Here is a 57,671-nt window from a genome sequence, read left to right as displayed (position 1 = left end):
GAATGTAATAAAAAATGTCATTCCCACTGATTTTTGGCGTAGGGATGAAAGAGCGAGAAAAAAAATAAATATCAAACTTAAAAAAGCGTTTGCGCAAAATAAAATAACACAAGGGTGGGCCATTGATACCTAACGGCACGCTGTTTAATCACCATTCGTGAGTCGAATAGGTTGTAATGACGATGCGTTTGAGGCTTGGTCATGTTGCCATTGGTATCTTATCGAGACGACGAAAGGGAGCTTTTTTCAAGTTTCGGGGATGAGTTTCCCTGTAAAATGTTGTATGTTAGGCGTTTGAAAAGCAAGCGTCATTTTGGCCGAATTTGTACAAACGTCTTCTGTTTTTTCAAATGGTCCAAGCATTTCACCGTTTGTCTGTGCGTTGTTAAACATTTTTCATAATGTCACAATGTACGCGGAGTTGGGTGGGAGGCACTTTCGCGCGTTCGCGTTTATGGATGGCGAGGGGTGGGGCCATGGCGCGCGTGGACCGTAAGCGTTGTGCCCGCGTCAGATGGTTGGCGCGCTCGTGTCATCGTATTCGATCTGCCAGAGGAACAGGCCATGGGCTGGCATGGACTGCCCCGCGTCTGAACGGTTGCCTCGCCTCACTATCGTCTCAAACTGATCCATGCTGATGGTGTGCCGCCCCACGTCTACGAGGGTGCCCACCACGGCGCGCACCATGTTGCGTAAAAAGCGGTTGGCGGCTATCTCAAAGTAGTATGTGCTATCTGATGTTTGTACCCATTTGGCTTTGCTGACATGGCACAGCGTGGTTTTGTTGTCTGCGTTGGCTTTGCAAAAAGCCTTGAAATCGTCTACGGTGAGCAGGAGCGCGGCGGCCTCGTTCATGCGCTGGAAATCGAGAGGCCAGTTCATTAGCACTGAATAGTGGCGCGCGAAAGGGTCGCGGCGTGTATGGATGTAATAGCGATAGGTGCGGAGCGTGGCCGAAAATCTGGCGTGAACATCGTCCGGCACCCGTTGCACGCCGTTGCAACTAATGTCTTTTGGCAATATGCGATTGAGCCTATAGGCCAACTGTTGACAGTCCAAGTTGCGGTCAATGTCAAAGTGAGCCGCCATCTGCCGGGCATGCACGCCGGCATCTGTGCGCCCCGCGCCAACTACCTCCACGGGCTGTCTCAGCAGTGTGGAGAGCGATTGTTGCAGCCTCTCTTGCACGGACATGCCGTTGGGCTGTATTTGCCATCCGTGGTAGGCTGTGCCATCAAAACTAATCCAAACAAAATATCTCATAGTATAAGCATGATATTAATGAAACGAAACGCTATGGCGATTGGTTCGCCAAATCTTCAAGTGAGAAACCTGACATATGCGCGATCGTCAAAAGAGTGGTTGCCGCGCATCAATCCTTTGGTGGCTTTGAAGTCTCCTATATTGAAAGGGTCGCGCACAAGCTGTTCGCTCAGGGCTGCCTCGCTTTCTGCCAATGTAGATTTTAGCATGGGATAGCCGTCTGATGCCAAGACTATCTCTGACGGATTTTTGTCAATTGAGATGACCTTGATGCCATCTCGAAATATGGGGTAGCCATCGATCACGGCGAAAGTCTTGTTCTGGCCATCCATCGCTTTGATGAGATGGGGCAAGATAGCATCGCGCGCATAGTCGTGAACGATGGTCAGCCCATCTGTCATATCATTGTGCGCTAACTGGCACGAGCGGAAGCAAGCTGCTCTACGAGCGGCCATTGAGGCTTCGTAAGGCTTGCCATTTTCGTGCAGCTGGCCGTCTACCATTGCCTGACAGTCGCCTATCATCCATATCTGTCGATGTGTCTCGCTGTAAATAACGACACTGGCACAAAGACGTTCATGCGGCGGAATATAGTTGTTAATAATTTGATTTTCAGGTAGATTATTGCTATTAGTTAAATATTCACTACGAATAATCTCGGTGATTTGGTCACAAAAGTCGTCAAGAAGAATATCGATTTTCATCTTTCGGATAAAATTGGCTATCATCTTCATGCAGTGACGACCATTGCTCATGTCAGCATTGAACCTATGACTTGTCTTGCTCGTGCTACCGTCTATCACCGCCACGAAATGGGGTGTCGCAACAATGCCATCCTCACAATCACTCTGTGTGTGCTTGCCGATGAGTTGACGCTCGATAATTTTCATGTCGTTGTTTTTTTATCTACCTTTTTTGCGGCGTGTGACCGATTGAATTTACGTCGTTCTTCTGCTTTGCGCCAGAAGAAATATTTTAACTGGGCGAGTTTTTCGCGAGGTGTTTGGGCGCAAAAAAAACAGGCTTGAGGGTATATGGATCGTAGTTGGGTGTATACTACACTGGGGTAATTGGGACGCGTGTCGTGGCGCGCGCCCAAGCTATAAGCGTCGTCGCGGCGCAGCCTTCGGTTGGCGGCATGATGGCTTGCCATGGAGTTCGTCGCTCCCGGACAGACGCCGAAAGAAGGCCTTGGCCGCCCGGGCTTCTTGAAATCGCGATGGTCGACATGCCGGTTTGGTTGTGGCGCGATGGGTGCCTTGTTGCCCTCGCCCTCGATCGCGCGACCTGTGACGGCCGCTCCAAATATGTGACGGCTCGCATAGGCATCGCCCGAGAAGAGGGTAACGCCCAATTGATTCCACCCTCGCAAATCACATTCCTTGCGCGCAGTGGGTAAGAAATCAGCGAGAAGGTGTTGACGCATTTTATTCGCTTGCGTTTGGCGCAATTGGCTCTTGCCCAAACTCGCGCTTGTTCTTCCAATCTATATAGAGCAATATCAATTGATGGAGACCAAAAGCTTTCATGTTCTTATTATAAATGACATCAAGGCATAGATCCATGAGAGCCTTGTCGTTACCCGCTTCGGAGCTGAGCATGGAGCGAATATTGAGCTTTAGCTTGTCGAGCACGGCCTCGTCTATGATGCCATTGCTATCTATGAGATTGCGCAGCAACGAATATTTGTCTATGGTCTCGAGGTGGCTGTCGCTCACTTCGATGCTTCGCGTTCCGGAATGATTGGCTTGAATTTTCATAGTGGATATTATTTTAAAAGATAATTCATGATGCCTTGCATGAGCGTGTGGCGGTTTTCACGATTAATAACGCACTCGAATGGAAAGCCCATGACGAATGTTTTATAATTGCGTCCATCGTATGCGGTGGCCGCCGGCAACCCATTGCTGTATTGCATGGCGCAAATGGCTCCAGCCTCTGGATTAAGGGCGTCGACACGTGTAGCCGCATAATGGTCGGGGTTGAGATCGCGATAGAAGTCGAACGACATGCCAAGCCCAAACGCTCCGGTTATCGTGTCGGTCTTGATGGGGCTTGACATGCTTGTTTTGAGTGTCTGTGACAGCCATGTCGCGTCGCTGTCGGACCGCATGTCGGTACCAATGAACGCGCCGCTGACCATCAGTCGGCCGCCCGCGAGGGTGTACGCCGTGACCTTTCGCTTGAGAGAGGATGGAAAAACCTTGTAGAATTTCAGAGCGTATGGCAGGTATCGCTCCATGCCAAGGATGATATCCACGGCCGCGTAGTCGTTGAGGCTGACGCGACCGGTCTCCACCGCCTTGGACGAGCAGCTGGCCACGTTGTACCGATGGGTCGAGGCTATGGCGTCGGCATGCGTGGAGATGTAGTCGAAAGTGTTGCCGGCGATAATTTTTCCTGCCAGTTCGTTGCCACAATACCCCAACCCTGTCGCGCCTTCGACGCCCGCTCGCGATCGGTCAAAAATGATTTGGCGGCCGTTCCAACCTGCCGTGACGCCCATGGAGACACCCATGTCCGAATCGAGGTCGAAGCCTTGCTTGGTACCATCGTTTATGACGGCAGGTCCGGAAAGCCTGTGAAATCCATTGACGACAAGGATTGTTTGCGTGGCTCCGGGCTGGGCGTAGGCCGATACCACCTCGGAGGCAAAGCTCTCGCCACCTCTATTTGCGGCCGTTACTTTGAAATGATACTGCACGCCTGGCTCAATGTTGACGACGGCAGATGTGGAAAAGATTTTTTTGCCATTGTCAAAGCCTCCTGTCCCTGTGGCTGTGTACAATATATAATAGGTGGGGGTGGCGGTGGGTTCTTGCCGGTCATCTTGCCTGACCCACGATATTTCCGCTTTTTTGCCTGTTTTAAGCGTCACGCAAACATCCTTGGGAGCCAACGGCTGTATGATAGCGGCATGTCCATGCATGTCGTTGACATATCTGACAATGGTTTTATAGATGGAACGTGCGATGGTAAATTTGAAGTTAGGATCGTGCCCAAGCAGCATGTCTGGGAAGTTTTGGTGGGACAGCGTCTCTAAAATGGCCGATGGAACCTCCGGCAAACGCGTCTCGGAATAGTTGCGATCCCATAGGTATCGACGTGCCCATCTTTTATATTGGTATGTTAAGTCGCGTGTCACGCCACTGAGAAGCTGGTCGGCAAACATCTTGGAGGCTTGCCGGGATATGCCGGCGTCTAACCGCCCGTCATTGAAATTGGTGGTGCATATAGCTAACGAGCCAACCAAGTCGCGCCCATTAGGTGAGACGCCCGCGTCGCTGTGTATGGCCAAGGCCAGCTCCATGGGCACATTCTTGCCCTCGAGCGTAGGCGCGAAAACAGAGCCGCCGGCCAACCAGTTGAGCATGCGAGAGCGAGCGTTGATATCGTCGGCGTAGTCGTCGGTGCCGCCGCGGCTGCTGTATACGGGGTAGGGGGCGCCTGCCCATTGGGCGTAATAACGCGCCCCCTCTAACGCGCGAGGGTAACCACTGACCATGCCGCCACGCTCAATATTGCCCATACCACCACCAAATCGCACGGCATCGGCCGTGACATAGCCTCGCCGCCTACTTTGGTTGGTAAGCATCACGCAATTGTAAATGTTGTCGCCACGATCAAAATCGAACGTTCCGAGATACACCCATGTGCCTCCTCCCATACGCTGATTTACCCTAAACTCGGTGGCTTGGCCTTTATGGAAGACGGTGTAATGCGCATCGTCAACGCTCTCTTCAAGCGTCTGGTAACTCACATAAACCGCGTATCGACCAGCTTTTTTAAAGTTGGGCTGCCATTTCACATATGCTTTGCCACTTTTTTTGGTCGCCTTGATCATTTGTGCCGAACCTGCCTCAAAAGGATTCTCGTTATCCAAGTATCGCCCTTGGTGTGGCGCGAAACCCTTTATGCCCGTCGATACCCACCTGTTGCCTTCCGCATACTCGTCGTATCCACGCCCCGAATTGTTCAAGGAAGCCTCCGCGTCGATGATGTATTCGTCAGTTTGCCAGTCTCTTTCGCGTGGAGTAAACACTACCGCGCCGGCGTTTTGGAGCATGGGGATGAGATAAGGCACCACAATGGTTTGCGTGAACAGGTCTTCGGTGGTGCAAAAAAGATTTGGCCTTTGCCACTTCCAATACCCCTTTTGGTTGTCATAATAACGACCGTGCGATTGCCAAACCGTGATGTGCTTGTTGCCAAGGCCATGTGTTATCTTTGCGATTCTTGAGAAATTGCTCACCCACGCTTTTCCTTTGTAGTCTATATTCCCCCATAACGCCCTCCCGTCGTCGAATCTTTTGACATAGCCTGGGACGTACTGTTCTATGGGCATGCCATTGGTAAGGATCTGTATGTTATACTTGTTATAAGGTATGGGCAACGCCTTTTTCACCTTTTTGTATATCTTTCCCACCTGTTTGCGGGTGAAATCTTGCAACGCGAATTGCTCTGTTGTAATCACAACGACGGTCCGGGTGTCGTTGTCCACGGTCATCTTAAGCAATCGTGGTTGTTGCGTAAAAGTGGCATGCTTGGCCGTATAGGTTAGAAAATAGTTGTTGACAGCCTCCTTCGCCTTGATGTTCAAAGCGGTGTTTTGTGCCGTCAATGCTGTCGATGTGACCCATAGGCACAGGGCCAACAATGTTTTTTGCATTTTTCCTATTTCTCTATAATATCTCGCCAATGGTGAATTTCTCAGGTTTTTTGCCTCGATAATCTTTAAAATATAGTTTGGTCTGTCTCATCTCGCGCTCAAAATCGCCTGTCGGAATGAAACTTCTGGTACATTCTATGAGTTTCCGCCCATAGTCCACGCCATATAACAGCACGGGGACACGCGCTTTGATAGCGATAAAATAAAATCCTTTTTTCCAATCAGGGTTAAGCGAGCGAGTTCCCTCCGGGGTTACGCACAACTTGAATTCTTCTTGCTTGGAAGCTATTTCCGCCAAGCTGTCGGTCATACTTGTGTGTTTAGCTCTGTGTACAGGAATACCCCCCACGCGCCTGAATATAGGTCCTAACGGCCAAAAGAACCATTCTTTTTTCATCAAAAAATTAATTCTCATGCCCGAGGCGTACATGTAAAGCAAACCTATCAAGAAGTCCCAGTTGCTGGTATGTGGGGCCAAGCAGATTATAAACTTTTTTGGATGCTCAACCGTTACGTGCGTTTTCCATCCTAACAGGTCGTACAGCAGCCAATTACATAATTTCCCAATCATCCCAAGTTGCCAATTTGGTCAATGATTTCGGAAACTCTTTCGTTAAAGTCCGCAACGAGTTTCCGATAGTATTCTTTGGGTTTCATGCCCGGCTCTGGGTGTGATATGCGTTTCACAAAATCGTCATGCGCGATTAATACCGTGGAAAGCAATGCCTCTGCGTTGTCCTTGTTGTCAATGGTGCCATACAGAGAAGCTGCCACAACCTCCGCAAACAGTTCGCTGCAAATGTAGTTGATGGTTTGTTTGAGATTTCTTTTATTTGCCATATGTTCTAAAAATAAGTTTTATTGCGATATTTTGCTCAAAGGTATGAAAAAAACAATAGATAAAAAAATATTATTAAAAAAATAATTCTAAAATGTTTTATATGATTTTTATCTCTTTCATTAAAAAAAGATGTACTTTTGCATCAAGTATTTTTTTTACATCTAAAAAGTTATAAAAATGAAAGCAAGCCTTTTACAAAAAGCTCGCGCCAAGTACCAACCCAAACTCCCCAACGGTCTTGTGGGAGTGGTAAAAGTAAGAGAGGGTGAGCCAACGCAGAGCGTAGGAGATCTGGATGAGGTAAAGAGATTGTTCCCAAACACTTACGGCATGCCCGTGATAGAGTTTGTGCCCGGCGAAAAACGCACTGCCATGAAGATGAACGTGGGTGTCATCCTTTCGGGCGGCCAAGCTCCTGGCGGTCACAATGTGATATGCGGCATCTATGACGCGGTGAAACGTCAAGACCCAGAGAACAAGGTTTATGGCTTCCTGATGGGCCCCGGCGGATTGGTAGACCATAATTATATAGAGCTTACCGATGAATACGTGGAGAACTATCGCAACACGGGTGGCTTTGACATGATAGGTTCCGGCCGTACCAAACTGGAGAAAGAGGAGCAGTTTGAAAAAGGTCTTGAGGTGCTTAAAAAACTTGATATCAGGGCCTTGGTAATCATTGGCGGCGACGATTCCAACACCAACGCGTGCGTGCTCGCTGAATATTACGCCGCTCACCACACTGGCGTGCAAGTAATAGGATGCCCCAAGACCATTGACGGCGACCTCAAGAATGATCAGATCGAGACAAGTTTCGGTTTTGACACCGCCACCAAGGTGTACTCGGAATTGATTGGCAATATTGAGCGCGACGCCAATTCGGCTCGTAAATATTGGCATTTCATCAAGTTGATGGGGCGTTCCGCCTCTCATATCGCTTTGGAGTGCGCGCTGCAAACACAGCCTAATATCTGTCTCATTTCTGAGGAAATAGAGAAGAATGACATGACGCTCAACCAAATCGTGGAGGATATTGCCTCCGTGGTGGCAATGCGCGCCGAGGATGGCAACCACTTTGGCGTTGTGTTGGTGCCCGAGGGTCTCATAGAGTTTATCCCTGCCATAGGGCGTCTCATAGACGAGTTGAACGACTTGTTGGCCGCTCATGGCTCTGAATATAAAGATTTGAATGAGCGTGAACAGCGCGAATATATCCTTGCGCATCTCTCAAAGGATAACGCGGCGACGTTCGAGACATTGCCCCACAATGTGGCGCAACAACTCTCGTTGGATCGAGATCCACACGGAAATGTACAAGTTTCTCTCATCGAAACCGAGAAATTGCTGTCAGACATGGTTGGCGACAAGCTTGAGAAATGGGCGAAAGAGGGCAAGTTTAGCGGCAAGTTCGCCGCGTTGCACCATTTCTTTGGCTATGAGGGAAGATGTGCCGCGCCATCCAATTTTGACGCCGACTACTGCTATGCGCTCGGTGTAAGCGCCGCAAATCTTATCGCAAACGGCAAGACGGGCTATATGGCCACTGTTCAAAATCTCTCCGCTCCTGCCGCCGAATGGAAGGCAGGCGGTGTGCCCATCACCATGATGCTCAACATGGAGCGTCGCAATGGCGAAATGAAACCAGTCATTCGCAAGGCTTTGGTAGACCTCGAGGGCGCGCCTTTCAAAAAGTTTGTGGAGCATCGCGACGAGTGCAAGCGCGGCACCTGCTTTGTATATCCCGGGCCGGTACAGTATTGGGGCCCAACGGAAGTGTGCGATCGCGAAACACGTACGCTCGCTTTGGAAAACGCTGCCAAGAAGTAATTCCTGACAAGCATTCATTGTTGCAAAGGTCATTCCTCGCCCGTTTTTTATAGGCGGGAATGTCCTTTTTAATTTAGTAGCACAGATGTCCAATAAAAAAAATGTCAACAAAAAAAGAGTGTCGGCGCCAAGTCGGCGCCGTGCTTCCTATCATCGACATATGGGCATCATGACATTCTGGCGACATATATCTTTTCTCAAGATCAAATCGCCCGGCGGTTGTATTTTTGGCGCGGTCGGCGTGTTGGCGATTTACGTGCTCATATTTTATTATTTCTTTGTTGGCCCAACGGGGTTCAGGTGGCGAGCGCTTTACGGAGACCCCAAATACCCACAAGGCTATGATATTCACGGCATAGACATTTCGCATTATCAAGGCAATATCAACTGGGAGAAACTCAAGTCGAACGCCTTGATAGATGGCAATCCCGTACGTTTTATATTTATCAAAAGCACGGAGGGAGCCACGCGCATGGACCCTAATTTTGACGTCAACTTCGACCAAGCCCGTGAAAATGGCTTTTTAAGGGGAGTGTATCACTTCTGGAGTAACCAGTCGTCGGCGCGCGAACAGGCCTATTTTTTCTTAAACCACGTGCATCTACAAGATGGAGACTTGCCCCCCGTACTCGACATTGAGCACAAACCAAGCGACGTTAGCGTAGAGGATTTTCAGTTGGATGTGTTGACATGGTTGCATATCGTGGAAGACAAATACAGGGTCAAACCCATCATTTACACTTACTATAAATTTAAGGAAGCGTATCTCAGTGCGCCTGTTTTTGACGACTATCCATATTGGATAGCCCATTATTACGTAGACAAAATAGAATACAAGGGCAAGTGGAGATTTTGGCAACACACCGATACCGGTCAACTGCCAGGCATAAAAAACAATGTGGACCTCAACGTATATAATGGCTCTTACTATGACCTGATACACCTCACCATCGGCAAACAATCCCAAGTGCCCTCGCGCGTGCCCGTCGTGGATTGACATGCAGGCCTGCGTAAGCGCGCAAATAGTGAGAAAATAGATGGCGCGATCAATGTCTGTCAAAAGAAACGCCTCTGTAAACCATTCAAACAGGATGCATGAATTACATTGACACAGAGAATATTTAGCATGTTACTTCATGTAATACATTAATTTAGACAAACCTTTATAAAGTACAAACGTAATGAGAACAAAACATTTTTTTCTACTTGGCGCAGCCTTTGTGGCCGTCATCGCGCTCTCGAATTGCGCGCGTAAACCTAAAAAAGAGACTTCGCGCATAGCGCTAAACGCCACGGACGAACGTACCGGGAAGCAAGCGTCCAAGATGCTCCAACTTACCAAGGAGATGTTCGACATAAGGTTTGCCAACGCCGACGGCATGGATGGCAAATGGAAACCCGCGGGCAGCAAGCCGGCGATTGTCGAGTTTTGTGCCACATGGTGTGGCCCCTGCAAGCAGCTGGCACCTGTCATGGAGGCATTGGCGCGGCAATATGATGGCCAAATCGTTTTTTACAAGGTGGACATAGACCAAGAGAAGGAATTGGCTAACATGTTTGGGGTGCAAGCCATTCCATCGCTCGTTTTCTTCCCGCTCGACGGAACGCAGCAAAGCACGGTGGGCGCTATGAGCAAAACGGAGATAGAAAAGAAGATTCGCACGCTGTTGCTCAAATGATCGCAAACGGATCGTCTGGACGAGACAAGCCATTGGCATGCGACCAAAGGCATGATTGGGACCTATATGCGCCAGCCATGCCACAATATGTTTACGCATTATGGACAACGCCATTCGTCAACTTCTCATCGGATATGCAGGGCGGTTTGAAACACCATCTTTCATTATCAACGACCCATCTTGGTTCATGCACCAAGTTGATGGGCGTAACAATCAAGAAATCATGGCGTTTATAGCGTCATGTTTAAGCTATGGGTCACGCAAACAGTTCATGCCTAAAATCCAATCCTTGCTGCGCGCTTCCAAGGGCGAGCCGTTCGAGTGGGTGCGAAGCGGAGCCTTTGAGAACGACGTGCCGGACAGGCCCGAATGTTTTTATAGGTTATATTCTTGTCACGCCATGAACCAGTTCTTGCGCGCCTTGCGTGGGCTGATAATGGCCTTTGGGTCGCTTGGCGAGTTTGCCGCATGCAAAAGCCTAAGTTTGGACGGTCGCCGAGGCAATGCCATCAACGTGCTCAACGCCTTGGCCGATTGGTTTTACGACAGCGGACTGCAAGGTATTGTGCCCAAGCCCCACACCTCATTGTGCAAACGTCCGTGCATGTTCATGCGCTGGATGGCACGAGACTCGTCGCCCGTCGACCTTGGGCTATGGGCTGACTATGTTGACAAGGCGTCGCTTTTCGTCCCGCTGGACACGCATGTCGCGCGGACCGCCCGGCAGCTTGGGCTCTTGCACAGCATGAGCGCGACGTGGAAAACAGTGGAAAGCCTTACCCGCGAAATGGCCGAGGTGTTTCCCGGCGATCCGGCCCGGGGAGATTACGCCCTGTATGGGGCAGACCTTCCGGAAAATTATTGAAACAACAAGCGCGCAAATTATGTAACGAATGTGCGACAACACATTAATTTTGTTATTTATATACCCTTAATAAAATATTGCGATGAGAGAATTGAAAGCTCGCATTCTAAAAGACGGCAGAAGTTTGCCGGGTGGCATTCTCAAAGTGGACAGCTTCATAAACCACCAAATGGACCCTTACCTGATGAGACAGATAGCCGTTGAGTTCATTCGTCGTTTCGCCTCGACGAAAGTCAACAAGATTATCACCATAGAGGCCAGCGGCATCGCTCCGGCCGTCATCTTGGGCCTGTTGATGGACGTGCCTGTCGTTTTCGCCAAGAAAAAGAAACCCTCTACCATGGCCAACATGCTCGCCACAACGGTTTACTCGTTCACCAAGCGGCGCAATTACGATGTGGTGGTGTCTTGCGAGTACCTTTCGGCGAATGACCACGTGTTGTTTATAGACGACTTCTTGGCTAATGGCAACGCCGCGCGAGGCATCGTGGAGTTGTGCGAGCAAGCTGGGGCCACGCTCGAGGGCATGGGCTTTATCATCGAAAAATCGTTTCAACATGGGCGTGAAAAACTTGAAGAGATGAACATGCGGGTGGAAAGTCTTGCCGTTGTGGAGTCGTTGGACAATTGCCAAATCAGGCTCAAGGATGAGTGACGTTTATCCAACGGACAATCGTGACGGATCGCACAGGTGGGAAAACATCGTTATAATGTATCATAAATTATTTATAATTAAACATTTACAATTATATATTCAAGTGTGGATTTCGTTCTCTCGTGGTTAAATTAATTACTTGTAAATAACTTGACAAAAACGATTTCGCAAGGTGCTTATTTAATAAAAATATCATTTTACGCGCCTATACGCCCATAAAATGATATTTTTAGCAAGTATCTGTACCATTGCGCTTTATAAATTTTTGGCCAACTTTTCCGTGACGAAAACCGACTAAGCTTTTTTCGTTTGGATATTAATGGCCGCCCGATTAGGCCTCAATGGCAAGACAAATTACGCTTAAACGAGGCGCGATTACGGCTTATAGCCGTAACGATCGGTAACCAATCGGGACGCGCGCCTATTTTTTCGATTTGATTTTGGGAGGCATCATGGTCGCGAATGGGCGAAATTTCTCTGTAACGAAACATTTCCAAAGCGTTTGTTTTGGTATTTTATATTGACACGGTCCTTATCCCGTTTTCTTTTCCATTGGTTTATCCAAAATCGAAAAAGCGTTTATAAACAGATGTTTATATGTGACAATTGTATTGTTATTTATAAATTGCGCAAGTTGGGTCGTGCCGTTGGGGCGTTATCTTGACATGGGCATGGGCATGCTTTTAGGCATGTTGGTACGCTGTTGGCGTCAGCTTGGCCAAGCCTATTTGTAATTGTTCTTAGAAAACTTCTCATCCATGAGAACCGATTTGCTCTTTTCAGAACAAAAAATGTACCTGAAGTTGTAGCCTGCGTCTTTGTAAGCCTTGACCTGGGTGTCGTTCTTGAGATCTTCAAGCAGGGCTTTCTTAATCTTGCCGCGCACAAGTTTTATCGCGTCCACATTGTCCGCGTTGCCGCTAAGCCGGTAATGGTAGCAGAGCGTGAGGGTCGCGCGGTCGAAAGTGACGCTATCCAGCCGTTGCATGTCCTGGACAGGAGTGGGGCAGTAACACTCCGTAAAATCTTGCGCGTCCTTGGCGGCCCTGTCGGCCAACGTGGTGTGCTTGCACGACGTAAACGCCACTGTCATGGCGACAAAAACGATGGGGGAAAACAAGCCTAAGTTCTTTTTCATTTTTATATAACACGTGTTTAAATGCCATTGTGGCCATTGCTTGCAAGCCTGTCATGTGGCGTCTGAAAAGAAATTTGCGCGGCAGGCATGGAAATGTGGCGTTTTGTCTATTGCAAAGTTAATAAAAAATTGGAGCTTGAACGATTATATCTTTTCTTTTTCGTATCTTTGCAATGAGAAAATTAGATGGATGGAACTGATAAGAAATTTTTGCATTATAGCGCATATAGATCACGGCAAGTCTACATTGGCTGACCGGCTGTTGGAATATACCGGCACAATTGCGATAACGGACAGCCAAGTTCTCGACGACATGGACTTGGAGCGCGAGCGTGGCATTACCATAAAAAGCCACGCCATACAGATGCAACACACGTTGGATGGCAAAAAATACGTGCTCAACCTGATAGACACTCCGGGGCATGTTGATTTCAGTTATGAAGTGTCCCGAAGCATAGCAGCCTGCGAGGGAGCGCTGCTTGTGGTCGACTCGACGCAAGGGGTGCAAGCCCAAACCATCTCAAATCTGTACATGGCCATAGATCACGATTTGGAAATCATACCCGTGATCAACAAGATAGACATGCCCAACGCCATGCCCGAGGAGGTGGAAGACGAGATAGTCGAGCTTATAGGATGCGCGAGGGAGGACATTATCCGTGCCAGCGGCAAGACCGGCGAAGGCGTAGACAAGATAATCGAGGCGGTGATCAAGCGCGTGCCGGCACCCAAGGGCGACGCGGCGCAACCGCTGCAAGCCTTGATTTTCGACTCTATTTTCAACCCGTTTCGCGGCATTATCACCATTTGCAAGATAGAAAATGGCTGCATTCACCAAGGCGACAAATTAAAATTTGTGCAGACGGGCATGGAGTATACCGCCGATGAGGTGGGCGTTTTGAAGATGGATATGTGCCCTTGCCAATCGCTTTCTACCGGCGAGGTGGGTTATGTCATCTCCGGTATCAAGGAAGCTACCGAGGTAAAGGTGGGAGACACCATCACGCACAAAGAACGTCCATGCGCACATGGCATTGCCGGTTTCCAAGAAGTGAAGCCCATGGTCTTCGCGGGGGTATATCCGATAGACCCCTCGGAGTATGAGAATTTGAGAGCCTCGCTGGAGAAACTGCAGCTCAACGATGCGTCACTAACATTCATGCCAGAGTCGTCCCAAGCCTTGGGTTTTGGTTTTCGCTGTGGTTTTTTGGGGTTGTTACACATGGAGATCATCCAAGAGCGGCTTGATCGGGAGTTTAACATGGAGGTTATCACTACCGTTCCAAATGTGTCGTATATGGTGCATGACAAACAAGGCAACAAGTTAGAGGTGCACAACCCAAGTGGATTGCCAGAGCTTACCAATATAGATTATATAGAAGAGCCGTACATCAAAGCCAATATCATTACAGCGACAGAATATTATGGTCCTATCACTAAATTGTGTCTTGACAAGCGTGGCGAACTCATTAATCAGCAATATGTTTCAGGTAATAGGGTGGAGTTGCGCTTTAGCATGCCTCTTGGTGAGATTGTCATTGATTTTTACGACAAACTGAAGTCTATATCGAAAGGCTACGCGTCGTTTGACTATGTGGTGGACAGCTATCAACCATCCAAACTTGTCAAGCTCGACATATTGCTCAATGGCGACTCGGTGGACGCACTTTCCACGCTAACGCACCAAGACAACGCCGTGGCCTTCGGCCGTCGAATGTGCGAAAAACTGAAAGAGCTGATACCAAGGCAACAGTTTGACATAGCCATACAAGCCGCCATAGGCTCTAAAATCGTAGCGCGCGAAACCGTGAAACAAGTGCGCAAGGATGTCTTGGCGAAATGTTATGGTGGTGACGTGAGCAGGAAGCGCAAACTTTTGGAAAAACAGAAAAAAGGAAAAAAACGTATGAAACAGGTGGGCAACGTGCAAGTGCCCCAAAACGCGTTTCTTGCCGTGCTTAAGTTGGACTAAGAACCTCAAAATATTAACCAAAACTATGAATAAATTGCAGACCACCACGCGGGATATTGCCAGGGAATTGGCAAGAAAATACAGTACCATGACTCATGAGGAGCTTGATACATTGGAAAGTATCCTTGTGCCAAGAAAATACGCTAAAGGTGAGATTATCTTGGCCGAAGGAGAGGTTTGCAAGGAGATTGGATATATAGAAAAAGGATTGATACGTCAATTTTACTATAAGAATGACAAAGAACTGACGGAGCATATTGGTTCTGACGGCGAAATCTTTATGTGCATCGAAAGTTTGTTTAGAGAAGAAAAAACGCATTTGCAAGTGGAGGCTCTTGAGCCAACGACTGTTTACGCGTTGCCAAAGTTGCGATTGGAGCAAGTGGCATTACACAACGTGAACATACAGATATTGTATAGAAAAATATTGGAGGAAAGCTTGATCATCTCACAGATACACGCTGATCTTGTGCGATTTGAGTCTGCTCAAAACCGTTATCTCAGGCTGTGCAAGACAAATCCGCAAGTGGTTTTGAGGGCACCGCTGGTGTATGTTGCCAGCTATTTACAAATGACACCCGAAACATTGAGCAGAGTGCGCGCGTCATCATTAATGGCATGATTAAAAAAAATGTTTGTATTTTGCGCGCATAGACAATCAATTGCGTTTGCGCAGCATGTTAGACAATAAACGATTAAGTTTCGGGCATAATCGGCATTATGATAAATAGGGTATATTTTTGATTTGTTTATCGCAATATTATTTGTATAATATAAATAAAAAATTTATCTTTGTCATAGAAAAACGAATTAAAAAGAGAGTGGATTATGCCTGAAATTTCAATGCGTGCGCAAGAAATGCCCGAGTCTCCAATTAGGAAGTTGGCGCCCATGGCCACCGCGGCTGAGGGGCGTGGAATAAAAGTTTACCATCTTAACATAGGGCAGCCGGATATGCCAACGCCCCAGACAGGATTGGACGCGTTAAAGCATATAGACCGAAAGGTGCTGGAATATTCGCCCTCTCAAGGACAACTTTCATACCGAAAGAAACTTGTCAACTATTACTCGAAGTACAACATAGACGTCTCGCCAGACGATATTATAATAACAACTGGTGGCTCGGAGGCTGTGCTGTTTGCGTTTATGAGCTGCCTAAACCCTGGCGACGAAATAATCATTCCGGAGCCGGCTTATGCCAACTACATGGCTTTTGCCATATCAGTGGGCGCCAAAATACGCACGATAGCTACGACGATAGAAGAAGGCTTCTCCTTGCCAAAAGTTGAAAAGTTTGAGGAGCTTATCAATGACCGCACGCGGGCTATCATGATATGCAATCCGAACAATCCGACAGGCTATCTTTACACTCGCAGGGAAATGAACCAAATACGCGATTTGGTCAAGAAATATGACCTTTTCCTTTTCTCGGACGAGGTGTATCGAGAATATATATATACGGGTAGCCCTTATATCAGCGCCATGCATCTTAGCGATATTGATGACAATGTGCTGCTCATTGACTCGGTCTCCAAGCGATACTCAGAATGTGGCATCCGTGTTGGAGCCTTGATAACGCGAAACTCAGAGGTCAAAAAAGCTGTTATGAAATTCTGCCAAGCGCGCCTCTCCCCTCCGCTTTTGGGGCAAATAGTGGCAGAAGCCTCGCTGGACGAACCCGAGGAATATTATCGTGATGTTTATGATAGTTATGTGGAGCGTCGAAAATGCTTGATAGACGGTTTAAATCGCATACCGGGCGTGTACTCCCCTATCCCCATGGGCGCTTTTTATACGGTAGCCCAGCTACCTGTAGACAATGCTGAAGATTTTTGCAGGTGGTGTTTGGAAGAGTTTGACTATGAGGGAGAAACGGTGATGATGGCCCCGGCCGCCGGCTTCTACACAACGCCGGGAGCCGGCAAGAACCAAGTGCGCATTGCCTATGTGCTCAAACTCGAGGACATGTCGAGAGCCTTGGTAGTTTTGAGAAAAGCTCTTGAGGCGTATAACAAAAAAAATGACTAGGCATGAATTTTCCCCTGTTCATAGCTCGTCGAATATACGGAAACCATCATAATGAAAGAAAAGTGTCTCGTCCGGCCATTGTCATTGCCGTGGCGGGAATAGCTGTTGGGCTGATGGTGATGATCGTGTCGGTATCCGTGGTGTTGGGTTTCAAACATTCCATACAAAACAAGGTTGTTGGCTTCGGGTCGCACATACAGGTAACCAACTTTATGTCGCAAATGTCTGCCAATGATTATCCCATCGTGATTGACGACTCGATGATGAATGTAATTAAAAAGATACCGGGAGTGAGGCATGTTGAGCGTTTTGCCTATAAACAGGGCATACTGAAGACGGACAATGATTTTTTGGGGGTAACGTTCAAGGGAGTTGGGCAGGAGTTTGACTCCACGTTCATTCACCGCAGCATGGTGGAAGGATTCATTCCCACGTTTTCGGATAGCGTTTCGAGCAATAGGATATTGATTTCAAAAATCATGGCGGACAAACTCAATCTTAAATGCGGTGAGAAAATATTCGCCTATTTTATAGATCAATCGGGTGTCCGTATGCGAAGGCTAACCATTCAAGGCATATACCAAACCAACTTAAACCAATATGACGAGTCGATTTGTTTCGCGGACTTATATACCGTGGTCAAACTTAACGGTTGGAACGAAGGCCAAACTTCGGGGGCGGAGGTAAGTTTGACGGATTTTAGCAAACTTGATCAAACAGAAAAGAATTTCATCAAAACGGTTAATCGCACCACGGACAAGTATGGGGAAACCTATGCCTCGCAAACAATCAGAGAGGTAAATCCACAGATTTTCAATTGGCTTGACTTGTTGGATGTCAATGTCGTGATTATCATCGCGCTGATGATAGCCGTGTCAGCCGTCACGATGATTTCCGGCTTGCTCATCATTATCCTTGAATGTACCAACATGATAGGCGTGTTGAAAGCCTTGGGCAGCACCAACACGAGCGTTCGGCACATATTCTTGTGGTTCTCGACGTTTGTCATTGGCCGTGGCTTGGTGATAGGAAACGTTGTCGCTTTGGCGCTTATATTTCTACAAAACCAATTCAAGATATTCAAACTTGACCCCTCTGTCTATTATATCAGCGCAGTGCCGGTGGAAGTGAGCTTGCCGTTATTCTTAGCCTTGAATGTTTTGACGTTCGCGCTGTGTGTACTGATGTTGGTAGCTCCAAGTTACCTAATCTCAAAAATCTCGCCCACGAAGAGTATTCGATACGATTAAATCGTGCGTTGAAACACAAAATTTCAAACTGTAAACTATTGTGTGTCAATATGATGACAAGCCGTCACCCTGCTGTCATCTTATATGACACACGTGTTAGAAAGTCATTCTAATCATTAGCCGCAAGCCGTTGCGCGTGCTTGTAGGCAAGTCGTTGTAATTGCAACGATGCACATATTCCACGTGCAACAATCTGAAAATGTTATGCAAGCCCGCGACAATTTCCACATATGGCCGTTTGGGATTCATGACGTTGCAACCTTCCGGGAATTGCATTAAAATATTATTACCCGCATTTTGCTCAAGAAGTGGATTGTTCTTGTCTGTTAATCGGCCCCATAAACACTTCACGCCCAAGTACTCTCTCCATTTGAGTTTCTTGATTAGAGGGATGCGATTGAGTATTTTTCCATTCAAATCCCACGCAATATCCACACTTGCAAATCGGTCGTTGAGAAACTCCATGTTGTTTATCAAATTGAAAGTTTTGTCTTGAACAATATAACTAAGGTTGGTGGCTGGCATGATTAGCAATGGAAATGGCACCCTGTTCCACTGCGCTCCAACCTTTACGAACGCGTCTATCTTGCCCCAACTCTTCATCCAAATGCGTTTGTAGATAGATGCGTCGGTATAGTTATAAGCATATTCGCCACCCATAAAGCCTTTCAATCCCATAGCGTGACCAAGTGTAAACACGGGAGCGTCGAGATTGATGGGCCTACGTCTTTGCTTGGTATTAATATATGTTCGGCCGGGTGCGTACAGTAAGTTAATATTCAGTTCGGCAGTTCTAATCTTTCCATTGTGTAGCAGACTACCTACCTTGACATCAGTAGGAATCTCATAGTTGATGCCACTGTTCAACCTGTTGAAAAACAATCGGCCAGCGGCCTCGTTCTCCTCAGCTTTCAATCCCAACGCGGTTTTCAGGCCACCCTCGAACTCATATTCAAAATCTAAGCTCTGACGATTATAGAACATCATCTTATCCACTTTCGTCCACTTAAACGCTGTGAAGACATTGTCTTTGTCAGTGTGAATAAATTTGTCTGAAGGCGAGATGATATCATACGTTGATGTGAACGTCAGCGTGCGTTTGGGAAACTCGCGTGGAAGATAGTCTTTCTTGTTAAATGAATAGGTAATTTGTCCTTTATAATAATTCTTTTTTGAGCCCCACCCATGCGCACAGTAGCCCGACAGGAACCAATGCTTGTTTAAATTGGCGGTGGTCTGTGCGCTAACGCGAGTTCGTAGGCCATCAATAAAATTGGATGTTATCATTGTATTGATTGGGCCTACATCCACTTTGCTGGGGTGCGAGGGGTCGCCTGTCTCCACAAAGTTTTCAATTAAAGCCTTGGCGACAAAAACAACGTATTTAAAACCTTTGAGCTGCTTTATGCGGTGGACGAACGCATCCATCGAACTTTCACCCTTGGTAAGCTCCACGCTTCGGTATTTGTTCCAAAAAGCCTCGTCCCTCATTTGCGCATTAGACACCCACCTCTCCTTGGCTTTACCTTTAAACAGTTGCTTGGGCAACTCGTCAAAAGCGTAGTCGGAGAGCCTTGTGGTCCGAATGACAATGGCTTTGGCAAGAAAATTGCTAATTTTCATCTCCACGACCAGGTCGTCTACGCTAAGCGCCCACTCTCCATTCGGCAGTTCGCGATATTCCTGCCTCACTTGGAGGTTCTCCACGAAGTTGACATCGCTTCGTCGCGGCAAGGTTAGGTTGCATCGTTTGACATGCAGCGTGTTATCCGCAAGAATATAAAGCTCGCCCCTAAACCCAAAGTCTTGTTGGTTGTTAGGGATGAATTGCAGGTGGTAGCACAGGTCGTGGTCCACGTAAACAGTATCTTGTATGTAGAATCTGTAAAACGCTATGGCATCCTTTCCAATGGGCGAGGTGAAAAAATGTTGGAGCAATCGCACTTGGTCGTTATAGATGTCGATGTCCGTGAAAACGTCTTTCATGGCCGCGTTTAGCACGTCTCCAGTCTGGATGAATTGGTTTACCCCCGTGGAATTTTGTCCTTGTATGATATTTTTTTCACTCTTGGGCTTTTTGCGATATAGGCATTGCGTCACCGTTTCGTCCACGCTTAGTGGTAAAATCAACTTGTCATTGTAGGGGCATGTCTCCACTTGGTCCAACAGCCAGCGGTGCTTGCCGATTAGCCCCGAGTCTATATCGGCTTGCGTTATGTCGTTAATGGCACAAGTAATCTTTTGATATTTTGTGTATTGCAGATAGTCGTGGTTTAGCAAGTCAGTTCGTTTTTTTGCGGCGATTACGCGTCTCATGAGTTCCACGGCGGGATTGTTCTTGCGGCTGTAACGCCCTCGTTTTGATCTCACCACCACTTCATTCAGTTGCTTGGTGTCTGGTTTTAGTTTTACGTCCAACTTGTTGGCTGTCCCATCCGTAATCTTGATGGTTTTCGATTTGTAGCCCACGGCCGAAAAAGTGAGTTGCCATCCCGCGTGTTTTTCAATGGAGTATTGTCCCAGGGCGTTTCCACTCACTGCCACGTGCTGGCCTTTGTAAGACACGCTGGGATAGAGCAGCGTGTCTCCTGTTGTCGCGTCGGTAACGACACCATGTATCTGTGCCGAGGCGCTTGCCGCGAGCATCACTAACAATAACGCAAGATATATCTTGGCAGTTTTCATCAATTACGATTTAAATATCTATCATTTTTTTCCAACAACTGGGCTAAGTCTGTTATGACAATGTCTGGCAAGCTCTCGTCATAAGTCTTTTTATTCCATCCTTCTCCCTTGAACCATGCCGCATGACATCCTATTTTAATGGCGGGCTCCACGTCTTTGTAGAAGCTGTCGCCCACCACCATGATCTCCTCTGGTTTCAAGCCCAGACGTTCCGCGCCCAAGGAGAATATCCGCGCGTCCGGTTTCCTGATGCCTACAGTTGTAGACTCGACGACATCTTGGAAATATCGGTCCAGTCCAAATTCTCGAAGCACCACGTTGATATTGCCATAAAAATTGCTCACCAAAACCATCGGGTACATTGAGGCGAGCTCCTTCAGCACTTTCCCGCTATATGCGGTTGTCGTTTTTACTTGTTCGTACAAATCCCGCAGCACTGCGTCGCGCTTGTTGTTAAAATCCTCTTCAAAAGCGTTCCACGCGCCAGAGGTGCACAACCACTCCATCTCAAGCCTTATTTTTATGGCAAGTGTCTTATGGAATGTATAGTCTGGACGAATCAATGGCTCTCTGCCAAGCATTCGTTCTCCATGTATGTACGCGTCGCGAAACTGTTGCTCGCCCACCGGCACGTTTTGTCTTTGGTACGCGTGCCATAGCATTTGGCCCCAGTGGCAGCCAGCTGTATCGAGCGTGCCGCCATAGTCGAATATATATCCTTTAATCATTGTTCTGAAGATTAGCGAGTTGTGCAGTCATGTCCGCGCACAGTGCCTCGTGGCATTTGTGCATATAGATGTATAGTAGATTGAGCAATGTAATTTCAAACAAGAAGTAAACCCACGGAATGTTAAGCAGGCATGCCATATAAAGCACGATTGCTCGCGTGTTGAAAGACAGGATATTGGCATATGGCATCATTGGTTTGCTTCGTTGAAGAAATTTTTCACGGATTGCGCCTAATTTTTCCTTGGCGCAACTTGAGCTCATCTTGTTCCACATCGCAAAGAATTTTTGAAACTTCGGCGTGCGCTTTTCTTGCTTTCTACAGTATGCCGCGTAGTTTTTATAAAACAGCCTGGCCAATACCTGTGTACGTGGGGTTTCCTTGTATTTGATTTCTTCTTGTGCCGAATTGTTCAATTCTGACCCATGCTTGCCTTTCAAAAAAAAGAGGTGTATCTGTCTATAGTAATCGGCTAACATAGCTTGTCGTGAGTGACTAAGAAAGCCAGCGAGTGCCGCCAAAATCCAAATCCAATACCCCCAAGTTATTTCCGTGCCGGGAATTAATTGGTTTTGCATGCGCAAACAGAGGGCCACATAGACAGCTACAAACCACAATTCGCTTGAGAAACCATCAAGAATGCGCCCCGTGAGGGTTTTCTTTCCCGTGAGCCGAGCCATCTGTCCATCGGTGGAATCACAAAAATTGGCCAGCATCAAAAGGATCACGCCCATAATATTGTATACCAAATCTGTATGGTAGAACATCCACCCGGCGCCCATTCCCAAAAAGATGGACAGGATGGTTATGGCGTTGGGGTGTATGCCAAACTTGTTCCACAACAGCGCGAAAACCAATCCTATCGGGCGCGTGAAACGCACGTCCAACCACTCTTCCGTGTCGTTTGATTTAAAAGAAGCTTGTAATAATTCTTTAAATGTAGACATTTTGCTTGCTTTGTTAATATTAATTTTTACATGGCTGGAGACGTTTTCTGTCCACGGCTATCCGCCGGAACAATGTCCCAACCCATTTTTGACGCCACCTCCATGGCTATGGCCTTGGCCGCCGCAACCCTGCAGCGTGAAAAACTGGGCCAGTCGTTGAAGTCGATGATGCTGTAATCGCCGTTTTTTTCAATGATCACGTCGCCCCCATATACATCCACGCCTGTTAGCTTGGCCAGTTTTACGACACAACTCCTGAGTCTTTCCACGTTAAAATCGTAATGATGAGCCTTGCCGTTCACTTGTTCCACGCCAAACTTCGAGATGCCGTCATCACTGGGATAGAAGTATTGGAAGAACCGCTCTCCCACTCCATAGAACTTCACTAAGTCGCCTATTATATGCGCGCTGACCACCCAATCGTCTATGCCACGCGCTCGAAACTCGTCTTTTGTTTTTTCGAGCGCGGTCTTGTCAGGACAGTACACCACGTCTCTTTCCGTTTGCGCAGCCGTGTCGCCTCGCTTCAGCCAATAACCGTGCCCACCTTCGCGGTTAGGCATCGGAATGTTGTTTTGAAGCATCAGCCCATTCAACTTGGATCGTTGGCAGCTCATCACGCCTTGCGGACTGTTCACAATCTTGCAACCATTATGCCGCATGGCTGCCAAAACGGACAAAGCCTTGTCCGAGCGAGCCATTGAGACGCAACAATCCGCCGTCTCTACCGGGTGCGTCAAAGCATCCTCGTCGACCATTCTTATATCCGATTTGAGATGTCCTATTTTTTTTATTTCACCACAAACCAACCGCAATATCAATCGATCTTTCCCAACGGAATTAGGTGAGAAGCAAGCCTTTCGGCGTATGGCTAAAATATTTGGCCGCTTGCTATCCATCATTCTCTCATGTTTTTTTGAGCATGCTCTGTCAAAAAGCGATCCGCTTTGGCAATGTCCGCGGCATGGTCTATGTCTAAGATTTTAGAAAAATTAAAAGCCGTCATACACTTGCCCTCGTTTACAAGCGCGCGTTGAAAGTTACGCATACGGCTCTCTCCACGCTGCATGCAGTGTTTCAGGGTTTCTATAGCCGTGGGCTTTAGGCCATAGATGCCACCCGAAACGTAAGTACTGTCCATACTGTTATCATCATAAAAGCCCGTGATTTGCATACTGTTATCTGTCTTGACATATAGTGGTTTTTCGTCGTCTATATAGTCGGTAACGCCCATCACGGCATCGCAATCGGCTCTTAGCGCGCGCTCAAAAGCCTTGAGATATTCGGCAAACTCATCTTCCAAGAATATGGTATCCACCGTGGTAAGTACAAATGGCTCGTCCGCTAACAGGTGGCTCAACTCGTAAAAAGAGTGCATGGAGCTTGGCGTGCTTTTCACGATATACTTTAATGGCACTCGCTTTCCATTCATGCCATTCGCCTTGATATCATCCAGGTGTGTTGCCACCAAAGGCGCATGGTCATTGCATATCACGTCTATCTCATGGGCGTCGTGCTTCAAGAAAATGCTTATGAGCCGGTCGAGGAGACAAGCTCCGCCCACTTTGACCAAGGGTTTGGGCGCGCCAACTCCTTCCAATGCCAACCGAGAGCCTTCTCCAGCGGCGATAATTCCAAACTTCATGCGATCTGTTTGTATGATTGATATACAAAATTACTCATATTACGTGATAACGGGATACTTTTTATTAAATTTTTGTTTTTTTCTCAAAATCCCACTATTTTTGCGTCATTTAGAGATGACGGCATGAAATATAAGTTTTAAATGGCTCGATAATTGCCATACATGGCGCATGGAGTGGGATGAGAAGCGTGTTTGTGTCCATTTGGACAAGGCACTGTCAGATACGATCAACCTAAGCAAAACATTGGATGGGGGATTTGCCAAACGCTCAAATCCGTCTAAAATGCCACGGCATGTGTTTCACAATCTTGCCTTGGGTGGAGAAAATGGAGGCGATACTGACGAAACCGCTTTGTCCATACGATACGTGACAGGCCATATACGCCGTTATAAAAAACAAAAACCACGCGTGCATGCGAGCGCTATCAAATCATTGAGCCCATAGGCAGATGGCCATGGGCATGGCATTGTTTGTGGGCGGCGACGAAAAGGCATGCCGCGCCCATCGTCGGAAGGCAGCCCGAAAGGTCGCGGCATCATCCTGAACGGCACGTTAGCCACATGCGCTCTCAAATCGAGATGTCAGAAAATAGTCACAAAAAAGCGTGTGTCAAAACCGCACAATCTACGAGGCGGAAAACCATCTTGCGTCATGTTTTTGGCCTTCGAAATCCACTTGCTGGTGTTATGTTAATGTCATTGGCGCCCATTCGTCCAGCGTTTAAACTCTAAACGCAAGACGTTTAGGTATCGTTGACGCCGCGAACTCGACTTTTTCAAGGGGCCATTAAGCCTTAAAGGCCATCGAAAAACAAACTTTTTGAAGCTCAAAATAAAAGGAATGACTATAAGGTCCTGAAATTTAATCCATTGCGTCAGGCGTCCACATTTCGCGCATTTGCGAGCGCAGGCATCTTCGGTTGTAAATACGCAAACTACAAGCGACCACTTGTCATGTTTTTTCAGTGCTTAATCCGCTGTGCAACGAATAAACCCTACGTTGACGAGTGTATGCCAGCGATTATCCACTTGTGCGTATCGGGATGGACCGATTGAAAGGAAATCTCAACTTGTTACGTTCCGAAGTCCTGCCCAGCGTCGTTTCTTTCAATGGCACTTTTTTGGGGGTGCAACGAGTTATGCACCTTTTCGCATTGTCATCCATGACCGATTCTCATCTGTTCACAATGTAGATTTCCAAGCTACGCGCTTGTTGTTTTGACAAACAGGAAATAAGTTGATGTGACAAAATGTAACCAAATGTTTACAAAGCCAAAATAATCGCTCAATTCTCTCTGTTGAAAGTGGATACGCATGGAATTCAGGTATTTGACCATTTACGTTTTTTTTACGAAAAAAAACACGTGGATAATTTGTTTATTCCAAATTAAACCATTATGTTTGCAACCAGTTAACCGAATAGGGTAAGATTTACTAACCATTTAATTACTATAAAAAATATGAAGAAGTACAACTTTAACGCTGGTCCTTCGATGCTTCCACGCGAAGTGATTGAGAACACCGCAAAACAAATTTTGGATTTTAACGGTAACGGACTTTCACTTATGGAAATCAGCCACCGCGCCAAGTATTTCCAGCCTGTGGTAGACGAGGCGGTTGCTTTGATCAAGGAACTGCTCGACATTCCTGAGGGATACTCGGTAATCTTCCTTGGTGGTGGCGCCTCGCTGCAGTTCACGCAGATACCCGCCAACTTCCTTATCAAGAAAGCGGGATATGTCAATACCGGCACGTGGGCTAAAAAAGCGCTGAAAGAAGCCAAGCTGTATGGCGAGGTTGTAGAGGTCGCTTCTTCTGCCGACAAGAACTTTACATACGTTCCCCACAACTACGAGATCCCTTCAGACCTTGACTATCTGCATATCACGACCAACAATACCATCTATGGCACAGAGCTGCGCAAGGACATTGACGCGCCGGTTCCATTGATAGCCGACATGTCTTCCGACATCATGAGCAGGCCCGTGGACGTTTCCAAGTATATCGCCATCTATGGCGGCGCACAGAAAAACATGGCCATGGCAGGTGTCACTTTTGTTATTTTAAAGGACGACATGCTTGGCAAAACTCCTCGCGAATTGCCTACAATGCTCAACTACACCACACACGTGGACAAAGGTTCCATGTTCAACACGCCTCCCGTTGTGCCCATCTACTCTCTTATGGAAACTATGCGCTGGGTCAAAGCCCAGGGCGGCGTCAAGGAAATGGATCGCCGCGCCAAGGAGCGCGCCAAGATTGTGTATGACGAAATCGATCGCAACAAGCTCTTCAGAGGCACCGTTGCCGAGGAAGATCGCTCACTGATGAACATCTGCTTCGTGATGAACGATGAGTATAAAGAGCTGGAAGCCCCATTCTTCGAGTTCGCCACAGAGCGTGGCATGGTAGGCATTAAGGGCCACCGATCAGTGGGTGGGTTCCGCGCCAGCTGCTATAACGCGCAGACCATCGAGGGCGTTAACGCTTTGGTGAAAGCCATGAAAGATTTCGAGGCTCAACATTAAAGAGGCAATCCCTCCGCCATGGAGGGATTGTTATATCATCAAATCATAAATCCAAGAAAATTAATAAAACTATGAAAATACTTGTCGCCACTGAAAAACCCTTTGCCGCGGCCGCTGTGGAGGGTATCAAAAAAGAGGCTAAGGCTGCCGGGCACGAAGTAGCGCTACTTGAGAAATACACAGACGTAAAACAATTGTTAGACGCCGTGGCAGACGTAGACGCCATGATCGTTCGCTCTGACAAAATCACTCCACAGGTTTTGGATGCCGCCAAGAACCTCAAGATCGTTGTGCGCGCTGGCGCAGGATACGACTCTATCGATACGGCTTACGCCAAAGAGAGGAATGTTGTGGTGGAAAACACTCCGGGACAGAACGCCAACGCGGTGGCCGAATTGGTTTTTGGCATGTTGGTATTTGCTGTTCGCAACTTCTATAATGGCAAGGCAGGCGTTGAGCTAAAGGGTAAAAAACTTGGCATCCTGGCTTTTGGAAACGTTGGACGCAACGTGGCTCGTATCGCCAAGGGCTTTGGAATGGATGTTTGCGCTTATGATGAGTTCTGCCCCAAAGACGCTATCGAGAGCGCTGGCGTGCATGTCGTTGACAGCCGTGACGATTTGTTCAAGAGCTGCGACGTTGTCAGCCTCCACATTCCGGCTACACCGGAGACCATACAGAGCATCAATTACAAAGTGGTCAACCTCATGAAGAAAGGCGGCATATTGGTTAACACCGCTCGCAAGGAAGTGATCAACGAGCCTGAATTGCTCAAATTAATGGCGGATCGCGATGACCTCAAGTTTATCACGGATATCAAACCGGACGCCGACGAGGAGTTCAAGAAGTTTGAAGGACGCTATTTCTCCACTCCGAAGAAAATGGGCGCGCAGACCGCGGAGGCCAATATCAACGCCGGTATCGCCGCCGCAAAGCAGATCATCGCTTTCTTTGAAAGTGGTGACACCAAGTTTCAAGTGAACAAATAACATGTTACCCACTCGATCGCGACCTCCCCATGGAATGGCCGAACGAGTGGGTAAATATTTTTATAGCATACCCATTAGGAGTAAAAGGTGCTTTTAAAGCATTGCTTTCATCCATTTTAGCATGATAAAACAATATATCCAATAAATCTTACTATGGCTACAATAAAACCTTTTAAAGGAGTTCGACCACCAAAAGAATTTGTCGAAGAGGTAGAATCTCGCCCTTATGACGTGCTTGACTCTGAAGAAGCGCGTGAGGAAGCTGGCAACAACGAGAAATCACTTTACCATATAATTAAACCAGAAATCAACTTTGAGAAGGGCACTTCCGAATATGACCCCCGTGTGTATCAAAGCGCGGCCGACCAATTTAAAAAATTCCAAGAAAAGGGCTGGCTTGTGCAAGACGACGACGAGCATTATTACATCTACGCCCAGACCATGGGCGACAAAACGCAATATGGATTGGTAGTTGGAGCGTTTGTGCAAGATTATATGACAGGGGTCATTAAAAAACACGAATTGACACGCCGTGACAAGGAGGAGGATCGCATGAAACATGTGCGTGTTTGCGACGCTAACATCGAACCTGTATTTTTCGCCTACCCTGACAATTCGATTTTGAACGACTTGCTTAATCGTTATGCCAAGACCAAACCGGAGTATGATTTTATTGCTCCGATAGATGGTTTCCGCCATCAATTTTGGGTCATTTCTGACAAGAATGACATCAAGACCATCACGGAAGAGTTTGCCAAAATGCCAAGTTTGTACATCGCTGACGGTCACCATAGATCCGCCGCGGCCGCTCTTGTGGGCGCCGAGAAAGCGCGCCAAAATCCAAATCACAACGGCAATGAGGAATACAACTACTTCATGGCTGTGTGTTTCCAAGCCAGCCAACTCACCATCCTCGATTACAATCGCGTGGTGAAGGACCTCAACGGCATGACAGCAGAGGAGTTCCTAAAAGCTTTGGAGCAGGATTTCACCGTTGAGAAGAAAGGCGAGAAAGAATACAAACCACAAGCTTTGCACGAGTTCTCTCTTTATTTGGACAAGTGTTGGTACAGCCTGAAAGCCAAACCGGGAACCTACAATGACAGTGATCCCATCGGCGTTCTTGACGTGGACATCTCCAGCAGGCTTATCCTTGACAAGCTGATGGGTATCAAAGACCTCCGCTCTGACAAGCGAATAGACTTCGTTGGAGGACTCAGAGGACTCAAAGAACTTAAGAGAAGAGTTGACAATGGCGAAATGCGCTGGGCGCTTGCATTGTATCCTGTATCTATGAAACAAATCATGGATATTGCCGACTCTGGCAAAATAATGCCTCCAAAGGCCACTTGGTTTGAGCCCAAACTGCGCTCCGGTCTCATCATTCACAAGTTGGAGGATTGATCATCTTCGCCAAAGCTACGGCCATAAATATATTGTTCGATTAGTGTAACTTTCTTGTTTGTAAACCAATAAATTATTAATGACCGATAGCTATACGACGATTGACAAAACAGGCGAGGGCTTCTACGCTGAAAAACGTAGCAAGTTCCTCGCTTTTGCGTACCATGTAGAGACGGCGGAGAATGCTAAAAAATTAATACAAGAGTGCCGCAAAAAGTATTATGACGCACGCCATTGTTGCTGGGCGTACGTTCTTGGTCCCGCTCGCGACACATTTAGGGTAAACGATGACGGCGAACCCTCTTCTACCGCGGGCAGGCCTATACTTGGACAAATTAACTCAAACAACCTGACAGACATTTTAATTTGTGTTGTTAGATATTATGGTGGCGTGAATTTAGGAACCAGTGGACTTATTGTAGCCTATCGAACGGCCGCGGCAAATGCCATTGAGCGATGTGAGATAGTGGAGCGTTTGGTGGAGGATAAAATAACTTTCGATTTCTCTTACCCTATGATTAATGGGGTTATGAGGGTTGTTAAAGAAATGGACGCGCGCGTCATCTCACAAAAATTTGAGGCAACATGCCAAATCGTTTTGGCAATAAGGAAAAGTCTCGCGGAACAATTGCGCGCGAAACTAAACCATCTTAATTTTGAGTAAAAATCGTAAGCGCGTTATTTTACCCTCTTCGTTCGAGTTGCTTAAAAAACTCCATTAAAAGGCTTTTGCATATCAATGAGACATGTTCGGCCATTGTAAACCATATGACACGTTGTTGACAATAGAGAAAATATCGTATCTTATTTTTTAATCAGACGATCTATCTCGTCAAATTCCTTGCCCATGTTTAAGCTCAAATATATGGTGTACAAGGGCAATCCCCATACACTCAACTTTTCAGGGCATAGTTTTCGGTAAGTCTGCAAATAAGGCAGAGCTTCTTGATAGAGCTTTAAGATGTCTTTTTTGGGTCTGTTAGATTTGACGGACAGCTTCTCTATTGTCACAGCCGCGTTAAATTTGGCCAAACCCGCGTTAAGGTATGCCTCTGGCAAGCTATCGCCCACTTGGAGCAACGAGTCGCAAATGTCAAAACATTCCTTGTATTTTCCCAAATTAAGCAACAAAGAACTCTTGGTGATATGATATATTTTTTGGGTTTTGTTAGCGTCCAAAGCTCTGTTCGTCAAGTCCAAAGCTTTCTCCCACTGCCTGTTACGCGAGTAGAAATCAACGAGGTGGGAGTAAAAGAATGTTGTGCGTGGATATTGCTCAAAACCCTTTTTCAGCGTGCGTACATAGTTGGAGGTATCCCTCATTAACATATAAGTCTCCGAGAGATATTGCATTGCCATCTCGTGATGGAGACTATCTTGAAGGGCCAATGGGGCGTGTCTTAACACTTTTGCGGTATCATTCATCTTGTAGCCACAATACATCGCCCAATAGGATACGGTCGGAATGTTCTTGTCTTTCTCGCCATAATCATACCCTTTGAACATAGGTTGTGAAGCTGTGGCAAGGTATTGGTCGAGCATGGTGTACGCCTCTGGATATTTTTGTTTGCTTATCAAGAAAACGCCGCCATTGTAAAGGTTGGGCCTAATCGTATTCAGCAACTCGGCGTTGGCCTTTCTATAGGTCATCTTCACTCGGCCTTTTTTGTCTGGAAGCGCGTCAATGGAATCGTAATGGACCATGATGGAGAACATGCGCGAAGTTGTATTGAAAAGCGACACCGTGTCATATTTTTGTTTGAGATACAACTTTTCATTTCCCACTTGGTACTGTTTGCGCAAACTTTCAAACAGGACATCCCAAATTTTAGTGTTTCTTTGGTTAGCCGAATCTTCCAAAAGCCTACGCATTGAAAGTTCCGCCTTTTCTAAATTCTTTCCCTTTTTTACCCAATCTCGAGCTGTGTTAATCTCTTTTTTTTGCGAAAAAGCATTGCAACAAATAGATAGCAACACTATAAAAAGCATTATCCTTGATCTCATCTTGGCACCTTTTAAATCATCCTTAAATTCACTCTGTTAATCATATAATAAGCGTTGATTGGGGTAACACCTTTACATGATGTACATAGAAGCGTTTGTTTTTAATACGAACCAAGCTGACACGCGGAGTGTCAACTTGGTCCTTCAAATTCGTATATCGCATCATAGTCCCACGGCCAATATCTTACAAATGAGACTATATCAATTGATTTTTATTGCTTCAAAATCTTTTCCAATTCCTTTGTACGCGGATCTGCCGCCTTGTAAATCACGTAATAGCATTGGTAGAGAGGGTAAACCCAGTTGGCCTTCTCTCTGGAAGGATCTATCTCCTTGGCTTTTTCCAAGTAACCCATTGACTCCTCGTAGAGCTTTTTCTGCGCGGCTAAATCACCATTAATCTGTGATGCCTTGGCGTTTATGGCAAATCCCAAATAGGTTAAGACAACCGGGTTGGTGGCGTTGATATTTATTGCCTCCTTGAAAGCGTTGATACACTCGTCCCAATTGGCGTTATCGGCCTTGGCGTTTCGATTGAGAAGCGTCTGCCCTTTCAGAGCCCACGCCGTGAAATTCTTAGGTTCCTTGGCTATCTTGTCTGCCAGCAAAGCATCCAGCTCAGCGGCCATCTCCAGACCCGTGTACATGTTACAGAGAGTTCCGAATATCATCTCGTTGCTTGGATCGTTGTCGTACGATGTCTTCAATGTAGCGGTGTATTTCACGGAGTCTTCCTTAGTTTTCAGCCCACGTTGCGCCATCGCGTACTTAAGAGCCTCCGCTTGCTTTTTCATATCCTTGTCTAGCATGGCTATCTCCGCGTATTTCATCGCGCGGTCATATTGGTTAGCTTGGTTGGCATACTGCGCGGTGTAAAAGGCTACTTGGCCAATAAACTGAGCTTCCGATTTCTTGGACGCCTCGAACGCTGGATTGTCATCCGTGTCCAAGAATGTACCCCAATATTTCAAGACGCCATCTTGGTTGCCATTTTGAGCGTAATAATTGCCCGCGGTAACCAATTGCATGCGCGCGTTTGAGATCAATGGCGTGAGCGAAGAAGTGTATTTTTTCCTCACTTTGCCCTTGGCGTTGGGCATAGCGTCATACTTTAAGCATTCCAAACCATCCATTGTGGCGTCGTATGCGGCTTGATAGAAACCTACAGTGTCATACGGTTGCTCTTTCTGCTTGGTAAGCTGAGCCTGCATGTTCTGTGCTTGGATGGCGTTTTCCTTGTCAAATTTTTCCAAGGCCAATTTGGTTAGGTGACAATAAGCCTTGGCCTTTTCGGAGGCGTCGGCCAATTGTGCCAAAGTGTTTTTGACCAATTGTGCGGCATCTGCGTAATTTTTTGTCTTGGTGATAGCCTTCAGAGCGTCGCTGTCACCGGCAAACACAGCTGATGTGCTGAGCATCATCATCGCTGCAATCATGATTTTTCTCATCGTGTTATAAATTTATGTGTTAACTCAATAAATAATAGCCCTTGCTAAACAGACGTCCAACGAGACGAAGATGTTACTTTTCAAAGTCCATGATTTCATCGGCATCATCGTTTTTTAGATGTCATTGACCTCATCTGTGGATACAGCTTGATTGGTCGATTCGTCAAATTGCGCATTGTTGTTGCGCATTTCCTGGCGGCTCTCCTCTTCTGCCGTAGCTTCCAACTCGGATGACATGACCTTGCAAACGCTTGCTATCACATCGTTTTTCTTAGCCAAGTTAATCAGCCTAACCCCCTGCGTGGCGCGACCCATCACTCGCACTTCGGCCACCGCCAAGCGTATCACGATGCCGCTCTTGTTGATAATCATCAAGTCGTTATCGTCGGTCACGTTCTTGATGGCTACCAATCGGCCTGTCTTTTCCGTAATGGACATGGTCTTCACGCCTTTTCCGCCACGGTTGGTTTTGCGATAATCCTCCACGTCAGAACGTTTGCCATAGCCGTCTTCGCTTACCACCATGACGGTTTCTTTCTCCGCGTCTTTCACCACGATCATACCTACCACGGCGTCGTCGTCATCGTCGATCTTCATGCCTCTCACGCCCGTGGAAACGCGCCCCATGGGCCGAATGTCTCTCTCGTCAAAGCGAACAGCCCTTCCGTTGCGGTTAGCCAATATAAGTTCGTTGTCGCCATTGGTCAGGCGTACGTCCACCACCTCGTCCCCTTCAACGATATTGATGGCTATCACACCATTGGCGCGCGGCCTGGAATATTCTTTCAGGCTTGTTTTTTTCACTGTGCCATTCTTGGTAGCGAACACCACGTAATGGCTGTTGACAAAGTCTTCGTCCGACAAGCCTCGGCCGCGCAGGCGCAAGAAGGCGTTTACGGCATCGTCCGGTTCTATGTTGAGCAAGTTTTGTATGGCCCTGCCCTTCGATGTTTTGTCACCCTCTGGAATATCGTAGCAGTGCAACCAGTAGCAGCGTCCTTTCTTGGTGAAGAAGAGCATGGTTTGGTGCATGGTGGCCGGATAGATGTACTCGGTGAAATCTTTCTCTCTCGTGTGGGCTCCCTTGGATCCTACGCCACCTCTTGCCTGCTCGCGAAAATCGCTCAATGGCGTGCGCTTGATGTAGCCAAGATGGCTCACCGTGATAACCACAGGGTCGTTGGGATAGAAATCCTCGGCGTTAAACTCGTGCTCATCCGGGATGATCTGCGTACGACGCTCGTCGCCGTATTTCTCTTTTACCTCCCTAAGCTCGGCCTTCATCAACTCCTTGCATTTTTCAGGATCGTCCAAAATAGATTGCAAATAGTCTATTTGCTTCATCAAATCATCATATTCCGCGTGCAGTTGATCCATGCGCAGCCCCGTCAATTGGGACAAGCGCATGTCCACGATGGCTTTGGATTGCAGGTTGTCGAGCTCGAACCGCTTCTCCAATTTGGACTGGGCCTCCGCGGGTGTCTTGCTGCCTCGAATGATGTGCACCACCTCGTCGATGTTGTCGCAGGCGATGATTAATCCCTTGAGAATGTGCGCTCGCTCGCGAGCCTTTCTTAGCTCATATTGCGTGCGACGTATGGTCACGTCGTGTCTGTGTTCCACAAAATAGCCCACGCACTCACAAAGCGACAGCAATTTAGGACGCAGCAGCAGCGCGTTGCTCTTGTTTGGTATTAGCGCGATGCAATTTACGGAGAAAGAGCTTTGTAGAGCTGTCATCTTGAAGAGTTTGTTCAATATGACTTTCGCGTTGGCGTCGCGCTTCACGTCCACCACAATCCTCATGCCTTGGCGGCCTGTCTCATCGTTCACGTTTGAAATACCGTCAATCTTTCCCTCTTTCACCAAGTCGGCGATATATTCGATAAGCTGCTGCTTGTTCACGCCATAGGGTATCTCCGTCACCACGATCCTGTCGTGGTTGTCGTCGCTTTCTATCTCGGCTTTGGCTCGCATGACAACCCTGCCGCGACCAGTCTCGTAGGCGTCTTTCACGCCTTGCAGGCCATAGATATAAGCTCCGGTGGGGAAATCGGGTGCGGGGATGTGTCGCATAAGGCCCTCCGTGTCTATCTCCGGGTTGTCAATGTACGCGCAACAACCCTCTATCACCTCTCCAAGATTGTGCGTGGGCATGTTGGTGGCCATGCCCACAGCTATGCCATTGCCGCCGTTCACCAACAAATTAGGTACGCGCGTGGGCATTACCGCCGGCTCTTGCAGCGTGTCGTCAAAATTGTTCACCATGTCGACGGTCTCTTTGTCTATGTCGTCCATGATGTGCTCACCCATCCTGGACAGCCTGCACTCCGTGTACCTCATGGCCGCCGGCGAGTCGCCGTCCACGCTGCCAAAGTTGCCCTGCCCGTCCACGAGCTTGTATCTCATGTTCCAATCTTGGCCCATGCGCACAAGCGCGCCATACACCGAGCTGTCTCCGTGTGGGTGATACTTGCCGAGCACCTCGCCCACCACGCGCGCGCACTTTTTGTAGGGTTTGTCATTCGTGTTTCCAAGCCCCAGCATGCCATAAAGTATGCGGCGATGCACGGGCTTGAAACCATCCCTTACATCGGGCAGGGCGCGCGCCACTATCACCGACATGGAATAGTCGATATAGGATGACTTCATCTCATCCTCAATGTTAATCTTTAAAATCCTGTCGTGATCAATTGTTTGATTCTCGTCCATTTGATATCTGTATGTTATTTACCGTAAATTCGATTTAAGGCCGTTTGTTTGCTCTCTAACGCGTTTGGCGGCTCTTACGAGTTGTAAAGGTACGAAGTTTTTTCCAATGCCACAAGCTTTCAAATCGAAAATATAGAGCTTTTTCTTAGCCTGTCCTGTTTTTTGTCGCCACGCGTGCCGCCAATCCGTCTTCGTTCATTTGCTCGCCAAGGCTTTTTCGCCCCATTCCGTTTGTCCGATCCCCGACACGATGGCGCAATCTTTTCACGATGTTTATTTGTTGAGAAAATATACCATTATAACGACCTTGCGAACTTATGCGTTTAGAGAATAAAATTCTTTTTTTTCGAATCCCTGATGCAATTTTCACGCTCCAGAAACATAGTCGTTGAGCGATTGGGCATTAATGGCGTCGCACAAAAGCTCCATCCAGCTCGCAATCGCACGTTAATCGACGTGTAATTAGTGCCTAATCGCTCGCCCATTAGGCACTGATAGTCAAATTAAAAGTCAACAGAATATAAAGTTTTACTTGTTTTCGTTTATAATTTCTTGACGCAAAGGCAATTATTCCGGCTCTTGATTTTTGGGCGTTTTCCGAGCAAACTTCTTTTTGTTTTCAAATATCGCGAATACAAGCGCATGTTTGTCGTGTTTTTTCATGCGTCAATTAGATAAACGCTTGCCGTCGTCATTTTGCTATTCAAACCCTGTCTCGTTTCGTCACCTCGCGTTCCGTCACTTTGCCATACGCGTTTGCCACGGCGGCTTGGTTAGGCTCGCCAAACCATTTGGCGGCAGGTTTTGCGCGGTTTTATTATATTATCTACCAATTTTGTTGTACCTTTGCACATTGTAACAATATATTAATCAAGACAAGAATCCATCAATGATCACACTGACAAATATCGCTATCCAATTTGGAAAGAGAGTACTTTACAAAGATGTCAACGTCAAGTTCACGCGCGGCAACATCTATGGCGTCATCGGCGCCAACGGCGCGGGCAAGTCAACGCTGCTACGTGCCATCAGCGGCGAGCTTGAACCAAACAAGGGCGCCGTGGAAATGGGGCCTGGCGAACGTCTTTCGGTACTCGAGCAAGACCACTTCAAATACGACGACCACACCGTGATGGACACCGTGCTGATGGGCTACGAGGCTTTGTGGGACAACATGAAAGAGCGCGAGAAGCTCTACTCGAAGCCTGAAATGACAGACGAGGATGGCACGCGGGCGGCCGAGCTCGAAGAGAAATTCGCCGAAATGAACGGTTGGGAAGCCGAGAGCAACGCGGCTCAGTTGCTGCAAAATTTGGGCGTGAAAGAGGCGTCGCACCAGAAAATGATGAGCGAGCTATCCAACAACGAGAAAGTGCGCGTGATGTTGGCCAAGGCATTGTTTGGCAAGCCGGACAACCTGCTCTTGGACGAGCCTACCAATGACCTCGACCTCGACACCGTGGAGTGGCTTGAGGACTATTTGGGCAATATCGACGACACGCAAACCGTGTTAGTGGTGAGCCATGACAGGCACTTCCTCGATGCTGTGAGCACCCAAACCATAGATATCGATTTTGGAAAAGTGACGGTGTTCTCCGGCAACTATAGCTTCTGGTACGAAAGCTCACAGTTGGCGCTGCGCCAAGCCCAAAACCAAAAAATGAAAGCCGAGGAAAAGAAGAAGCAGCTGGAAGAGTTCATCCGCCGTTTCTCTGCCAATGTGGCAAAAAGCCGACAAACCACCTCGCGCAAGAAGATGATAGAAAAGTTAAACGTGGAGGAGATACGCCCGTCGAGCCGTAAATATCCGGGCATTATCTTCCAAATGGAGCGCGAGCCGGGCAACCAAATACTCGAGGTGGAAAACCTCAAGGCTGTCGACAGCGATGGCGCCGTGCTTTTTGACAATGTGAGCTTCAACATAGAGAAAGGGCAAAAAGTGGTGTTCCTAAGCCATAACCCCAAGGCCATGACCGCGCTTTTTGAGATTGTCAACGGCAATCGAGAGCCAGACGGCGGCGAGTATAAATGGGGCGTCACCATCACCACGGCCTATTTGCCATTGGACAACACCAAATATTTCGAGAGCGACCTCAACCTTGTCGACTGGCTTAGTCAATACGGCCCCGGCAACGAGGTGGCCATGAAGGCCTACTTGGGCCGAATGCTCTTCAGGCAAGAAGAGGTGGAGAAGAGCGTCAACGTGCTATCAGGAGGTGAGAAAATGCGGTGCATGATAGCGCGCATGCAGCTACAAAACGCCAACTGCCTCATACTCGACACCCCCACCAACCATTTGGACTTGGAAAGCATACAGGCTTTCAATAACAACCTTATAGCGTTCAAGGGCAATGTGCTGTTTTCCAGCCACGACCATGAGTTCATACGCACGGTGGCAAACCGCATCATCGAGCTCACTCCCAAAGGCACCATTGACAAACTCATGCCCTACGATGAGTATATATACGACGAACGGATAAAAGAGCAAAAAGCGAAGATGTACTGATAGCCACCATCTGCCATTATATGCAAGACCTAAATAGTGGCATGTTTTTTGTTGCTTGCAAAGTGTAAATATAATAAACTATGAAAGAAAAGATAAAAGATACCAAAAAACCACTGTCGCAAGACAATGAGGTTTCTGACGACAGCCGCGCGCGAACAGAGCAAGCGGGCGAGAAAGAAACCACCTCTGATGGCATGGGCGAAAATCAAGCAAGCGTTGACGAGCAAACGCTGGCCGAGCCGGCCGAGCCGGAAAAAGACCCTTTGGAGGAGGCCCGGGAGCAGATCGCGTCTCTCAAGGACAAATTGCTGTGCACCGTAGCCGAGTTCGAAAACTATAAAAAGCGCACCATCAAGGAGAAAATGGAACTGATACAGAATGGCGGCGCCAAGACGGTTTCGGCGCTGTTGCCCGTCCTTGACGATTTTGAGCGCGCCGTCGCCGACAAGAGCGAGGATCCGAAAGCCATCAAGAAAGGAACGCAAATGATACTCAATAAATTTGTGAAGACTCTCGAATCCATTGGCGTGAAACAAATAGACGCGGTAGGTGAAGATTTTAACACAGATTTCCATGAGGCTGTAGCCATGGTGCCCGGAGCCGAGGATGACAAGAAAGGCAAGGTGATAGACTGTGTGCAAACGGGTTATACCATGAACGACAAAGTGATCCGTCATGCCAAAGTGGCTGTTGGACAGTAATGCTGCGGTATCGAATATTTTCTCAAGAAAAAACTAAAAAATGGCAGGGAAAAGAGATTATTACGAGGTTCTCGGTGTAGATAAGAATGCGTCTGAAGACGAAATCAAGAAGGCCTATCGCAAATTGGCCATCAAATACCATCCCGACCGCAACCCCGACAACAAAGAGGCGGAGGAAAAATTCAAAGAAGCCGCCGAGGCTTACGAGGTGCTCCACGACGCACAAAAACGCAAACAGTATGACCAGTTCGGCTTTGACGGCCCCCAAGGTAGCGGTTTCGGCGGATTTGGCGCCGGCGGCATGAACATGGACGACATTTTCTCCATGTTCGGAGACATCTTTGGCGGTCACAGCGACGGATTTGGCGGATTTGGCGGATTTGGTGGTGGCGATGGCGGTTCGCGGCAACGTGTATACCGTGGCAGCGACCTCAGGCTGAAGGTTAAACTGTCGCTGCAAGACGTGGCAAGTGGCGTGACCAAAAAGTTTAAGGTGAGAAAGGATATCGTGTGCGACCATTGCCATGGCACAGGAGCCGAGCCCGGGCACGTGCCAGAGACTTGCCCCACCTGTCATGGCGCGGGCATGGTGAACCGCACGGTAAGAAGCATGTTTGGCATGATGACCACGCAGAGCGAGTGTCCGACATGTCACGGCGAAGGTACTGTCATCAAAAACAAATGCCATAAATGTGGCGGCACGGGCACGGTGAAAGGCGAAGAGGTTGTCGAGGTGAACATACCGGCGGGCGTAGAAGAGGGAATGGTGATCAACATGAGCGGCAAAGGCAACGCCGGTCCGCGCAACGGGGTGAACGGTGACATACAAGTCATCGTGGAAGAAGAACCCAACGACACCTTCGTGCGCGACCATCAAGACGTGATTTACAACTTGCTCTTGGATTTTCCAACCGCCACGCTTGGTGGCGACGCCATTATCCCCACCATAGACGGCAAGCGTGTCAGAATGAAAATAGAGCCTGGCACGCAACCCGGCAAAAGCGTAAGGCTCAGGGGGAAAGGCCTGCCGGCCGTGCAGGGGTATGGCAATGGCATGGGCGATCTCATCGTGAACATCAGCGTGTACGTACCAAAGACACTATCCTCGGATGAGCGCAGGGCCGTCGAATCATTGAAAGGTAGCGACAACTTCATGGGAGACAGCACCGCCAAAAGGCATATCTTTGAAAGATTTAGAAACTTTTTTCATTAAATATTACAAGGCGACGACGTAAAAACGCAACCGTTTTACGTCGTCTCTGTTTATATATCATTGTCCCATGGCATGACCATGACAGAAAGATGATGAATTATCAAGATACCATAAACTATCTGTACAATTGCTATCCCATGTTCGAGCACGTGGGCGGCAGCGCCTACAAGGAGGGATTGGGCAATTCTTTGGCACTCGATGAGCATTTCGGGCATCCTCACTTATCCTACAAGACCATTCACGTCGCCGGAACCAACGGCAAAGGTTCGTGCTCGCACAGCATAGCCGCCATTTTGCAAAACGCCGGCTATAAGGTGGGACTTTACACGTCTCCGCACCTCGTGGATTTTAGAGAGCGTATCAGGGTGGATGGCGTGTGCGTCAGCGAGCGAGACGTCATGAAGTTCGTAGAGAGCGAGAAGGCGTTCTTCGAACCCCTCCATCCGTCTTTTTTTGAGCTTACCACAGCTTTGGCCTTGCTCTATTTCAAGCAGCAAAAAGTTGATATAGCCGTGATAGAGGTTGGGCTTGGAGGACGGCTCGATTGTACCAATATCATCTCTCCCATCCTATCTGTCATCACCAACATCAGCTTTGATCACACGCAATTTCTGGGCAACACATTGGCTAAGATAGCGGGTGAGAAAGCTGGCATTATCAAAGACAACACACCTGTGGTCGTCGGTGAGGCCACGCCGGAAACCCGCCCAGTGTTTGAGGCGGTGGCCAAGAGGCACGACGCGGAAATCTTTTTTGCCGAAGACGCGCCGGAGGTGAGAACCTCGAAACCGTGTGTGGCTGGCGGGCGCGACTATGACAGCAAGTCGTTTGGTTTCTTTCACGGAGAGCTAAGCGGCGCATACCAAACCCAAAACACCAACACGGTTCTTAGCGCTATCAACGTATTGCGTGGAAAAATAGGCGACAAAGGCGTCTTGCTCAACATAACAGATAATAATGTAATAAACGGATTGGCTAATATATCTCATCTAACGCATCTTATGGGTCGATGGCAGCAGCTTGCGGATCATCCAAAAACCATATGCGACATTGGGCACAACGTGGCAGGCTGGGAATGTTTGGCCCCGCAAATCAAAACGCAAAAATACAAAACGCTGCATATGGTGTTCGGGATGGTTGACGACAAAGATGTCGACGGCGTGATGGCCATGCTGCCCAAAGACGCGGTTTACTATTGGACGCAGGCGTCCACCAAACGCGCGATAGCCGCCACGAAGATTGGCGAACTGGGGAAAAAGCATGGGCTGAAAGGACAAATATTTGACAACGTGGGCAAGGCTTACCATGAGGCCAAACACGACGCCGACGCCGATGATTTCTTATTTATAGGTGGCTCCAACTACATTGTCGCCGATTTGCTTCGCTTAAACGATTTTTAACATTAATCACTCCATAATTTTCACCCATTAGTTTGTATTTGTCATTTTAATTTATTTACTTTGCATTAAAGTATTATATAACTAAAAACTTATATCTATGACGAATACAACAGAGACCGAAAACATTTGCGGTCTGAGAAGAGAGGACTTCCAGACCACGGTAAATGGAAAAAAGACTGACCTCTTTATACTAAAAAACAAAGCGGGCAACGAAGTGGCTGTCACAAATTATGGAGGCGCTGTTGTAGCCATCATGGTTCCAGACAAAGACGGCAAGTTGGCCAACGTCATCCAAGGACATGACAATATCCAAGATGTCATCAACTCCCCAGAGCCTTATCTGTCCACGCTGATTGGCCGATATGGCAACCGTATTGCCAAAGGCAGGTTCACCTTGCATGGCAAAGAGTATTCCCTGCCGATAAATAACGGCCCTAACGCCTTGCACGGTGGCGCCAAAGGCTTCAACGCTCGAGTGTGGAAACCGGAAATGATGAACGACCAAACGTTAGTGCTCCATTATGTGGCCGCTTACGGCGAAGAGGGTTTTACGGGCGAGTTGAAAACGACGGTGGTTTACACTTGGACAGACGACAACGAGCTTCAAATAGAATATTTGGCTTGCACCAACAAGAAGACCATTGTCAACCTCACGCATCACGGATTCTTTTCTTTGGCAGGAATTGCCAACCCCACGCCCACAGTGGACAACCTCATCTGCGAGATCAACGCTGATTTTTATCTTCCCATTGACGAAACTTGCATTCCAACGGGCGAGATTCGATGCGTGGAAGGAACGCCGTTCGATTTCAGGACTCCCAAAGAAGTGGGCAAAGACATTGACGCCGATAACCTGCAAATCAAGCGTGGGGCAGGTTATGACCACTGCTTTGTTTTGAACAAGAAAGAAGAAGGGGGACTTAGTTTTGCCGCGCGCGTCATCGAGCCACAGAGTGGCAGGACAATGGAGGTATACACTACAGAGCCCGGTATGCAGCTCTACACGGACAACTGGGCCGATGGGTACAAAGGGCAGCATGGAGCCACGTTCCCGAAGCGGTCGGCCATCTGTTTCGAATGCCAGCACTTCCCCGACTCTCCCAATCGTCCTTACTTCCCGTCCGTGGTGCTGAAGGAGGGTGAGCAGTACAAGCAGAAGACCATTTACAAGTTTGGCGTAAAATAAAACAATAACCGAAAGGATGAACAAGCCTCATGCCAACAAAGCACGGTTGCAGGCTGTTCGTCCTTTCCTTTATTTTCTATAAGATATAATGCACGTATTAAATCACATGGAAAACCACTCAACCAATCCTAAAACCAACTATACATTCGCGCTTGTCGTTGTGTTCATAGTGTGCTTCTTGATAGGGTTTATCACCACCATGAACAATTCTATGATAGCTTTTTGCTCTAAGGCCTTTGACCTTTCGGCTCAACAAGGACAATATGTCAATACCGCGTTTTATGGCGCGTACCTGCTGAGCATACCTTTTGCCATGCTTATGAACAAAATAGGTTATAAGGGAACGCTTATCCTTGGCCTGGCCGTTGCGGGATTGGGGTTCATCACCAACTCCGCGGGCATTAGGTCGGCCATTGGCGTTGACGCCGCCACGGCAGACTCGGCGACAGTTTATGCCGTCTTTTTAGGCAGCATGTGCGTAGTGGCATGTGGCGTAGTGATGTTGCAAAATGTGGCCAACCCATATGTCATGGTGTTGGGAAGCCCCGAGAAAGGCGCTTTTCGCATGACGTTGAGCCAAGCTCTCAACTCCGTCGCCACCACATTGGCGCCCCTTTTTGTCACATACGTCATTATCAAAGGGCAAGCTCCGGCGCCAACAGCTGTTCCCGGTCCATTTCTTGGGCTTGGCATCTTTACGCTCATCATCTGTGGAATACTGATCTTCTTGAAACTGCCTAAGATAGACGAGGCCAAACAGGCTGAAGCGTCAGGAGAGCGTCTGCAATATAAAAGCAGCGTGTTTAAATATCCCCATGTATGGCTCGGCGCACTTGCCATCTTCATGTACATGGGCGTGGAGATTGGCGTCCCATCCATGCTTCCTTATAAGTTTAGGGCCATGCCCGCTTACGCGGACACTTATGCCACGGTAGCCACGACATTCCTTGCTTTCTATTGGGGAGGCATGATGGTGGGCCGATTTGTTGGCGCGGCTATATTGGCGAAATTTGAGGCTCGCAAATTGCTGTCCACGTGCCTCGTTCTTGGAGCTGCCTGCATTGGCTTGTCAATGGTCCTGCCAGGCATGACAGGCATTTGGGCCATGCTTGTCGCCGGCTTGTTCCACTCGGTGATGTGGCCCCTGATCTTCAATTTGGGTTTACAAGAACTTGGGCCCCACACGAAGACGGCCACCGGCGTGATTAATACTGGCGTGATCGGGGCGGCCCTGCTAATGCCGCTCATGGGTGTCATTGTCGACGCAACCGGCGTCATGGCCGCCACCTGCTGCCTGTTTGTTTTCTACGCGTACATCATTTGGTTCTGCAACTGGGGCTCGAGAATAGGCCTGTCAAAAAAATGAATAATAACTTATTAACCCTTTAAAATATTACAACCATGAACATAGAACATGTAAGAAGCCGCTTTATCAAGCATTTTGATGGCAAGACTGGTAACATATACGCGTCTCCCGGACGCATCAATCTCATTGGCGAGCATACCGATTACAATGGTGGTTTTGTGTTTCCCGGAGCCGTGGAGCAAGGCATTATGGCAGAAGTGAGACCCAATGGACAGAAAACTTGCAACATCTACTCTATCGACATGAAAGACATGGTTCACTTCGAGATAGACGATCCCAAAGGTCCTTCCGCCACGTGGGCACGCTATATTTATGGTATAGTGCGCGAGATGAAAGCCCTTGGCGTGGATGTCAAGCCATTTAACGCAGCTTTCGCGGGTGACGTACCATTGGGCGCTGGCATGTCCTCGAGCGCCGCATTGGAAAGCTGTTTCGCCTTTGCGATCAACGACCTCTTTGGTGACGGTAAAGTTTCCAAATGGGACATGGTGCTTGCCGGGCAGGCCACAGAACACAAGTATGTTGGCGTGAATTGCGGCATCATGGATCAATTTGCTTCCGTTTTTGGCCAAAAAGGCAAGCTCATGCGCTTGGATTGTCGCAGCAGGGAGTTTGAATATTTCCCCTTTGCCCCTCAAGGGTACAAATTGGTATTGCTAAACTCCAAGGTAAAGCATGAGTTAGTTGGTTCGCCCTACAATGACAGGCGCTTGTCTTGCGAGAATGTGGTCAAAGCGTTGAACGAGCATTTTTCCGAGCGCAAATTTGAGACACTGCGCGACGCGTCGTGGGATGACTTGGAAGCGATAAAGGGCAAGGTGAGCGAAGAAGACTACACGCGCGCTCACTTCGTGCTTGGCGAGAAAGATCGCGTGCTTGCCGTTTGTGACGCCTTGGTCAAAGGAGACTACGAGACTGTGGGCAAGAAAATGTACGAGACCCATCAGGGTTTAAGCAAGGAGTATGAGGTGAGCTGCGAGGAACTTGACTATCTTAACAGCCTGGCAAAAGAAAACGGCGTGACAGGTAGTCGTATCATGGGCGGCGGCTTTGGAGGCTGTACCATAAACTTGGTAAAAGACGCTATCTACGACAAGTTTATAGCCGATGCCAAACAAAAGTTTTGCGCCAAATATGGCCATGAGCCTGAAGTGATCAATGTGGTCATAGGCGATGGCTCGCGCAAAATTTGCTAAAAATAGAATCTTAAAAGTACAGTGGGCATGCCCGCTTAACGGCATAAAACCGTATATTCCAATGGCGAATATACGGTTTTTAACGATATAGGCACAGGCGCGTGGCATACTTATGCCAAACGATTCGGACCAGAACAACGCAAGCATCCCAGATTAGACGCCTTTGCGTGGTATAGCCGCTTTACTTCCTTTGCCCGAAAAACTTTATGTTTGCGCTCTACGAAACAAATGTTTTCCGGGTTTCTTGCGCTCCTGTGAATACGCGCCAGGGCGTTTTTCGTCTGCCCCAATTGGTACGCCGCGATGACTTAAACCCTTCCGATGGTGTTGCCTACGCTTGCCCAATCGCCCCCATGACCGAATTAAGTTGGCGCAATGGGAACGCCGTGGCCTTATCGTCCGCCACAAACAGATGGCATGGGACTTGTTGGGATGTATGGCACACGCGCAACGCAAGCTCGAGCTTTTTGGCCGCTGACGAAAGAAATGCCGCCTGTGTCGACACAGCGATAGCCACGCTTTGTGAATTGGAGGAAAAACCCGGGCAACAGAAAACGCCCACCGGGGAAGTTGGAGACGGAGCGCAGGGCTAAACCCTACCCTATTCTTATGTGTTTAGAGTCCTGCATGCAAGACGCACATAGACGAGTTCACACCCTCGCGAGGCTATGGAGAAGGCATGGGCGTTATGCCTTCGTAGCGTGGATACGCATTGGCAAATATGGGTGTCGTATAGCAAAAAAAACGAGAACGAATGCGGAAAGACGATTTCCGCATTCGCTCTCGCCATGGCATCGAGCGCTTGTCAGATAATGTGTTCTTGAACAAATATCTTCTTGAGCACCTGTACACCTCGCTCCACATGGTCGTTTGTATGTGTTGCCATGAGTGCGAAACGCACCAATGTGTCTTGTGGAGCACACGCGGGTGGTATCACGGGGTTGATGAAAACTCCATTGTCGAAAGCCAACCGAGTGACCATGAAAGTCTTGTCAATGTCGCGAACGTACAGAGGAATAATCGGGCTTTCCGTCTCGCCAATCTCGAAACCCTCCTCGCGGAAACGTCTCAACGCGTAATTGGTCACATCCCACAAGCGGCTAATGCGCTCCGGCTCGTTCTGAATAATGTGCAAAGCCTCTATCGCGGCAGCCGTGGCGGCCGGCGTGTCGCTGGCCGAGAAAATGTATGTGCGGCTTGTGTGCCGTAAATAGTTGATGGTGTCGAAATCTGAGGTAACAAAGCCGCCAATGGAAGCTAAACTCTTTGAGAAAGTGCCCATGATTACATCCACTTCGTCTTGCAAGCCGAAATGGTGGCACACGCCCCGCCCTTGCTCGCCAAACACACCCAGCCCATGAGCCTCGTCCACCATAACAGAGCAGTTGTATTTGTGTTTTAACGCAATGATCTCGGGCAATTTGCATAGATCCCCCTCCATGGAGAAAACGCCATCTACCACAATGAGCTTGACGGCTTCGATGGGAAGTTTTTGCAGCACTCGCTCCAAATCCTCCATATCATTATGCTTGTAGCGCAGTTGGGTTGCAAAACTTAAGCGTCGTCCATCAACGATGGAGGCATGGTCGCGATCGTCACATATAATGTAATCGCCACGACCAACCAAAGATGGGATAACGCCAGAGTTGACCGTAAAGCCCGTGGAGAAGCACAGCGCATCGTCCTTATGCTCAAACGCAGCCAATTCTTTTTCCAATTGCACATGTATGTCGAGAGTGCCATTGAGGAAACGGCTACCAGCGCAGCCCGACCCATATTTGTCCAAAGCTCTCTTGCTCGCGGCGATCACGCGGTCGTCGGCTGTCAGGCCAGTGTAAGCGTTGCTGCCAAACATGAGCACTCTGTGGCCACCCATTGTCACCTCGGGCCCCTGCTTGCTTGTAATCTCTCTAAAATAAGGATAAACCCCAGCCTCCATATACTGTTGAGGCAAGCGATAACTTTTAAACTTTTCCTGTAATTGTCCCATTATATAAATAGGTGTAGATATATCTAACAATTTCGAATAGGCTGCAAAGATACAAAAAAGAACCAATACCGCACTTAAAAAACTGATAAAACATGGATTTTAAAAAAAAGAAATAAGAAACGCCCAATTAATCGTGATAAAATCATTAATTTTGCGAGGTCAACAATTTGAAAAATGAAACTCTCAATACTATTTATTATCAACCCAATCTCTGGAACCGCCGGCAAAGAGGATTTGCCGGCAGAGATAATGAGATACATTGACAAAGACCAGTTTGATATTGACATTATATTCACTGAACATGCAGGCCATGCCAAGTCTTTAGCCCAAGAGGCGGCTTCGCGCGGCATAAACATCGTGGTGGCTGTCGGCGGAGATGGCACCGTGAATGAGGTGGCAAGCGCGTTGGCGCACACACAAACCGCATTGGGTATCGTGCCCTGTGGGTCGGGTAACGGATTGGCCCGGCACTTGCTAATACCCTTGAAAATAAAGCAAAGCATAGAGATAATAAACCGTCATTTGGTACGAGAACTTGACTATGGCGTTATCAATGAGCATCCTTTCTTTTGCACGTGCGGAATGGGATTTGACGCTTTTGTGAGCATGAAATTCGCCGAGACGGGCAAGCGTGGGCCAATAACCTATATACAAAAAGTGCTTGAGAGCGGTTTGAAATATCGCCCTGAGACCTATGAGATAAGCAATGATGACGGCGTCTCACTCCACAAGGCTTTCCTCATCTCGTGCGCCAACGCGTCGCAATACGGCAACAACGCCTATATAGCCCCACAAGCATCAATGAGCGATGGACTGATGGACGTGATCATCATGGAGCCATTTGACATGCTCGAGGCGCCACAAATAGCCATAGACATGTTTAGCAAGACTCTTGACATTAGTTCTAAAATAAAGACTTTCCAAACCAAAAAATTGCATATAAACCGATCGAAACCCGGCGTCATACACTATGACGGGGAACCGGTCGAGGCTGGAACTAATATTGATATACACGTGGAGGCCAAGGGTATACACATCATCGTAAATCCCGATGGCGACAAGAGCCTGCGCAAACCTAACGCCATACAAACCGCGGCGGCGGAGCTTTTCAACGAAATAAACGACGTGCGAACAGAGATAGCAAGGCGAACCAGACGTGGCGCAACCCTCGCGAAACTTGTGCAAAAGGCCATAGAGAGACGTTTGCCCAATATATAGCTTTTACCATCACACTCTATTTAGGCAAGGCTTTCAACAAGGCCAACATACGGATACAAGCCTCTTGGAATGACATCGGCACCTGTTTGTCGAGGCTCCTGTCATTGGTCAAAATCGGACAGGTTGACAAAACGGCCACGCTCACGGCGATCAGCTATGAGCTTTTGCAACTCGCGTTTGCGCGTAGTGGCCACCCAGCGGCGGGCAAATATGTTGGGGATGGCCACTCCGATAGAGATGCAGAGCACGATAAGTCCGGCACTGATGAGAAAATCGAGCGATCGCATCAGTTCTTCGACAGCCGTTCCCATCTGGATAAATCCAAAAATGCCGCGATACATCAATATACCCGGTACCATTGGGATAACGCTTGGAATGGTGAGCACATGGTTGGGGCTGCGCGTGGGTTGAACCAACCGTGTGGCAATGATAGACACAAGCGACGAACCTACCAACGAACCGATGGTAACTCCTAAATCAAGATCGAAGGCTAAAAAATTGCGAGTGAACATGCCTACAACGCCAAGCAAGGCCACGGCGGGCAAGGTGCGGCGAGGAACACCAAATATCATGCCGAAACCGATGGCCGAAACGCAAGTGACTATGGCCGCCTCCCAATAGCTAATGACAGGCTTAATGCTAAGCGTGGTGAGAAAATTGTTCACGCCACAGATACTGACCGCGATGACAATGCCAAATGTCATGGACGCGATTTGAACCAACGCATTGGACAAACGCGCCAATCCCACAAGGAGATAATTGTCGAGCATGTCGTCCAAGAAATTGATAAGAGCTACGCCCGGCACCAAGAACAAGGCACAGCATAGAAACGGATGGTATGGGTGCTCGCTGAAATCTATCGGCAGCAACAACATGAGCAACCAAACTGCCATGGTGGAAAGAAAAGCGGTCAGGGCCGTAACCATATACACATTAAACCCAGATCTGAGCAAACGGTCACGTGTGGCAAACCCTATAAAACCCGCTATCATGGCCGGCACAAACGAAGGCCAGTCGCCACCGAACAGCACGCAAAAGCCTCCACATCCCATAGCGGCCCCCAATGTGACAAGCCATGAGGGATAATCAGACCTTCCTTGGGCTATGCGGTTGACCACTCGCTCAAATCTGCTCATCGTATAATCTTTCTGTATGGCTTGCCACGACAACTGGCTCATAGCCGCGAGCGCTTTCATGTTGATGTTATACTTGTCGGAATGGACAAACCTGCTGAACGAGTGCGTATCGTCGCTATAGTTCACCTTAAGCGTACCATAGAGCACGTCTATGTTCAAATTTTCCTCATTCAATCCTAAAAACGCGGCTATTCGTCTCATGTTACGCACAATACGATTAGTGTCGGCGGCACTTTCCATAAGCACCATTCCCGCACGTAACAATATAGTAAGTTTGCGATGTATGCGTCGGGCATTGTCATTGAGATCTTCTTTGAGCTTAACCATATTTTTATATTGTTTTTTTTAATCATTCAAGCAATGGAACATATTATTTATTGTAAATAAAAATCTTGTGTCATTTCATTAAACCAAAAACTTCTACGACCATCTTTTTCGAAGAGATACACCTCTTTATCCTCCACGCCCAAGCTCCGTTTTTGGACAAATGACAATAAAACTCGTTCAGCTTTTTTGTCAGAAGTAAAGCTGACATATATTTTTCTTGATAGCATAAAACCAAGAAGATACGCTTCCGTCTCGATTTGTTCGCAGCATATTTTTGGAACGACAAGACTTATCTCGCCACAAATAGAAAGCCACTGCTTGGAAAAACGAAACAGAGATTTGAAAAAAGCGACCTCCGCATGTCTGGCCAACATGCGTTTTATGTCATTATTTTTCAGGCTGTCTATAAAGAAAGGAGGGTTGCTCACGATGGCATCATAAGACGCAGTCGGAACATAATCTTGGAAAGAAGAATGATATATTTTGATTTGACGGGCGAATTTTGAGAACTCGACGTTATCGCGAGCTTGCCTTGCCGCCGCCATGTCAATATCTATTCCATCAATGCTCGCGTTTGGAAAACGCTGTGCAAGCATCATCGCGATTACACCAGTGCCAGTGCCAATGTCAAGCACACGCGACCCGCCCCGTGCCCAAGCGCCCAACAACACGCCGTCTGTACCCACTTTCATGGCACAACGATCCTGTCGCAAGGAGAAATTTTTGAATTTAAATGTATGCTCCATTTTTAATTAAACGGACATTTGCGCAGCATATTTTATCATAATGATTTGCGTGCGCTAATTTTGTAAGCCGATGCCACCCTAATTTGCGATATTATTCGTACCTTTGCAAGATAATGCAAAGTGGAACGCACGCAAAGTTGTATTCACTTGGAAAAATGTTCATAAGATATCAATGAGTAAACAACAAAACACTTCTATTCAGATGTTTGCCGATTTTGACGGCGATATAACAAACCTGCTGAATATGCCCGCTCCCGACGAGGTTCCCGTGCTCGCGACACGGAACATGGTGCTTTTTCCCGGCGTATTGGTACCCATCCTTATAGGCAGAAAAGCGAGTTTGAATCTCGCCAAGAAACTTAGCAAAAGCCCCAACGACAATATATGCGCCATATTTTGCCAGAAAAATCCTGACATTGACGTTCCCGACGCCCATGATCTAAACAAGCATGGCGTCTACGCGCGATTGGTTAAAATCATCGAAATGCCCACGCATGAAAACGTAACGGCAATCTTTCAAGCTTTGGGCAAATGTCGTTTAGAGTCGATAACGAGCACGAAACCTTTTTATAAAGGTGTGGTATCAAGCGTTTATGAGGATTTTGAGTTTGACAACGACCCGGAATTCAAGACGCTCTTAGATGATTTAAAAGATACAACCGAGGAGCTTATAAGAAGCAGCGAGGACATTCCTGATGAATTATTGCTCACGCTTAAGAATTTAACGCATGGAACAATGTACGTTAATTTCTTATGCACCAACTTGCCTTTGTCGGTGAAAGACAAGATAAAGTTGTTGGAATGCGACAACATGAAAGATCGCATTATAGAGCTTTTGAAAATAGAGCACAGGGAGATACAGCTTGAACAGCTCAAGAACGAGATACACCAGAAAACACGCGAAGACCTTGACGAGCAGCAGAAAGAATATTTCCTGCAGCAGCAAATGAAAAATATCAAGGAGGAGCTGGGGGGCAGCGATGGCTCGCCCGAGAAGAAAGAGCTGATGGAGAAGGCCCGGAACATGAAATGGCCAGAAGAGGTTGCCAAGACGTTTAACAAGGAATTGGACAAGCTCGACATGTTCAACCCACAGAGCCCGGAATACAGCGTGCAGTACAATTACCTGCAACAGATGGTGTCTTTGCCTTGGGGAATATACACAACAGACAACCTTGACCTTAATCGCGCCAAGAAAAAACTCGACCAAGACCACTACGGCATGGAAAAAGTAAAGGAGCGCATTCTCGAATATCTTGCCGTCTTACAACTTCGCGGAGATTTAAAATCACCCATTATATGTCTTTATGGACCTCCCGGAGTGGGCAAGACTTCTCTTGGCAAGAGCATAGCCGCAGCCATGAAACGCAAATATGTGCGTGTGTCATTGGGAGGGTTGCACGACGAGAGCGAGATACGCGGGCATCGTCGCACCTATGTAGGCGCCATGCCAGGGCGTATAATCAAGGGCGTCCAGAAAGCGGGATCGGCCAATCCCGTGTTCATTCTTGACGAGATAGACAAGATTACGCAGAACACTATCAACGGAGACCCAGCGTCGGCATTGCTCGAAGTGCTCGACCCAGAGCAGAACAATGCCTTCCATGACAATTTTTTGGACGTGGACTTTGATCTCTCCAAGATATTGTTCATAGCCACGGCCAACGACCTGAACACCATACCGCGGCCATTGCTCGACCGAATGGAGCTTATCGAAGTTTCTGGTTACATCACCGAGGAGAAAATAGAAATAGCCAAACGGCATCTCATACCTCGCGAGTTGGAGAATACAGGATTGGATAAAAATATCCCCAAGATCAAATTTTCCAAAACTGCTTTGGAAAAAATCATAGAGCAATACACACGGGAAAGCGGCGTAAGGCAATTGGAAAAGCAGGTTAACAAGGCTCTGCGCAAGATGGCTTTTCGCAAGGCTATGGAAGGAACCCTGGCGTCTACCAATATTAATCCTGCCGAGATAGAGGCCTTGTTAGGCAATCCGCCGTTCTATCGCGACGTGTATCAAGGCAATGATTACGCTGGCGTTGTAACAGGATTGGCATGGACAAGCGTAGGTGGAGAGATTCTCTTTATAGAGACATCGCTTTCCAAAGGCAAAGCCGGCAAACTGACGTTAACGGGCAATTTGGGCGACGTAATGAAAGAAAGCGCGATAATTGCGCTGCAATATGTTAAGGCGCATGGTGAGTCGTTGAATATAGATTCGCGCATTTTCGACAATTGGAACATACACATTCATGTTCCGGAGGGGGCTACCCCGAAAGACGGCCCCTCCGCGGGCATCACGATTGCCACGTCTATCGCTTCGGCCATCACACAGCGCAAAGTGCGCAAAAACACAGCCATGACAGGAGAGATAACGCTCCGTGGCAAAGTGCTTCCGGTAGGAGGAATAAAAGAAAAAATCTTGGCCGCCAAGCGCGCGGGTATCACTGATATCTTGATGTGCAAGGATAATCGCAAAGATATTGAGGAAATCCCGGAAAAATACCGTAAAGGAGTGGAGTTCCATTATGTTGAAAACGTGCAAGATGTATGGGATTTCGCGCTTACCGATGAAATTGTGGACAACCCTGTAGACTTGACCATTCATGACACATCGCTCAACAAGGAAGATACAGGCAAGAATAACTGAACAAACCAAAGGATAACAGATGAGATTTGAGTTGCAACATACCGATCCCAATAGTGACGCGCGCACAGGTTTGATAAAGACCGACCATGGATGTGTCAAGACGCCCATTTTTATGCCTGTAGGCACATGCGGATGTGTCAAGGCTGTTCATTTCAGTGAGTTGCGCGAACAAGTCAACGCGCAAATCATTTTGGGGAACACCTATCATTTGTATCTTAGGCCGGGGCTTGACATCCTGCGAAAAGCCGGAGGGCTACACGGTTTCAATGGCTGGGAACGCCCCATACTCACCGACAGTGGTGGCTTTCAAGTATTCTCTCTTACCGGAATTAGGAAGTTAAGAGAAGAAGGGTGCGAGTTTAGGTCGCATATAGACGGATCCAAGCATTTTTTTACGCCCGAGAACGTAATGGATACAGAACGTGTTATTGGCGCGGACATCATGATGGCATTCGACGAATGTCCACCCGGGCAGAGCGATTATGCTTATGCCAAGAAATCATTGGCTTTGACAGAACGATGGCTCGACCGGTGCGTCAAGCGTTTCAATGAGACCGAAGCGCTATATGGGTACAGCCAATCACTGTTTCCTATCGTTCAAGGTTGCACCTACAAAGACTTACGCCAAGAAGCCGCCAAGTACGTGGCGGACAAGGGAGCGGACGGCAACGCCATCGGTGGGCTTGCCGTGGGTGAGCCTACCGAGGTGATGTACGAGATGATAGAGGTGGTAAACGAGATCTTGCCCAAAGACAAGCCGCGGTATCTCATGGGTGTCGGAACGCCCACAAATATACTCGAGGCCATTGAGAGAGGTGTTGACATGTTCGACTGCGTGATGCCTACGCGCAATGGGCGCAACGCGATGCTGTTCACATATGAAGGCACTATGAATTTGCGCAACAAGAAGTGGGAAAACGATTTCACGCCCATTGACGCCAATGGATGTGACGTAGACCGCGTTTATACCAAGGCTTACCTGCACCACCTTTTCAAGGCAGGAGAATTTTTGGCCATGCAAATAGCCAGTATCCATAACCTTGCGTTTTATCTTCGTCTTGTCACGGACGCTCGCCGGCACATAGAGCGAGGCGACTTCGCGCGATGGAAAAAATCGGTTGTTGACCAACTGGGCAAGCGCGTATAGTCTTTGTGACATGCTAATTAAGATCAATTGCAATGGAAAGCTATAGCAAAATACGAAGAAACTTTAGGAAATACAAGGTTAGGCGTTGGATGGGCAAGCGATTCTCGTGGCTTGTTGCCTTTGCGAGCTGGGTGGACGGACATACCAAAGGTTTGCAAAGAGCATTCAAATGGCTGGCCCCAAAATTTGGTTTCCTGAAATATCTGAATGTTCTTAGATATATCAAGCGCATGGACAGATATATCATAAAGAAGTTTATTGGCACTTATTTTTTCTCCATCATTCTGATCATTTCTATTTCCATAGTCTTTGACGTGAACGAAAACCTGGCCAAATTCTCAGAGTACCATGCGCCATTGCAGGCCATCGTATTTGATTATTACGCCAACTTCGTACCATATTTTGCCAATCTTTTCAGCGCGTTGTTTGTATTTATCGCGGTTATATTCTTTACCTCCAAGCTGGCGGGCAATTCGGAAATAATATCCATGATGGCTACAGGTATGTCGTTCAGGCGGCTCCTTCGTCCTTACATGATCACGTGCGTGTTGCTTTCCGCACTGTCTTATTACCTCTCCGCGTACGTCATTCCTCACGGAACCGTCATTAAGCAGAACTTTGAGTCGATGTACAAAAACAAGAAAAAGAACACTTCTGCCGAGAACGTACAGCTGCAAGTGGGGCAAGGTGTCATCGCGTATATCCAATATTACGATAACAATCAAAAGAAAGGCTATGGATTTTGCCTTGACCGTTTCGAGAACAAGAAACTCGTTTCGCATCTCACGGCAACCGAAGTGCAATACGATACAATATCCGACTCTAAGTACCATTGGAAACTTAGCGATTGGAAAATTCGCCGGCTCAAGGGGTTGAGAGAGTATATCACCAATGGAACCGAGAAGGACTCTGTTATTATGATGGAGCCAACCGACCTCGTTTATTCCAAGGGGCAGCAAGAAACATTCACCTCCCCCGAGCTAAAAGACTACATCTCCAAACAGATATATCGAGGCTCGGGCAATGTGGTACAATATCAGGTGGAGTATCACAAACGTATCGCGGCGTCGTTCGCGTCTTTCATCCTCACCATTATTGGAGCTTCATTGTCATCGCGCAAGCGCAAAGGCGGCATGGGCATGTACCTTGGCATAGGCTTAGCCCTGAGTTTCGCGTATATTATGATGCAAACGGTATCCGCCACATTTGCCATCAATGCCGATTTCCCACCCATGTTGGCGGCATGGGTTCCCAATATCATTTTTGCCATTATCGCCTTTTTCTGCTACAGGCACGCGCCAAGTTAATGGCAATCCATTCATTTGACCAAGCGACATCCTTGTTGGCAAGAACCACGCGGCCCGATTTGTGAAAACATAGCACACGCTACCAAAAGTCAAAACGGCGCTGGTCGCAAAAACAAAACAGTATTTAAGAAATTATGAAATTTGAAGAAATTAATTTAAGCGACAACATCCTTGACGCACTTTATGACATGAATTTTGTGGAATGCACACCTGTTCAGGAAAAGTGTATTCCAGAGATATTAAAAGGCCGCGACCTCATGGGAGTGGCGCAGACGGGAACCGGAAAGACCGCCGCTTACCTGCTTCCTATCCTTTCACTGCTCGACGATGGAAATTATCCTAAAGACGCGGTAAACTGCATCATCATGTCGCCCACGCGCGAACTTGCACAGCAAATAGACCAAGCCATGCAGGGTTTCGCCTATCATCTACCGGAAGTGTCAAGCGTAGCCGTCTACGGTGGCAACGACGGAAACCGGTACGACCAAGAAATGAAAAGCATGAGGCTGGGAGCCGATGTTATTATCGCCACTCCCGGACGTCTTATCTCTCACATGACGATGGGCAACATAGACCTCGGCAAGGTGAGTTTCTTTGTTCTCGACGAGGCTGATCGCATGCTTGACATGGGTTTTTCGGATGACATAATGAAGATAGCCTCCCAACTCCCAAAGAGTTGCCACACCATAATGTTCTCAGCTACCATGCCTGACGAAATAGAAAAAATGGCCAAAAAGCTGCTCAAAGATCCGGCGGTGGTAAAATTGGCCGTGAGCAAACCGGCCGAAAAAATCAAGCAGAGCGCATACATCTGCTATACCACGCAGAAAATTCAAATCATCAAAAGCATCTTCAAAGCGGGCGATTTGAAGCGCGTCATCATCTTCTCGGGTAGCAAACAAAAGGTAAAACAGATTAACCAAGCGCTCTCGCAACTCCACATTAACAGCGGTGAGATGCACTCCGATCTTGACCAATCGCAACGCGACGAAATGATGTACAAGTTCAAGAGCGGCCAGATAGACGTGCTTGTGGCCACAGATATTGTGGCACGTGGCATTGACATTGACGATATTGCCATGGTCATCAACTACGACGTGCCGCGCGACAGCGAAGACTATGTGCACCGCATAGGTCGAACGGCGCGCGCAGATCGTGACGGCGTGGCCATCACCTTGGTCAATGAGGACGACATGTACGCTTTCCACCAAATAGAGAAATTCCTCAATAAGGATATTGAGAAAAATCCAATGCCCGAGGGCATGGACGAAGGGCCGGAGTATGTCGTTTCCAAAAATCCCAAACGTTCTTCCGCCAAGAAACGACGCAAAGATGACCGAGACGTTACGTCTCACAAGCGAACCAAACAGCGCGCCCGTAACCGTTCGGACAGGACGGCTCGTGGAGACCGCTCGCGAAGCGAGACGGACATTATATCCAAAGACAACTTGCAAGACGCCAACCAGCAACCTCGCGTTAACAATCGCGACGATGGCAAATCGCATTCCAACGACAACGCCAATCGTAATGACGAGACTAAAAGATCGGGGAAACGGCGTGCCGACAACAAGAACGCTCGCGGACAACAAAAACGCGCAAGAGACAATGCCGCTCAAAGATCATCCGTAGACACGAACGACGAAGCCCCAGGCCACAAGCGCGACAACAGGCAGCGTCGCGGCAATCGTAACAACAATGGCCTTCCTGACGAGAAAAAGAAAAATCAGCGTCGCAATGACAAATCAAGAAGGGCAAATCGCGGTTCAAAAAAATTGCCAACGGCGGCTTCTGATGCCTCTGCCAAGGAAACAGGCCTCAAGGCCATATTGAAAAAAACTTTGAAGTGGCTAAAAGGGTTAGGCAAGTAAAAGGTCATATACCTTTGCTTACACGCATTATAAGTTTATCACAACACAGCGTGACGCGATGGCGATCACGTTGTGTTTTTTTCTTTTATTCATTCAGTTGCTTAATCCTAACAAGCAAGCATCCTTGCCCACTCAAGTGACAAAAAGAAGCGTCCAACCCCTTACGCGGTGCGCCCATAACGCCTCGACAGACATTTAAGGGGGGCGCCAACGGCTCTGCAGGCATTCACTTTTGGCGGACACCGCAGGACCCCACGATTGTGGCATGAACGTAACCGCGTGCAGGATTAAAAACAGGATGGCATGACGCAGGCATAAAAGTGCATACGCGCAATTCTCCACCGCGCCCAGACGCCTCTTGAAAGTGGCGCGGCAGTCTTCATGCGTTCTACGCTCCCCACCCTTAACTCCTTACTCCCCATTCTTCATTTT

At 47.8% G+C, this 57,671-nt stretch carries 47 protein-coding genes (1 of these 47 running past the window's edge); 27 read left to right on the top strand and 20 right to left on the bottom strand.

Annotated features, from left to right (window positions below; all coding sequences use genetic code 11):
• On the top strand, positions 1-133 hold the 3' portion of the coding sequence (locus HMPREF1640_RS13515; protein WP_197051497.1) for a hypothetical protein. It extends 11 nt beyond the left edge of the window; only the last 133 of its 144 coding nucleotides appear in the window; its start codon lies off the left edge, out of view; it ends in the stop codon at positions 131-133.
• A gap of 377 nt (positions 134-510) precedes the next feature.
• Here HMPREF1640_RS13515 and truA read toward each other — a convergent pair whose 3' ends face one another.
• From truA to HMPREF1640_RS07655, 7 genes are read right to left on the bottom strand one after another with little or no spacing between them, the layout of a single operon-like run.
• On the bottom strand, positions 511-1,263 hold the full coding sequence (gene truA / locus HMPREF1640_RS07685; protein WP_036893694.1) for a tRNA pseudouridine(38-40) synthase TruA: 753 nt from the start codon (positions 1,261-1,263) through the stop codon (positions 511-513).
• Between the two features lie 56 nt (positions 1,264-1,319).
• Positions 1,320-2,153 carry a hypothetical protein gene (locus HMPREF1640_RS07680; RefSeq protein ID WP_036893692.1) on the bottom strand — a complete coding sequence of 278 codons (834 nt, stop codon included), beginning with the start codon at positions 2,151-2,153 and terminating at the stop codon, positions 1,320-1,322.
• Positions 2,150-2,689, bottom strand: a complete 540-nt coding sequence (locus HMPREF1640_RS07675) for a hypothetical protein (RefSeq protein WP_036893691.1) — start codon at positions 2,687-2,689, stop codon at positions 2,150-2,152. Before HMPREF1640_RS07675 ends, HMPREF1640_RS07680 begins: the two co-directional genes overlap by 4 nt.
• A 1-nt stretch (position 2,690) precedes the next feature.
• On the bottom strand, positions 2,691-3,023 hold the full coding sequence (locus HMPREF1640_RS07670) for a hypothetical protein (RefSeq protein WP_036893690.1): 333 nt from the start codon (positions 3,021-3,023) through the stop codon (positions 2,691-2,693).
• A gap of 8 nt (positions 3,024-3,031) precedes the next feature.
• Positions 3,032-5,932 carry a xanthan lyase gene (locus HMPREF1640_RS07665; protein ID WP_036893689.1) on the bottom strand — a complete coding sequence of 967 codons (2,901 nt, stop codon included), beginning with the start codon at positions 5,930-5,932 and terminating at the stop codon, positions 3,032-3,034.
• Positions 5,933-5,945: 13 nt separating this feature from the next.
• A complete protein-coding gene (locus HMPREF1640_RS07660) occupies positions 5,946-6,503 on the bottom strand; it encodes a 1-acyl-sn-glycerol-3-phosphate acyltransferase (protein WP_036893688.1) in 558 nt (185 codons plus the stop codon).
• Entirely contained in the window at positions 6,500-6,772 is a 273-nt protein-coding gene (locus HMPREF1640_RS07655; protein WP_036893686.1) for a hypothetical protein, read from the bottom strand. Before HMPREF1640_RS07655 ends, HMPREF1640_RS07660 begins: the two co-directional genes overlap by 4 nt.
• Positions 6,773-6,950: 178 nt before the next feature.
• Here HMPREF1640_RS07655 and HMPREF1640_RS07650 point away from each other — a divergent pair, with 178 nt between their 5' ends.
• The 5 genes from HMPREF1640_RS07650 to xpt all read left to right on the top strand — a co-directional run bounded on the left by HMPREF1640_RS07650 (position 6,951) and on the right by xpt (position 11,799).
• The gene (locus tag HMPREF1640_RS07650; RefSeq protein ID WP_036893684.1) at positions 6,951-8,600 is read left to right on the top strand and encodes a diphosphate--fructose-6-phosphate 1-phosphotransferase; all 1,650 of its coding nucleotides are present in this window, start codon (positions 6,951-6,953) and stop codon (positions 8,598-8,600) included.
• Positions 8,601-8,769: 169 nt separating this feature from the next.
• The gene (locus tag HMPREF1640_RS07645; RefSeq protein ID WP_231565864.1) at positions 8,770-9,597 is read left to right on the top strand and encodes a glycoside hydrolase family 25 protein; all 828 of its coding nucleotides are present in this window, start codon (positions 8,770-8,772) and stop codon (positions 9,595-9,597) included.
• A 184-nt stretch (positions 9,598-9,781) separates the two neighbouring features.
• Complete coding sequence (locus HMPREF1640_RS07640) at positions 9,782-10,279, top strand: co-chaperone YbbN (RefSeq protein ID WP_036893683.1); 498 nt, start codon at positions 9,782-9,784, stop codon at positions 10,277-10,279.
• Positions 10,280-10,379: 100 nt separating this feature from the next.
• Positions 10,380-11,144, top strand: a complete 765-nt coding sequence (locus HMPREF1640_RS07635; protein ID WP_036893681.1) for a DUF2400 domain-containing protein — start codon at positions 10,380-10,382, stop codon at positions 11,142-11,144.
• Positions 11,145-11,226: 82 nt separating this feature from the next.
• Positions 11,227-11,799, top strand: coding sequence for a xanthine phosphoribosyltransferase (xpt, locus tag HMPREF1640_RS07630; protein ID WP_036893680.1), 573 nt, complete (start codon positions 11,227-11,229; stop codon positions 11,797-11,799).
• Positions 11,800-12,523: 724 nt separating this feature from the next.
• Here the strand turns inward: xpt and HMPREF1640_RS07625 are convergent.
• Positions 12,524-12,937 carry a hypothetical protein gene (locus HMPREF1640_RS07625; protein ID WP_052051762.1) on the bottom strand — a complete coding sequence of 138 codons (414 nt, stop codon included), beginning with the start codon at positions 12,935-12,937 and terminating at the stop codon, positions 12,524-12,526.
• Between the two features lie 190 nt (positions 12,938-13,127).
• Here HMPREF1640_RS07625 and lepA point away from each other — a divergent pair, with 190 nt between their 5' ends.
• From lepA to HMPREF1640_RS07605, 4 genes are all read left to right on the top strand, one after another.
• Positions 13,128-14,909: a translation elongation factor 4 gene (gene lepA, locus HMPREF1640_RS07620; RefSeq protein ID WP_036893679.1), complete on the top strand. Its 1,782-nt coding sequence runs from the start codon at positions 13,128-13,130 to the stop codon at positions 14,907-14,909.
• A gap of 25 nt (positions 14,910-14,934) precedes the next feature.
• Positions 14,935-15,531, top strand: coding sequence for a Crp/Fnr family transcriptional regulator (locus HMPREF1640_RS07615; RefSeq protein ID WP_036893678.1), 597 nt, complete (start codon positions 14,935-14,937; stop codon positions 15,529-15,531).
• Positions 15,532-15,737: 206 nt separating this feature from the next.
• Positions 15,738-16,937, top strand: coding sequence for a pyridoxal phosphate-dependent aminotransferase (locus tag HMPREF1640_RS07610; RefSeq protein WP_036893676.1), 1,200 nt, complete (start codon positions 15,738-15,740; stop codon positions 16,935-16,937).
• Positions 16,938-16,939: 2 nt separating this feature from the next.
• Entirely contained in the window at positions 16,940-18,187 is a 1,248-nt protein-coding gene (locus HMPREF1640_RS07605; RefSeq protein ID WP_036893674.1) for an ABC transporter permease, read from the top strand.
• A 96-nt stretch (positions 18,188-18,283) separates the two neighbouring features.
• On the opposite strand, the gene HMPREF1640_RS07600 is transcribed toward HMPREF1640_RS07605, so the two are convergent.
• The 5 genes from HMPREF1640_RS07600 to HMPREF1640_RS07580 are packed head-to-tail and all read right to left on the bottom strand — an operon-like array spanning position 18,284 to position 24,191.
• Positions 18,284-20,872 (bottom strand): DUF5686 and carboxypeptidase-like regulatory domain-containing protein, encoded by a 2,589-nt coding sequence (locus HMPREF1640_RS07600; RefSeq protein WP_036893672.1) that lies wholly within the window; start codon positions 20,870-20,872, stop codon positions 18,284-18,286.
• Positions 20,872-21,600: an HAD family hydrolase gene (locus tag HMPREF1640_RS07595; RefSeq protein ID WP_036893670.1), complete on the bottom strand. Its 729-nt coding sequence runs from the start codon at positions 21,598-21,600 to the stop codon at positions 20,872-20,874. The genes HMPREF1640_RS07600 and HMPREF1640_RS07595 overlap by 1 nt, the downstream gene beginning before the upstream one ends.
• The gene (locus HMPREF1640_RS07590) at positions 21,593-22,546 is read right to left on the bottom strand and encodes a CDP-alcohol phosphatidyltransferase family protein (RefSeq protein ID WP_036893669.1); all 954 of its coding nucleotides are present in this window, start codon (positions 22,544-22,546) and stop codon (positions 21,593-21,595) included. Before HMPREF1640_RS07590 ends, HMPREF1640_RS07595 begins: the two co-directional genes overlap by 8 nt.
• 26 nt (positions 22,547-22,572) lie before the next feature.
• Positions 22,573-23,448 (bottom strand): hypothetical protein, encoded by an 876-nt coding sequence (locus HMPREF1640_RS07585; protein ID WP_369699826.1) that lies wholly within the window; start codon positions 23,446-23,448, stop codon positions 22,573-22,575.
• Positions 23,445-24,191, bottom strand: coding sequence for a sugar phosphate nucleotidyltransferase (locus HMPREF1640_RS07580; protein WP_036893667.1), 747 nt, complete (start codon positions 24,189-24,191; stop codon positions 23,445-23,447). Before HMPREF1640_RS07580 ends, HMPREF1640_RS07585 begins: the two co-directional genes overlap by 4 nt.
• Positions 24,192-25,651: 1,460 nt before the next feature.
• Between HMPREF1640_RS07580 and serC the strand changes: the two genes are divergently transcribed.
• The 4 genes from serC (at position 25,652) to HMPREF1640_RS07555 (ending at position 29,776) form a co-directional block, all read left to right on the top strand.
• The gene (gene serC, locus HMPREF1640_RS07570) at positions 25,652-26,719 is read left to right on the top strand and encodes a 3-phosphoserine/phosphohydroxythreonine transaminase (protein ID WP_036893665.1); all 1,068 of its coding nucleotides are present in this window, start codon (positions 25,652-25,654) and stop codon (positions 26,717-26,719) included.
• A 71-nt stretch (positions 26,720-26,790) separates the two neighbouring features.
• Positions 26,791-27,708: an NAD(P)-dependent oxidoreductase gene (locus HMPREF1640_RS07565; protein WP_036893664.1), complete on the top strand. Its 918-nt coding sequence runs from the start codon at positions 26,791-26,793 to the stop codon at positions 27,706-27,708.
• A gap of 153 nt (positions 27,709-27,861) precedes the next feature.
• Positions 27,862-29,112, top strand: a complete 1,251-nt coding sequence (locus tag HMPREF1640_RS07560) for a DUF1015 domain-containing protein (protein ID WP_036893663.1) — start codon at positions 27,862-27,864, stop codon at positions 29,110-29,112.
• Between the two features lie 79 nt (positions 29,113-29,191).
• Positions 29,192-29,776, top strand: a complete 585-nt coding sequence (locus HMPREF1640_RS07555; RefSeq protein ID WP_036893662.1) for a YigZ family protein — start codon at positions 29,192-29,194, stop codon at positions 29,774-29,776.
• Between the two features lie 140 nt (positions 29,777-29,916).
• Here the strand turns inward: HMPREF1640_RS07555 and HMPREF1640_RS07550 are convergent, their stop codons facing one another.
• The 4 genes from HMPREF1640_RS07550 to HMPREF1640_RS13885 form a co-directional block, all read right to left on the bottom strand.
• Complete coding sequence (locus HMPREF1640_RS07550) at positions 29,917-31,116, bottom strand: lipopolysaccharide assembly protein LapB (RefSeq protein ID WP_036893661.1); 1,200 nt, start codon at positions 31,114-31,116, stop codon at positions 29,917-29,919.
• A gap of 212 nt (positions 31,117-31,328) precedes the next feature.
• The gene (locus tag HMPREF1640_RS07545; protein ID WP_036893660.1) at positions 31,329-32,564 is read right to left on the bottom strand and encodes a hypothetical protein; all 1,236 of its coding nucleotides are present in this window, start codon (positions 32,562-32,564) and stop codon (positions 31,329-31,331) included.
• Between the two features lie 114 nt (positions 32,565-32,678).
• Positions 32,679-35,276, bottom strand: coding sequence for a DNA gyrase subunit A (gene gyrA, locus HMPREF1640_RS07540; RefSeq protein ID WP_052051761.1), 2,598 nt, complete (start codon positions 35,274-35,276; stop codon positions 32,679-32,681).
• 145 nt (positions 35,277-35,421) lie between these two features.
• Positions 35,422-35,544: a hypothetical protein gene (locus HMPREF1640_RS13885; RefSeq protein ID WP_255327714.1), complete on the bottom strand. Its 123-nt coding sequence runs from the start codon at positions 35,542-35,544 to the stop codon at positions 35,422-35,424.
• Between the two features lie 621 nt (positions 35,545-36,165).
• Between HMPREF1640_RS13885 and HMPREF1640_RS07535 the strand changes: the two genes are divergently transcribed.
• The 8 genes from HMPREF1640_RS07535 to HMPREF1640_RS13270 all read left to right on the top strand — a co-directional run bounded on the left by HMPREF1640_RS07535 (position 36,166) and on the right by HMPREF1640_RS13270 (position 45,437).
• Positions 36,166-37,782, top strand: a complete 1,617-nt coding sequence (locus tag HMPREF1640_RS07535) for an ABC-F family ATP-binding cassette domain-containing protein (RefSeq protein ID WP_036893659.1) — start codon at positions 36,166-36,168, stop codon at positions 37,780-37,782.
• A gap of 80 nt (positions 37,783-37,862) precedes the next feature.
• The gene (locus tag HMPREF1640_RS07530; protein WP_036893658.1) at positions 37,863-38,483 is read left to right on the top strand and encodes a nucleotide exchange factor GrpE; all 621 of its coding nucleotides are present in this window, start codon (positions 37,863-37,865) and stop codon (positions 38,481-38,483) included.
• Positions 38,484-38,523: 40 nt separating this feature from the next.
• Positions 38,524-39,696 carry a molecular chaperone DnaJ gene (gene dnaJ / locus HMPREF1640_RS07525; RefSeq protein ID WP_036893656.1) on the top strand — a complete coding sequence of 391 codons (1,173 nt, stop codon included), beginning with the start codon at positions 38,524-38,526 and terminating at the stop codon, positions 39,694-39,696.
• A gap of 92 nt (positions 39,697-39,788) precedes the next feature.
• The gene (locus HMPREF1640_RS07520; RefSeq protein WP_036893696.1) at positions 39,789-41,096 is read left to right on the top strand and encodes a folylpolyglutamate synthase/dihydrofolate synthase family protein; all 1,308 of its coding nucleotides are present in this window, start codon (positions 39,789-39,791) and stop codon (positions 41,094-41,096) included.
• Positions 41,097-41,193: 97 nt separating this feature from the next.
• Positions 41,194-42,282 (top strand): aldose epimerase family protein, encoded by a 1,089-nt coding sequence (locus HMPREF1640_RS07515; protein WP_036893654.1) that lies wholly within the window; start codon positions 41,194-41,196, stop codon positions 42,280-42,282.
• A gap of 106 nt (positions 42,283-42,388) precedes the next feature.
• A complete protein-coding gene (locus tag HMPREF1640_RS07510) occupies positions 42,389-43,648 on the top strand; it encodes an MFS transporter (RefSeq protein ID WP_036893653.1) in 1,260 nt (419 codons plus the stop codon).
• 35 nt (positions 43,649-43,683) lie between these two features.
• Positions 43,684-44,844 carry a galactokinase gene (gene galK, locus HMPREF1640_RS07505; protein WP_036893652.1) on the top strand — a complete coding sequence of 387 codons (1,161 nt, stop codon included), beginning with the start codon at positions 43,684-43,686 and terminating at the stop codon, positions 44,842-44,844.
• A gap of 353 nt (positions 44,845-45,197) precedes the next feature.
• Complete coding sequence (locus HMPREF1640_RS13270; RefSeq protein ID WP_156098753.1) at positions 45,198-45,437, top strand: hypothetical protein; 240 nt, start codon at positions 45,198-45,200, stop codon at positions 45,435-45,437.
• Positions 45,438-45,649: 212 nt separating this feature from the next.
• On the opposite strand, the gene HMPREF1640_RS07495 is transcribed toward HMPREF1640_RS13270, so the two are convergent.
• Entirely contained in the window at positions 45,650-46,834 is a 1,185-nt protein-coding gene (locus tag HMPREF1640_RS07495; protein WP_036893651.1) for an aminotransferase class I/II-fold pyridoxal phosphate-dependent enzyme, read from the bottom strand.
• 174 nt (positions 46,835-47,008) lie between these two features.
• Here HMPREF1640_RS07495 and HMPREF1640_RS07490 point away from each other — a divergent pair, with 174 nt between their 5' ends.
• A complete protein-coding gene (locus HMPREF1640_RS07490) occupies positions 47,009-48,052 on the top strand; it encodes a diacylglycerol kinase family protein (protein ID WP_036893650.1) in 1,044 nt (347 codons plus the stop codon).
• 101 nt (positions 48,053-48,153) lie between these two features.
• On the opposite strand, the gene HMPREF1640_RS07485 is transcribed toward HMPREF1640_RS07490, so the two are convergent.
• Positions 48,154-49,515 (bottom strand): threonine/serine exporter ThrE family protein, encoded by a 1,362-nt coding sequence (locus HMPREF1640_RS07485; protein WP_036893649.1) that lies wholly within the window; start codon positions 49,513-49,515, stop codon positions 48,154-48,156.
• Positions 49,516-49,562: 47 nt separating this feature from the next.
• The gene (locus tag HMPREF1640_RS07480; protein ID WP_231565865.1) at positions 49,563-50,207 is read right to left on the bottom strand and encodes a tRNA1(Val) (adenine(37)-N6)-methyltransferase; all 645 of its coding nucleotides are present in this window, start codon (positions 50,205-50,207) and stop codon (positions 49,563-49,565) included.
• A gap of 226 nt (positions 50,208-50,433) precedes the next feature.
• On the opposite strand from HMPREF1640_RS07480, the gene lon reads away from it, so the two are divergent.
• The 4 genes from lon to HMPREF1640_RS07460 all read left to right on the top strand — a co-directional run bounded on the left by lon (position 50,434) and on the right by HMPREF1640_RS07460 (position 57,239).
• The gene (gene lon, locus HMPREF1640_RS07475; RefSeq protein WP_036893647.1) at positions 50,434-52,917 is read left to right on the top strand and encodes an endopeptidase La; all 2,484 of its coding nucleotides are present in this window, start codon (positions 50,434-50,436) and stop codon (positions 52,915-52,917) included.
• Between the two features lie 19 nt (positions 52,918-52,936).
• Positions 52,937-54,064 (top strand): tRNA guanosine(34) transglycosylase Tgt, encoded by a 1,128-nt coding sequence (tgt, locus tag HMPREF1640_RS07470; RefSeq protein WP_036893646.1) that lies wholly within the window; start codon positions 52,937-52,939, stop codon positions 54,062-54,064.
• A gap of 32 nt (positions 54,065-54,096) precedes the next feature.
• Positions 54,097-55,371, top strand: coding sequence for an LptF/LptG family permease (locus tag HMPREF1640_RS07465; RefSeq protein ID WP_036893645.1), 1,275 nt, complete (start codon positions 54,097-54,099; stop codon positions 55,369-55,371).
• 134 nt (positions 55,372-55,505) lie between these two features.
• A complete protein-coding gene (locus HMPREF1640_RS07460; RefSeq protein WP_036893644.1) occupies positions 55,506-57,239 on the top strand; it encodes a DEAD/DEAH box helicase in 1,734 nt (577 codons plus the stop codon).
• Positions 57,240-57,671: the final 432 nt, after the last annotated feature.

It is taken from the genome of Prevotella sp. S7-1-8 (genome assembly GCF_000758925.1).
In the GTDB taxonomy this organism is placed as follows: Bacteria; Bacteroidota; Bacteroidia; order Bacteroidales; family Bacteroidaceae; genus Prevotella.
The sequence above is the reverse complement of the archived record's forward strand: the minus strand, read 5'-3'. Positions and strand labels throughout refer to the sequence as shown.

What these genes read in the sequence shown, in the direction of transcription:
- serC (WP_036893665.1), top strand. Translation starts at nt 25,652, where the DNA reads ATGAAGAAGTACAACTTTAACGCTGGTCCTTCGATGCTTCCACGCGAA.
- HMPREF1640_RS07510 (WP_036893653.1), top strand. Translation starts at nt 42,389, where the DNA reads ATGGAAAACCACTCAACCAATCCTAAAACCAACTATACATTCGCGCTT.
- HMPREF1640_RS07580 (WP_036893667.1), bottom strand. Translation starts at nt 24,191, where the DNA reads ATGAAGTTTGGAATTATCGCCGCTGGAGAAGGCTCTCGGTTGGCATTG.
- HMPREF1640_RS07520 (WP_036893696.1), top strand. Translation starts at nt 39,789, where the DNA reads ATGAATTATCAAGATACCATAAACTATCTGTACAATTGCTATCCCATG.
- HMPREF1640_RS07635 (WP_036893681.1), top strand. Translation starts at nt 10,380, where the DNA reads ATGGACAACGCCATTCGTCAACTTCTCATCGGATATGCAGGGCGGTTT.
- HMPREF1640_RS13270 (WP_156098753.1), top strand. Translation starts at nt 45,198, where the DNA reads ATGACCGAATTAAGTTGGCGCAATGGGAACGCCGTGGCCTTATCGTCC.
- xpt (WP_036893680.1), top strand. Translation starts at nt 11,227, where the DNA reads ATGAGAGAATTGAAAGCTCGCATTCTAAAAGACGGCAGAAGTTTGCCG.
- truA (WP_036893694.1), bottom strand. Translation starts at nt 1,263, where the DNA reads ATGAGATATTTTGTTTGGATTAGTTTTGATGGCACAGCCTACCACGGA.
- HMPREF1640_RS07640 (WP_036893683.1), top strand. Translation starts at nt 9,782, where the DNA reads ATGAGAACAAAACATTTTTTTCTACTTGGCGCAGCCTTTGTGGCCGTC.
- tgt (WP_036893646.1), top strand. Translation starts at nt 52,937, where the DNA reads ATGAGATTTGAGTTGCAACATACCGATCCCAATAGTGACGCGCGCACA.
- HMPREF1640_RS07530 (WP_036893658.1), top strand. Translation starts at nt 37,863, where the DNA reads ATGAAAGAAAAGATAAAAGATACCAAAAAACCACTGTCGCAAGACAAT.
- HMPREF1640_RS07550 (WP_036893661.1), bottom strand. Translation starts at nt 31,116, where the DNA reads ATGAGATCAAGGATAATGCTTTTTATAGTGTTGCTATCTATTTGTTGC.
- HMPREF1640_RS07670 (WP_036893690.1), bottom strand. Translation starts at nt 3,023, where the DNA reads ATGAAAATTCAAGCCAATCATTCCGGAACGCGAAGCATCGAAGTGAGC.
- HMPREF1640_RS07535 (WP_036893659.1), top strand. Translation starts at nt 36,166, where the DNA reads ATGATCACACTGACAAATATCGCTATCCAATTTGGAAAGAGAGTACTT.
- HMPREF1640_RS07655 (WP_036893686.1), bottom strand. Translation starts at nt 6,772, where the DNA reads ATGGCAAATAAAAGAAATCTCAAACAAACCATCAACTACATTTGCAGC.
- HMPREF1640_RS07560 (WP_036893663.1), top strand. Translation starts at nt 27,862, where the DNA reads ATGGCTACAATAAAACCTTTTAAAGGAGTTCGACCACCAAAAGAATTT.
- HMPREF1640_RS07480 (WP_231565865.1), bottom strand. Translation starts at nt 50,207, where the DNA reads ATGAAAGTGGGTACAGACGGCGTGTTGTTGGGCGCTTGGGCACGGGGC.
- HMPREF1640_RS07490 (WP_036893650.1), top strand. Translation starts at nt 47,009, where the DNA reads ATGAAACTCTCAATACTATTTATTATCAACCCAATCTCTGGAACCGCC.
- HMPREF1640_RS07675 (WP_036893691.1), bottom strand. Translation starts at nt 2,689, where the DNA reads ATGCGTCAACACCTTCTCGCTGATTTCTTACCCACTGCGCGCAAGGAA.
- HMPREF1640_RS07615 (WP_036893678.1), top strand. Translation starts at nt 14,935, where the DNA reads ATGAATAAATTGCAGACCACCACGCGGGATATTGCCAGGGAATTGGCA.
- HMPREF1640_RS07465 (WP_036893645.1), top strand. Translation starts at nt 54,097, where the DNA reads ATGGAAAGCTATAGCAAAATACGAAGAAACTTTAGGAAATACAAGGTT.
- dnaJ (WP_036893656.1), top strand. Translation starts at nt 38,524, where the DNA reads ATGGCAGGGAAAAGAGATTATTACGAGGTTCTCGGTGTAGATAAGAAT.
- HMPREF1640_RS07605 (WP_036893674.1), top strand. Translation starts at nt 16,940, where the DNA reads ATGAATTTTCCCCTGTTCATAGCTCGTCGAATATACGGAAACCATCAT.
- HMPREF1640_RS07515 (WP_036893654.1), top strand. Translation starts at nt 41,194, where the DNA reads ATGACGAATACAACAGAGACCGAAAACATTTGCGGTCTGAGAAGAGAG.
- HMPREF1640_RS07610 (WP_036893676.1), top strand. Translation starts at nt 15,738, where the DNA reads ATGCCTGAAATTTCAATGCGTGCGCAAGAAATGCCCGAGTCTCCAATT.
- HMPREF1640_RS07460 (WP_036893644.1), top strand. Translation starts at nt 55,506, where the DNA reads ATGAAATTTGAAGAAATTAATTTAAGCGACAACATCCTTGACGCACTT.
- gyrA (WP_052051761.1), bottom strand. Translation starts at nt 35,276, where the DNA reads ATGGACGAGAATCAAACAATTGATCACGACAGGATTTTAAAGATTAAC.
- HMPREF1640_RS07485 (WP_036893649.1), bottom strand. Translation starts at nt 49,515, where the DNA reads ATGGTTAAGCTCAAAGAAGATCTCAATGACAATGCCCGACGCATACAT.
- HMPREF1640_RS07645 (WP_231565864.1), top strand. Translation starts at nt 8,770, where the DNA reads ATGACATTCTGGCGACATATATCTTTTCTCAAGATCAAATCGCCCGGC.
- HMPREF1640_RS07600 (WP_036893672.1), bottom strand. Translation starts at nt 20,872, where the DNA reads ATGAAAACTGCCAAGATATATCTTGCGTTATTGTTAGTGATGCTCGCG.
- HMPREF1640_RS07660 (WP_036893688.1), bottom strand. Translation starts at nt 6,503, where the DNA reads ATGATTGGGAAATTATGTAATTGGCTGCTGTACGACCTGTTAGGATGG.
- HMPREF1640_RS07595 (WP_036893670.1), bottom strand. Translation starts at nt 21,600, where the DNA reads ATGATTAAAGGATATATATTCGACTATGGCGGCACGCTCGATACAGCT.
- HMPREF1640_RS07650 (WP_036893684.1), top strand. Translation starts at nt 6,951, where the DNA reads ATGAAAGCAAGCCTTTTACAAAAAGCTCGCGCCAAGTACCAACCCAAA.
- galK (WP_036893652.1), top strand. Translation starts at nt 43,684, where the DNA reads ATGAACATAGAACATGTAAGAAGCCGCTTTATCAAGCATTTTGATGGC.
- HMPREF1640_RS07545 (WP_036893660.1), bottom strand. Translation starts at nt 32,564, where the DNA reads ATGAGAAAAATCATGATTGCAGCGATGATGATGCTCAGCACATCAGCT.
- HMPREF1640_RS07495 (WP_036893651.1), bottom strand. Translation starts at nt 46,834, where the DNA reads ATGGGACAATTACAGGAAAAGTTTAAAAGTTATCGCTTGCCTCAACAG.
- HMPREF1640_RS07565 (WP_036893664.1), top strand. Translation starts at nt 26,791, where the DNA reads ATGAAAATACTTGTCGCCACTGAAAAACCCTTTGCCGCGGCCGCTGTG.
- HMPREF1640_RS07555 (WP_036893662.1), top strand. Translation starts at nt 29,192, where the DNA reads ATGACCGATAGCTATACGACGATTGACAAAACAGGCGAGGGCTTCTAC.
- lon (WP_036893647.1), top strand. Translation starts at nt 50,434, where the DNA reads ATGAGTAAACAACAAAACACTTCTATTCAGATGTTTGCCGATTTTGAC.
- lepA (WP_036893679.1), top strand. Translation starts at nt 13,128, where the DNA reads ATGGAACTGATAAGAAATTTTTGCATTATAGCGCATATAGATCACGGC.
- HMPREF1640_RS07585 (WP_369699826.1), bottom strand. Translation starts at nt 23,448, where the DNA reads ATGATGGATAGCAAGCGGCCAAATATTTTAGCCATACGCCGAAAGGCT.
- HMPREF1640_RS07665 (WP_036893689.1), bottom strand. Translation starts at nt 5,932, where the DNA reads ATGCAAAAAACATTGTTGGCCCTGTGCCTATGGGTCACATCGACAGCA.
- HMPREF1640_RS07590 (WP_036893669.1), bottom strand. Translation starts at nt 22,546, where the DNA reads ATGTCTACATTTAAAGAATTATTACAAGCTTCTTTTAAATCAAACGAC.
- HMPREF1640_RS07680 (WP_036893692.1), bottom strand. Translation starts at nt 2,153, where the DNA reads ATGAAAATTATCGAGCGTCAACTCATCGGCAAGCACACACAGAGTGAT.
- HMPREF1640_RS07625 (WP_052051762.1), bottom strand. Translation starts at nt 12,937, where the DNA reads ATGAAAAAGAACTTAGGCTTGTTTTCCCCCATCGTTTTTGTCGCCATG.